This window comes from Shewanella sp. 125m-1, assembly GCF_052977065.1.
On record NZ_JBRILT010000010.1, the window covers coordinates 1 to 57,671 of the forward strand.

At 43.9% G+C, this 57,671-nt stretch carries 56 protein-coding genes (1 of these 56 running past the window's edge); 26 read left to right on the forward strand and 30 right to left on the reverse strand.

Annotated features, from left to right (window positions below):
- Positions 1 to 689: 689 nt before the first annotated feature.
- The 10 genes from ACVBIK_RS06740 to ACVBIK_RS06785 all read right to left on the reverse strand — a co-directional run bounded on the left by ACVBIK_RS06740 (position 690) and on the right by ACVBIK_RS06785 (position 9,394).
- On the reverse strand, positions 690 to 2,360 hold the full coding sequence (locus ACVBIK_RS06740) for an Ig-like domain-containing protein (protein ID WP_447169342.1): 1,671 nt from the start codon (positions 2,358 to 2,360) through the stop codon (positions 690 to 692).
- A 190-nt stretch (positions 2,361 to 2,550) separates the two neighbouring features.
- Entirely contained in the window at positions 2,551 to 3,189 is a 639-nt protein-coding gene (locus ACVBIK_RS06745) for a response regulator (protein ID WP_447169343.1), read from the reverse strand.
- Positions 3,186 to 4,406, reverse strand: a complete 1,221-nt coding sequence (locus ACVBIK_RS06750; RefSeq protein WP_447169344.1) for a sensor histidine kinase — start codon at positions 4,404 to 4,406, stop codon at positions 3,186 to 3,188. Before ACVBIK_RS06750 ends, ACVBIK_RS06745 begins: the two co-directional genes overlap by 4 nt.
- A gap of 317 nt (positions 4,407 to 4,723) precedes the next feature.
- Entirely contained in the window at positions 4,724 to 5,986 is a 1,263-nt protein-coding gene (murA, locus tag ACVBIK_RS06755) for a UDP-N-acetylglucosamine 1-carboxyvinyltransferase (RefSeq protein WP_447169345.1), read from the reverse strand.
- Between the two features lie 21 nt (positions 5,987 to 6,007).
- Positions 6,008 to 6,259 (reverse strand): BolA family protein, encoded by a 252-nt coding sequence (locus ACVBIK_RS06760; RefSeq protein WP_447159627.1) that lies wholly within the window; start codon positions 6,257 to 6,259, stop codon positions 6,008 to 6,010.
- 13 nt (positions 6,260 to 6,272) lie between these two features.
- Positions 6,273 to 6,566 carry an STAS domain-containing protein gene (locus tag ACVBIK_RS06765; RefSeq protein ID WP_447159628.1) on the reverse strand — a complete coding sequence of 98 codons (294 nt, stop codon included), beginning with the start codon at positions 6,564 to 6,566 and terminating at the stop codon, positions 6,273 to 6,275.
- Positions 6,566 to 7,234 (reverse strand): MlaC/ttg2D family ABC transporter substrate-binding protein, encoded by a 669-nt coding sequence (locus ACVBIK_RS06770; protein WP_447159629.1) that lies wholly within the window; start codon positions 7,232 to 7,234, stop codon positions 6,566 to 6,568. Before ACVBIK_RS06770 ends, ACVBIK_RS06765 begins: the two co-directional genes overlap by 1 nt.
- Before the next feature lie 29 nt (positions 7,235 to 7,263).
- Positions 7,264 to 7,734: an outer membrane lipid asymmetry maintenance protein MlaD gene (mlaD, locus tag ACVBIK_RS06775; RefSeq protein ID WP_447159630.1), complete on the reverse strand. Its 471-nt coding sequence runs from the start codon at positions 7,732 to 7,734 to the stop codon at positions 7,264 to 7,266.
- Between the two features lie 75 nt (positions 7,735 to 7,809).
- On the reverse strand, positions 7,810 to 8,595 hold the full coding sequence (mlaE, locus tag ACVBIK_RS06780; protein WP_447159631.1) for a lipid asymmetry maintenance ABC transporter permease subunit MlaE: 786 nt from the start codon (positions 8,593 to 8,595) through the stop codon (positions 7,810 to 7,812).
- Positions 8,582 to 9,394, reverse strand: coding sequence for an ATP-binding cassette domain-containing protein (locus ACVBIK_RS06785; protein WP_447159632.1), 813 nt, complete (start codon positions 9,392 to 9,394; stop codon positions 8,582 to 8,584). Before ACVBIK_RS06785 ends, mlaE begins: the two co-directional genes overlap by 14 nt.
- Before the next feature lie 174 nt (positions 9,395 to 9,568).
- Here ACVBIK_RS06785 and ACVBIK_RS06790 point away from each other — a divergent pair, with 174 nt between their 5' ends.
- The 12 genes from ACVBIK_RS06790 (at position 9,569) to mgtE (ending at position 19,145) form a co-directional block, all read left to right on the forward strand.
- Entirely contained in the window at positions 9,569 to 10,528 is a 960-nt protein-coding gene (locus ACVBIK_RS06790) for a calcium/sodium antiporter (protein ID WP_447169346.1), read from the forward strand.
- A gap of 46 nt (positions 10,529 to 10,574) precedes the next feature.
- A complete protein-coding gene (locus ACVBIK_RS06795; protein ID WP_447159634.1) occupies positions 10,575 to 11,552 on the forward strand; it encodes a KpsF/GutQ family sugar-phosphate isomerase in 978 nt (325 codons plus the stop codon).
- Position 11,553: 1 nt separating this feature from the next.
- Complete coding sequence (gene kdsC / locus ACVBIK_RS06800; RefSeq protein WP_447159635.1) at positions 11,554 to 12,105, forward strand: 3-deoxy-manno-octulosonate-8-phosphatase KdsC; 552 nt, start codon at positions 11,554 to 11,556, stop codon at positions 12,103 to 12,105.
- On the forward strand, positions 12,102 to 12,659 hold the full coding sequence (gene lptC / locus ACVBIK_RS06805) for an LPS export ABC transporter periplasmic protein LptC (RefSeq protein ID WP_447159636.1): 558 nt from the start codon (positions 12,102 to 12,104) through the stop codon (positions 12,657 to 12,659). Before kdsC ends, lptC begins: the two co-directional genes overlap by 4 nt.
- Before the next feature lie 70 nt (positions 12,660 to 12,729).
- On the forward strand, positions 12,730 to 13,269 hold the full coding sequence (gene lptA, locus ACVBIK_RS06810) for a lipopolysaccharide transport periplasmic protein LptA (protein WP_447159637.1): 540 nt from the start codon (positions 12,730 to 12,732) through the stop codon (positions 13,267 to 13,269).
- Complete coding sequence (lptB, locus tag ACVBIK_RS06815) at positions 13,266 to 13,997, forward strand: LPS export ABC transporter ATP-binding protein (RefSeq protein WP_447159638.1); 732 nt, start codon at positions 13,266 to 13,268, stop codon at positions 13,995 to 13,997. Before lptA ends, lptB begins: the two co-directional genes overlap by 4 nt.
- Before the next feature lie 136 nt (positions 13,998 to 14,133).
- On the forward strand, positions 14,134 to 15,597 hold the full coding sequence (locus ACVBIK_RS06820; protein ID WP_447159639.1) for an RNA polymerase factor sigma-54: 1,464 nt from the start codon (positions 14,134 to 14,136) through the stop codon (positions 15,595 to 15,597).
- 29 nt (positions 15,598 to 15,626) lie between these two features.
- Entirely contained in the window at positions 15,627 to 15,914 is a 288-nt protein-coding gene (gene hpf, locus ACVBIK_RS06825; protein WP_447159640.1) for a ribosome hibernation promoting factor, read from the forward strand.
- Between the two features lie 2 nt (positions 15,915 to 15,916).
- Complete coding sequence (gene ptsN / locus ACVBIK_RS06830) at positions 15,917 to 16,360, forward strand: PTS IIA-like nitrogen regulatory protein PtsN (protein ID WP_447159641.1); 444 nt, start codon at positions 15,917 to 15,919, stop codon at positions 16,358 to 16,360.
- 207 nt (positions 16,361 to 16,567) lie between these two features.
- Complete coding sequence (gene rapZ, locus ACVBIK_RS06835) at positions 16,568 to 17,422, forward strand: RNase adapter RapZ (protein WP_447159642.1); 855 nt, start codon at positions 16,568 to 16,570, stop codon at positions 17,420 to 17,422.
- The gene (locus ACVBIK_RS06840) at positions 17,409 to 17,684 is read left to right on the forward strand and encodes an HPr family phosphocarrier protein (RefSeq protein WP_447159643.1); all 276 of its coding nucleotides are present in this window, start codon (positions 17,409 to 17,411) and stop codon (positions 17,682 to 17,684) included. The genes rapZ and ACVBIK_RS06840 overlap by 14 nt, the downstream gene beginning before the upstream one ends.
- 96 nt (positions 17,685 to 17,780) lie before the next feature.
- Entirely contained in the window at positions 17,781 to 19,145 is a 1,365-nt protein-coding gene (gene mgtE, locus ACVBIK_RS06845) for a magnesium transporter (protein WP_447159644.1), read from the forward strand.
- A gap of 75 nt (positions 19,146 to 19,220) precedes the next feature.
- Here mgtE and ACVBIK_RS06850 read toward each other — a convergent pair whose 3' ends face one another.
- Together ACVBIK_RS06850 and ACVBIK_RS06855 are read right to left on the reverse strand one after the other, a co-directional pair.
- Positions 19,221 to 20,012 carry a molybdate ABC transporter substrate-binding protein gene (locus ACVBIK_RS06850; RefSeq protein ID WP_447159645.1) on the reverse strand — a complete coding sequence of 264 codons (792 nt, stop codon included), beginning with the start codon at positions 20,010 to 20,012 and terminating at the stop codon, positions 19,221 to 19,223.
- A gap of 334 nt (positions 20,013 to 20,346) precedes the next feature.
- Positions 20,347 to 21,021 carry an OmpA family protein gene (locus tag ACVBIK_RS06855; protein ID WP_447159646.1) on the reverse strand — a complete coding sequence of 225 codons (675 nt, stop codon included), beginning with the start codon at positions 21,019 to 21,021 and terminating at the stop codon, positions 20,347 to 20,349.
- 504 nt (positions 21,022 to 21,525) lie between these two features.
- Here ACVBIK_RS06855 and ACVBIK_RS06860 point away from each other — a divergent pair.
- Positions 21,526 to 21,741, forward strand: a complete 216-nt coding sequence (locus ACVBIK_RS06860; RefSeq protein ID WP_447159647.1) for a transposase — start codon at positions 21,526 to 21,528, stop codon at positions 21,739 to 21,741.
- 148 nt (positions 21,742 to 21,889) lie between these two features.
- Here ACVBIK_RS06860 and ACVBIK_RS06865 read toward each other — a convergent pair whose 3' ends face one another.
- From ACVBIK_RS06865 to ACVBIK_RS06885, 5 genes are all read right to left on the reverse strand, one after another.
- The gene (locus ACVBIK_RS06865) at positions 21,890 to 23,257 is read right to left on the reverse strand and encodes a hypothetical protein (RefSeq protein ID WP_447169347.1); all 1,368 of its coding nucleotides are present in this window, start codon (positions 23,255 to 23,257) and stop codon (positions 21,890 to 21,892) included.
- Positions 23,258 to 23,501: 244 nt separating this feature from the next.
- Positions 23,502 to 25,163, reverse strand: coding sequence for an FG-GAP repeat domain-containing protein (locus ACVBIK_RS06870; RefSeq protein WP_447169348.1), 1,662 nt, complete (start codon positions 25,161 to 25,163; stop codon positions 23,502 to 23,504).
- 123 nt (positions 25,164 to 25,286) lie between these two features.
- Complete coding sequence (locus ACVBIK_RS06875) at positions 25,287 to 25,739, reverse strand: GtrA family protein (RefSeq protein WP_447169349.1); 453 nt, start codon at positions 25,737 to 25,739, stop codon at positions 25,287 to 25,289.
- On the reverse strand, positions 25,724 to 27,109 hold the full coding sequence (locus ACVBIK_RS06880) for an ArnT family glycosyltransferase (protein ID WP_447159651.1): 1,386 nt from the start codon (positions 27,107 to 27,109) through the stop codon (positions 25,724 to 25,726). Before ACVBIK_RS06880 ends, ACVBIK_RS06875 begins: the two co-directional genes overlap by 16 nt.
- A gap of 35 nt (positions 27,110 to 27,144) precedes the next feature.
- Positions 27,145 to 28,200, reverse strand: coding sequence for a glycosyltransferase family 2 protein (locus ACVBIK_RS06885; protein WP_447169350.1), 1,056 nt, complete (start codon positions 28,198 to 28,200; stop codon positions 27,145 to 27,147).
- Positions 28,201 to 28,330: 130 nt separating this feature from the next.
- On the opposite strand from ACVBIK_RS06885, the gene ACVBIK_RS06890 reads away from it, so the two are divergent.
- A complete protein-coding gene (locus tag ACVBIK_RS06890) occupies positions 28,331 to 29,017 on the forward strand; it encodes a response regulator transcription factor (protein ID WP_447169351.1) in 687 nt (228 codons plus the stop codon).
- Positions 29,014 to 30,360 carry a sensor histidine kinase gene (locus ACVBIK_RS06895; RefSeq protein ID WP_447169352.1) on the forward strand — a complete coding sequence of 449 codons (1,347 nt, stop codon included), beginning with the start codon at positions 29,014 to 29,016 and terminating at the stop codon, positions 30,358 to 30,360. Before ACVBIK_RS06890 ends, ACVBIK_RS06895 begins: the two co-directional genes overlap by 4 nt.
- Before the next feature lie 82 nt (positions 30,361 to 30,442).
- Here the strand turns inward: ACVBIK_RS06895 and ACVBIK_RS06900 are convergent, their stop codons facing one another.
- Complete coding sequence (locus ACVBIK_RS06900) at positions 30,443 to 31,021, reverse strand: esterase/lipase family protein (protein ID WP_447159655.1); 579 nt, start codon at positions 31,019 to 31,021, stop codon at positions 30,443 to 30,445.
- 231 nt (positions 31,022 to 31,252) lie between these two features.
- Here ACVBIK_RS06900 and ACVBIK_RS06905 point away from each other — a divergent pair, with 231 nt between their 5' ends.
- From ACVBIK_RS06905 to ACVBIK_RS06920, 4 genes are all read left to right on the forward strand, one after another.
- A complete protein-coding gene (locus tag ACVBIK_RS06905) occupies positions 31,253 to 32,290 on the forward strand; it encodes a class I SAM-dependent rRNA methyltransferase (protein WP_447163236.1) in 1,038 nt (345 codons plus the stop codon).
- Between the two features lie 368 nt (positions 32,291 to 32,658).
- The gene (locus tag ACVBIK_RS06910; protein WP_447159657.1) at positions 32,659 to 33,828 is read left to right on the forward strand and encodes an MFS transporter; all 1,170 of its coding nucleotides are present in this window, start codon (positions 32,659 to 32,661) and stop codon (positions 33,826 to 33,828) included.
- Positions 33,829 to 34,025: 197 nt separating this feature from the next.
- On the forward strand, positions 34,026 to 35,180 hold the full coding sequence (gene rlmC / locus ACVBIK_RS06915; protein ID WP_447159658.1) for a 23S rRNA (uracil(747)-C(5))-methyltransferase RlmC: 1,155 nt from the start codon (positions 34,026 to 34,028) through the stop codon (positions 35,178 to 35,180).
- A gap of 150 nt (positions 35,181 to 35,330) precedes the next feature.
- The gene (locus ACVBIK_RS06920; RefSeq protein WP_447159659.1) at positions 35,331 to 35,540 is read left to right on the forward strand and encodes a TOBE domain-containing protein; all 210 of its coding nucleotides are present in this window, start codon (positions 35,331 to 35,333) and stop codon (positions 35,538 to 35,540) included.
- A 131-nt stretch (positions 35,541 to 35,671) separates the two neighbouring features.
- On the opposite strand, the gene ACVBIK_RS06925 is transcribed toward ACVBIK_RS06920, so the two are convergent.
- The 4 genes from ACVBIK_RS06925 to ACVBIK_RS06940 all read right to left on the reverse strand — a co-directional run bounded on the left by ACVBIK_RS06925 (position 35,672) and on the right by ACVBIK_RS06940 (position 37,887).
- Positions 35,672 to 35,995: a hypothetical protein gene (locus tag ACVBIK_RS06925; RefSeq protein ID WP_447159660.1), complete on the reverse strand. Its 324-nt coding sequence runs from the start codon at positions 35,993 to 35,995 to the stop codon at positions 35,672 to 35,674.
- A gap of 110 nt (positions 35,996 to 36,105) precedes the next feature.
- Positions 36,106 to 36,621 carry a NifB/NifX family molybdenum-iron cluster-binding protein gene (locus ACVBIK_RS06930; protein WP_447169353.1) on the reverse strand — a complete coding sequence of 172 codons (516 nt, stop codon included), beginning with the start codon at positions 36,619 to 36,621 and terminating at the stop codon, positions 36,106 to 36,108.
- Positions 36,618 to 36,914 carry a DUF134 domain-containing protein gene (locus tag ACVBIK_RS06935; RefSeq protein WP_447159662.1) on the reverse strand — a complete coding sequence of 99 codons (297 nt, stop codon included), beginning with the start codon at positions 36,912 to 36,914 and terminating at the stop codon, positions 36,618 to 36,620. Before ACVBIK_RS06935 ends, ACVBIK_RS06930 begins: the two co-directional genes overlap by 4 nt.
- 187 nt (positions 36,915 to 37,101) lie before the next feature.
- A complete protein-coding gene (locus ACVBIK_RS06940) occupies positions 37,102 to 37,887 on the reverse strand; it encodes an AraC family transcriptional regulator (RefSeq protein WP_447163238.1) in 786 nt (261 codons plus the stop codon).
- 110 nt (positions 37,888 to 37,997) lie between these two features.
- Between ACVBIK_RS06940 and ACVBIK_RS06945 the strand changes: the two genes are divergently transcribed.
- Both ACVBIK_RS06945 and ACVBIK_RS06950 read left to right on the forward strand, forming a co-directional pair.
- Complete coding sequence (locus tag ACVBIK_RS06945; protein WP_447169354.1) at positions 37,998 to 39,122, forward strand: multidrug effflux MFS transporter; 1,125 nt, start codon at positions 37,998 to 38,000, stop codon at positions 39,120 to 39,122.
- Between the two features lie 287 nt (positions 39,123 to 39,409).
- Positions 39,410 to 40,078, forward strand: coding sequence for a YoaK family protein (locus tag ACVBIK_RS06950; RefSeq protein ID WP_447169355.1), 669 nt, complete (start codon positions 39,410 to 39,412; stop codon positions 40,076 to 40,078).
- Positions 40,079 to 40,351: 273 nt separating this feature from the next.
- Here ACVBIK_RS06950 and ACVBIK_RS06955 read toward each other — a convergent pair whose 3' ends face one another.
- Positions 40,352 to 40,846: a peptidylprolyl isomerase gene (locus ACVBIK_RS06955; protein WP_447163240.1), complete on the reverse strand. Its 495-nt coding sequence runs from the start codon at positions 40,844 to 40,846 to the stop codon at positions 40,352 to 40,354.
- Between the two features lie 425 nt (positions 40,847 to 41,271).
- Between ACVBIK_RS06955 and ACVBIK_RS06960 the strand changes: the two genes are divergently transcribed.
- The gene (locus ACVBIK_RS06960) at positions 41,272 to 42,657 is read left to right on the forward strand and encodes an aminotransferase class V-fold PLP-dependent enzyme (RefSeq protein ID WP_447159668.1); all 1,386 of its coding nucleotides are present in this window, start codon (positions 41,272 to 41,274) and stop codon (positions 42,655 to 42,657) included.
- A 185-nt stretch (positions 42,658 to 42,842) separates the two neighbouring features.
- Here ACVBIK_RS06960 and ACVBIK_RS06965 read toward each other — a convergent pair whose 3' ends face one another.
- From ACVBIK_RS06965 to ACVBIK_RS06990, 6 genes are all read right to left on the reverse strand, one after another.
- Complete coding sequence (locus tag ACVBIK_RS06965) at positions 42,843 to 45,221, reverse strand: EAL domain-containing protein (RefSeq protein ID WP_447169356.1); 2,379 nt, start codon at positions 45,219 to 45,221, stop codon at positions 42,843 to 42,845.
- Between the two features lies 1 nt (position 45,222).
- On the reverse strand, positions 45,223 to 46,161 hold the full coding sequence (locus ACVBIK_RS06970; protein WP_447169357.1) for a transporter substrate-binding domain-containing protein: 939 nt from the start codon (positions 46,159 to 46,161) through the stop codon (positions 45,223 to 45,225).
- 323 nt (positions 46,162 to 46,484) lie between these two features.
- Positions 46,485 to 47,705 (reverse strand): NADH:flavorubredoxin reductase NorW, encoded by a 1,221-nt coding sequence (norW, locus tag ACVBIK_RS06975; RefSeq protein WP_447159671.1) that lies wholly within the window; start codon positions 47,703 to 47,705, stop codon positions 46,485 to 46,487.
- Between the two features lie 4 nt (positions 47,706 to 47,709).
- Positions 47,710 to 49,191, reverse strand: coding sequence for an anaerobic nitric oxide reductase flavorubredoxin (gene norV, locus ACVBIK_RS06980; RefSeq protein ID WP_447169358.1), 1,482 nt, complete (start codon positions 49,189 to 49,191; stop codon positions 47,710 to 47,712).
- A 280-nt stretch (positions 49,192 to 49,471) separates the two neighbouring features.
- Positions 49,472 to 50,563 (reverse strand): cysteine synthase A, encoded by a 1,092-nt coding sequence (locus tag ACVBIK_RS06985; RefSeq protein ID WP_447169359.1) that lies wholly within the window; start codon positions 50,561 to 50,563, stop codon positions 49,472 to 49,474.
- A gap of 257 nt (positions 50,564 to 50,820) precedes the next feature.
- Positions 50,821 to 53,226, reverse strand: coding sequence for a PKD domain-containing protein (locus ACVBIK_RS06990; RefSeq protein WP_447169360.1), 2,406 nt, complete (start codon positions 53,224 to 53,226; stop codon positions 50,821 to 50,823).
- 864 nt (positions 53,227 to 54,090) lie between these two features.
- On the opposite strand from ACVBIK_RS06990, the gene ACVBIK_RS06995 reads away from it, so the two are divergent.
- Positions 54,091 to 54,402 (forward strand): Mg2+ and Co2+ transporter, encoded by a 312-nt coding sequence (locus ACVBIK_RS06995; RefSeq protein WP_447169361.1) that lies wholly within the window; start codon positions 54,091 to 54,093, stop codon positions 54,400 to 54,402.
- Positions 54,399 to 55,418, forward strand: coding sequence for an HlyD family secretion protein (locus tag ACVBIK_RS07000; protein ID WP_447169362.1), 1,020 nt, complete (start codon positions 54,399 to 54,401; stop codon positions 55,416 to 55,418). Before ACVBIK_RS06995 ends, ACVBIK_RS07000 begins: the two co-directional genes overlap by 4 nt.
- 85 nt (positions 55,419 to 55,503) lie before the next feature.
- Here the strand turns inward: ACVBIK_RS07000 and ACVBIK_RS07005 are convergent, their stop codons facing one another.
- Positions 55,504 to 56,184: a Bax inhibitor-1 family protein gene (locus tag ACVBIK_RS07005; RefSeq protein ID WP_447159677.1), complete on the reverse strand. Its 681-nt coding sequence runs from the start codon at positions 56,182 to 56,184 to the stop codon at positions 55,504 to 55,506.
- A 228-nt stretch (positions 56,185 to 56,412) separates the two neighbouring features.
- On the opposite strand from ACVBIK_RS07005, the gene ACVBIK_RS07010 reads away from it, so the two are divergent.
- Together ACVBIK_RS07010 and ACVBIK_RS07015 are read left to right on the forward strand one after the other, a co-directional pair.
- Complete coding sequence (locus tag ACVBIK_RS07010; RefSeq protein WP_447163249.1) at positions 56,413 to 57,234, forward strand: helix-turn-helix domain-containing protein; 822 nt, start codon at positions 56,413 to 56,415, stop codon at positions 57,232 to 57,234.
- A gap of 134 nt (positions 57,235 to 57,368) precedes the next feature.
- Positions 57,369 to 57,671 carry the 5' portion of a GNAT family N-acetyltransferase gene (locus tag ACVBIK_RS07015; protein ID WP_447159679.1) on the forward strand. 279 nt of this gene lie beyond the right edge of the window, so the window shows 303 of its 582 coding nt (coding positions 1-303); its start codon is at positions 57,369 to 57,371; its stop codon lies off the right edge, out of view.

Genomic DNA, 57,671 nt, shown 5'->3' on the forward strand with positions numbered 1-57,671 from the left:
TAGGTTCTAGGTTCTAGGTTCTAGGTTCTAGGTTCTAGGTTCTAGGTTCTAGGTTCTAGGTTCTAGGTTCTAGCAAAACATAAAACGCGAAAAGGCAAAACAGCATCAGCTGTTTTGCCTTTTTCATTTAATGCTTATTCTCTTGCTGAATCGACTTGCTCTTGTACCAGCTTTAACAGTCTCAACCCAATTGGCCTTTACCGCCTTAGCTTTACCTTCTTGGCTTTACCTTCTTGGCTTTACCTTCTTGGCTTTACCTTCTTGGCTTTACCTTCTTGGCTTTACCTTCTTGGCTTTTCCTGCTTTCCTAGAACCGAGGATCTTTCTTAGCCTCTCCTAGAACCTGCTATTTTGTTTGAACAGACCAACCCAAAATGCCAATTCAGATAGCACGCCTAAAATAACGAAGCCTGTTACACCTTTTGCCATTCCCGCCACATAACACCCTATCGCTGCGCAAATTAACCCGGCTAAGATAGCGAGTCTCATCCATAAAACTATGATGTTCTCCTTTTCTACTTTCCCTAAATCTCAGCCTAACAAACTGTAGGCAACCGCTCATCTGTTTCAGATTAAACCTTATTCACTCTCGCGGTGTGTTACTCAGCGAAATCCCCACAGAAAAAGCCACGCTAAATAGCTTAGCGTGGCTTGCCGGGAGGGACTAAATAATGATGATGAGCTTATTGTTATTTATGGATTTTAGGTAACGCCTCAGCCCTCTGTGTATAGTCTGCATGACACTCACCACAAGAGTATTGTGCGGTAGACCATGGCATTTGGAACTTGCCATCTTCGGTGAACTGCTTCGCAGCGGGGTCAAGGTCAATAGTGAACAAGTGAGACTTCACATCACCAAATACTGTTGTGCCATCTTCACCTAAATGAGTGACGGCGCTCTTGGCAAGCTTTGGCATATGACAATCCGTACACTCAGCGGCTTTATGCGGCCCAGCAGCCCAAGTGTTTTCAGCAAACTCTTTATCATGACAAGTGGTACACTCTTTCACTGCACCAGTGTGTAAACCATCAGCGCTGTCTTGATTGACCGTTGATTTGTGAGAGTCATGACAAGTGCTACAAGTCATATCTTTCTTAGGACCAATCTCTTCGCCCGCTTTGTAAGTACCATGATCCTCAGGAACCACACCTAGCATTTCATCGCCAGTTTGGTGATGCTGCGCTAATCCACCTTTCGCAATAATACGGCCACCCACCTTGCTACCGTCAGGGAAGGCAACGTTATAAGCACTGACAAAAGTTGGATAATCTTTCTCACCATCACGAGTATGACACTCAGCACAAGTAACCGCTTTACCAAAAGCCATATCTTCAGCTAAGAAGTCTTCCGTAGTGCGGGCCATAACTATCTTAGTGATATTATCTTTTGATGGTGCAGCGATATGTTCACTACCCGCGCCATGACAAGATTCACACTGAATACCTTGCTCAGCAAATGTGCCGCCCATACCTGGTAGGTCATCTTGACGTTCTAGATTACGAACATCATCTCCTTCGGTAGTGCGTTTCCAACCAGTAGTATGACAATTACCACACTTGTATTGGTAGTTCATATCACCCGTTTTATAGTTACCCATCACATCGGGGTCATTAAGGTGGTTATCGGGGATATTAAGCTCACCCTCTGCGTTACGTATGTTGTACTGCACATTGGTACCAGTAACGATATAACCATCGGCATCTAACCAGCGCATCTTCCAATGGTAACCACCGACGACATAAGTAACATCGTCATAGCTTGTTGGTGCACCTAAGGCGTTGTTCGTTGTGCCGTCAGCATCAGGGCCTGCAAATTGAAGTAAGTTAATAGCTCCTGTAATCGACTCCTCAGGAGTATAGGGGAAAGCAGGTTGCTCACCGTTAGCAATTTTTTGGATCTTAAAATTATGACCTGTTTTACTAAAGGTCTCATATTTACCACTATGACATCCCGCACATGCCGCGCTGCCAACATAAGTTAGCGGCTCAGGCTCAGGTTGCGCCTCAACAGTCACAGTCACCACAGCAGATGCTTCATCAGTGCCGTCGGTTATTGTATAGTTAAACTTCACTTCGCCCGCTTCAGAGCCAGCCGTGAAGTCAACCTTACCGCCTTTTATCACGGCACTATCAGAGTCAACAGAAACAATAGTTAAGCTATCACCATCGGCATCGGTATCATTGGCAAGCACATCAATTGTAACAACCTCAGTTGCCAACACATTGGCAATATCGGCCACAGCGACAGGGGGAGTATTCTCAACGGGTAAGTTTTCATTATCGTTATCACTACCACAAGCAACCAACATGGTTATCATGCTCGCGAGTAATAGTTTTTTACATGGAATTGTTGTGTTCATAAGTTCATCCTCAACATTGCTATTCACATCGCCAACGTTGCAGGGAATGGCGATTGATATGCCTCTTTGGACATGTTTCAAGTATTGAAGAGTTACTACTAAAGAGATAGACAACTAGAGTTCACTGCTACCAAAGAGTTGTGAACTATAGTTATCAACTACCGACTAGAGCATTGTTTAATAAGATATTTTAACCATGAGAAATGTTGTGATTTGTTATCACAAATTGACCAGCATTGGTCAGAATGTAGATCTTGTTCTCATTTTGCGTAACAAGCCCAGCCTTCTTTAACTGGCGTAGGTGGAAATTAAACTTAGTATGGTCCTCAATTTCAACTAAGCGGCAAAGATCCATAAATTTAACCCCTTTATGGGCAGCTAACACTTTAAGTGCTTTACGCCGGTAAGGGTTTGCCAGCGCGCTGTAAACTAAATCTGGATCAAGATCGCTACGACTCTTAAATAGTTGCTTCTCGGCTAGACTTCGTCTTATCGTTACGATCAGCTCATGGCTTTTAAAGGGGTTAGTCATCACACTGTCTGCGCCCTTTTTCATGGCATCCACAGCGGTATCGACAGTCGCATAGGCTGTGATAATTATTACTGCGATTAAAGGCTGGTTTTGACGCAAATTAGAAATTGCTTCAACCCCTGTCATACCAGACATCAACAAGTCCATCAATGCAATATCGAAGTGCTGCCTATCACTCGCCTCAATCGCTGCTTCAGCACTCGTCACTGCTGTAACGGAAAACCCTTCTAACTCTAGAATTTCAACTATATTTTCGCTCAGTTCAATATCGTCTTCAGCCAGTAAAATTGCGGTCATGAATGGTGCCCCCGATAAAAAGTGAGTTCAACTCGTGTGCCTTGTTCTTTACTGCTCACAATATGCATTTTCCCATTATGTAGAGACACGATTTGCTCGCAAATCGCTAAACCTAAACCCGTACCTTGCCCTATTGCCTTGCTGGAGTAGAACAGTTCTGTTGCGCGAGACAGTTGCTCAGGAGTCATGCCGTTACCCGAATCTTCAACTGAAATATGGACCTTCTCATCATCTTGAGTGGCTTTTATAAGAATAGCGCTATGGGGATGAGAGGCGTCAATGGCATTGCAAAGCAAATTAATAAACAGCTCTTCGAGCTTAATTTTTTCTGCATATAAAATGATACTCGCACTGCATTCAAGCTCAATGTGATGCTGCTTAGTGCGGTGTGCCAGTAACTTTACGGCCGAATCGAGTACATTGTTAATGGCGATAAAACTACGCTTGCCCGAAGCAGGCCTCGCATAACTGAGTAACTCTTTACTAATTGAAGAGGCTCTTTCAATCCCTAGGCGGACGCGGCTTAAGTAATTGGCTTCAGACTCTGATCTTTGTGGGTGTTTTCGCTCCCAAAGATCGAGCGCTAATGTCGATGAGGCTAGCGGGTTATTAATTTCATGGGCAACCCCCATGGCCAACTGACCAATCGCCTTGTACTTATCAGCTTCAATAGCTCGCTTAAGTTTTGCTTCTGTGGCTTGCTCTTTTTCTACATCAAAGACTTTAAGCGCCTTAAACAGTGCAATTAAGATAAGACCACCGGCTAAGGTTCTTAACACAGGTACGCTATGATGATAATCCGTGGGCACCAAACCTGATAGCACTCCGTAGATCATTAACCCAACACCACAAAGAGCAAAGTACTGACCATAACCATGCTCATCTTGACGCAAACTGTTGCCATAAACCATCATACCAATACCCGCTAAAGCCGCAGAACCAAACCCGATCAAGCTACGCGTATAGCGGCTCGCTTCTTCAAACCCGGTTTTGTTCACTGAGAGGTGGTGCAAGTCAGGGATCACTAAATAACCGTAACTAAGCAACAAGGCGATAATCAGTCCATGTCCGATATAAGCAAGGCGTTTATTGCTAATGGTTAATATCAACCAAGCAAATACCATCAAGGCCGCGTAGGATAAAAATAGCTTTACCAAGCAGAGCCATTGTGTCAGTAGGCGATATTCAGGTGCGATATCATCGGAAAAAATGAGCACGTAAAGCTCTGACCATTCATGAAACGCATGGGAAAACCCAAAAACCGCTAGCGCCCATAATGTGGGGGCAATTTTTAGCTGACTATAACGAAAGTTACGAAACAGGACGGCGCAGCCCATCGAGAAAAAACGAGGCCGTAGAAAAGATAAATATTAAACGTGACAAAAACAGGCATGGGTACACCTTAGCACCTACCTATTAAGTATGATTTGATCTGCTTCTTGTTTCGTCAGGTTGTAAGTTGCGTGAGTTCAAAAAATAAAAAGCCACTTAAGTAAAAAACTTAAGTGGCTTCTTTGTTGCACCAGGATTTATCTTAAGACTTAACGCGCTCGACGTGTCCGCCCAATCCCTTAAATTTGTCTTCAATATGCTCGTAACCACGATCTAAGTGGTAAATACGATCGACGATAGTGGTTCCTTCAGCCACAAGGCCTGCAATCACTAAGCTTGCTGACGCACGTAGATCCGTTGCCATCACCTGAGCACCATTAAGCTTTTCAATACCATGAATAATACACGTATTGCCTTCAAGCTCCATCGTTGCGCCCATACGGCTTAACTCAGGAACATGCATAAAGCGATTTTCAAAAATCGTTTCGGTAATGGTTGACGTGCCTTCAGCGAGTGCGTTTAACACACAGAACTGCGCTTGCATATCAGTAGGGAAACCTGGGTACGCCACTGTTTTGATATTGACAGCTTTAGGGCGCTTGCCCTGCATATCTAACTCAATCCAGTCATCACCTGTGGTGATGTTTGCGCCTGCATCTTCAAGCTTTGCCAAAACCGCTTCAAGTGACTTAGGATCCGTTTTAGTACAACGGATTTTGCCACGGGTCACAGCCGCAGCAACCAGGAAACTACCGGTTTCAATGCGATCTGGCATGACTTTGTAATCACAGCCTTTTAGCGATTCAACACCTTGAATACGCACGGTATCGGTACCCGCACCTTCAATTTTAGCACCCATAGCAATCAAGCAGTTTGCCAGATCGACCACTTCAGGCTCACGGGCAGCGTTTTCGATAATGGTTTCACCATCGGCCAATGATGCTGCCATTAGCAAGTTTTCTGTCGCGCCAACGCTAATCATATCCATAAAGATATGCGCGCCTTTTAGGCGGCCATCAACACGAGCCTTAATGTAGCCCTCTTGCACTTCAATCTGTGCGCCCATCTGCTCAAGACCTTGCAAATGCAAGTTAACTGGGCGCGCACCGATGGCGCAGCCACCAGGCAAAGACACATCGGCAGTGCCGTATCGTGCAAGTAAAGGGCCCAAAATAAGAATCGATGCACGCATGGTTTTTACTAACTCATACGGCGCGCAAAACTCATTTAGATTGGTTGTTGAGATACACACTTTATCTGTGCCAGAGCGAGTCACTTCAGCACCTAAGCAGCGAAGCAATTCGCAGCTTGTGTTCACATCTCTTAGATTTGGTACGTTAGAAACATTGAAGTCTGTCTCGGCCAGCACGCCCGCCATTAAGATTGGCAAGGCAGCGTTTTTAGCACCTGAGATAACCACGTTTCCAGCAAGTGCACCACTTGCTTCTATTTTTAATTTATCCACTTTAACTCTCTAAATCCGCGATTACATATTAAAAACTTTTTCACGCTTCCATTGTGTTGGCGTGAATGCATTAATCGTAATAGCGTGTAACTCACCGCTAGTAATGCGGGCCATTAATGGGCCGTAAATTGTCTGTTGTTGTTTCACTCGTCCCATGCCGTCAAAGCACTCACCTACAGCAACAATCTTGTAGTGTGTCCCTTCTTGGGTCACTTTAACTTCCTCTAAAGAAAGCGCGTCTAAAAGGATGGTTTCAATTTCTTTGCATTCCATGGAACTATTCACCTTACTTAGCTTCTTCAATAAAGAAGTCGTTTAAATCGTATAATATAATAAATTTCTTAAGCTGCTCTGAAGGCGAGACTAACTTAAGGCTTGCACCTTTGGCGGCAAATATACTGACGAACTCAAGTAAAAATGCCACCCCGGCGCTGTCACAATACTCAATGCCAGAAAGCTGCAAAAATGCAGTCTCAGGCGCTAAAATACTATTGCGGCTATTCCATAGACTACGTACCGCATCTTGATCTAATCGACCCGATACTGCACAGTTAATCCCTTGCTGCTTAAAACTTGCCACTAACTCTGTTTCTCTTTGGCGTTTAAGTCAATGCGCTCAGCAGTGCGTTCTTTGAGCATGGTTATCACTGACTCAATACCTTGTTGGCGAACAAGGTTAGTAATCTCTGATTGCTTCGATGATAACAAGCTTACCCCTTCAGCAACTAAGTCAAACGCTTTCCATGTACCGTTTTTTAAGCGACGCGCTTTAAACTGCAACTTAATTGGAGGGCGGCCTTGTTCAACAACTTGCACATTAACACTGACAAACTTTTCATCGGCAAAATCTTCAGCTCTACCATATTCTACAGTTTGGTCGGTATATTCAGTAAACGCTTGCGCATAGGTTGAAACCAAATAGTCTCGAAATGCCTCAACAAAACGGTCACGTTGATCTTTGCTCGTCTCACGTAAATACTGGCCTAACACCTTATAAGATGCGTATTTATAGTCGATATACGGCATCAACTCTTCCGTCACAATCACTTTTAAATGATCCGGATCTGAGGCAATCAGCTTTTCATCTTGATGAAAACGCGCAAAGGTCTTATTTGCGACCTCTTCAACCATAGTAAAAGGATTGGTTTGGTCGATATCAGCACTTGCCACTGCGTCTGCAGCCTGCGCACCTAGACTACACACCGCCATCAAGACGAACATAATGCTGCGATAAATACTTTTAAACATATTCGTATACTCCAATAGCTTACCGAAGGTTAATCCTTTGAACCCATGCTATACAGCAACTGACCAATCAAGTCTTCTAATACTAGTGCTGAGTGGGTGTCCTCAATACTGTCGCCATCGGCTAACAATTCAATATCGTCGTCCATAAACCCTGGCGTTAGCCCTAAAAACTGCTCACCTAACAGGCCTGAGGTTAAAATAGATAAGGTGCTGGTTTCTGGAAAATACTGATAACGCTTATCCATGGCGATGCTGACTACTGGCACCAACTTCTCAGGGTCAAGATTGATTTCGCTCACACGACCAACCACCACGCCACCCACTTTAACGGGAGAGCGTACCTTAAGACCACCAATATTACTAAACTTGGCGTACAGCGTATAACTGCTATCGCCCGATTTGACCTCGACGTTGGCAACGTTAAACACCAATACTAAAAAGGCTGCCAACCCGGACAATAAAAATAGACCGACTAGAATCTCAATTTTCCTTGTCAACATAACTCATTTACCACTCTATTCAATAAATCTAAACAATAATTAACGACGTGGAAGCTTCCTGCGTCACCGTAAAAATTACTGGCCAAACATCATCGCTGTCAGCAAAAAGTCCAATGCTAAAACTGCTAGGCTCGATTGAACTACCGTCTGCGTCGTTGCACGGCTAATCCCTTCAGGATTAGGGATAACATGATAGCCACGATAAAGTGCAATCCATGTCACCACCACCGCAAATAAAAAGCTCTTGATAATGCAGTTAACAATGTCTTGTCGCCACTCAACTGACGCCTGCAATATCGACCAAAAACTACCACTATCAATGCCCTTCCACTCCACACCAACTATGTGGCCACCATAGATCCCTACAGCAGTAAACATCAAGGCTAGCAATGGCAAACTGATCACTCCCGCCCAAAAACGTGGTGCAATAATTTGCCTAAGCGGGTCGATAGCCATCATTTCTAGACTCGCCAACTGTTCGGTACTCTTCATTAGACCAAGCTCTGCCGTTAGCGCCGAACCTGCTCGGCCAGCAAACAGTAGCGCAGTCACTACCGGGCCTAACTCCCTTAATAAGCTCAAAGCCACCATCGGCCCAAGACTTTCTTCAGTGCCAAAGCCCACAAGAATATTATAGCCCTGCAGCGCGAGTACCATGCCGATAAACAGACCCGAAACCAAGATAATCACCATCGACTGCACGCCCACAACATACAACTGCTTTAGCAGTAATGGGGTGCCTTTTCGAAATCTTGGGCGATGTGCAATTGCGCCCCATAGCATTAAGCCGGCTTGTCCAAGCCCTACCACTAACTCAATTGCAGACTTACCTAATCGCGCAATTTGATCAATCAAGCTCACGGAGTAGTTCCTTCTTATAATCTTCTGCAGGATAGTGAAACGGCACCGGGCCGTCGGGTTCGCCGCCAATAAATTGCTTTAATTGCGGATTATCGGCCAAACGCAGCTCTTCTGGTGTACCGTGAGCAATAATGCGCTTGTCTGCCAACACATAGACGTAATCTGCAATGCCAAGCACTTCTACCACATCATGAGATACCACAACAGAAGTGAGATTGAGTGCATCTGACAGCTCACGAATAAGCTTAACCAGCACTCCCATAGAGATCGGATCTTGCCCCGCAAATGGCTCATCGTAAAGCACCATCTCAGGTTCTAATGCAATTGCGCGTGCTAATGCTGCTCGGCGCTGCATACCACCGGACAGCTCTGTCGGCATCATCTGCGCGGCGCCTCTAAGCCCTACGGCTTCGAGTTTCATCAATACGATTCGGCGAATAATCTCTTCTGGTAGACCTGAATGCTCTCTTAGTGCAAAAGCAACATTATCGAATACATTCATGTCGGTAAACAGCGCACCACTTTGAAACAGCATACTCATACGTTTACGCAGAGCAAACAGTTCACTGCGGCTGCACTTATGTACGTCTACGCCATCGAATTTTACTGTTCCGCTATCAGGGGTTAACTGCCCACCAATAAGCTTAAGTAGTGTGGTTTTTCCGATACCGCTTGGGCCCATGATCGCGGTAACTTTACCCTGAGGTATCGACAGGCTGACATCTTGAAAAATGACACGTTCGCCGCGGCTAAAGGTCATACCTTGAGTTTCAACCAATGTTTTGGGGATTTCAGTCATGCAAGCACCCTGCATCTAATAATGGAAACTTCCGTTTTCCGTACCGGAAAGGGAGAAATTGTACGTAATTGACTAAAGAGGCACAACCAAATCAAGACTATCTCACCTCAATACTTTCATTTTTCTTCAATTACAGCGAAAATACGCGGCTATACCCCAAAATACTAAGAATCGATGTTATTTAATATTTTTATGTTAGTCGCAGGCTTAGGCGCCCTTGTTTGGAGTGCCGATAAGTTTGTTTACGGTGCAGCAGCCTTTGCTCGTAACCTTGGTTTACCGCCAATGCTTATTGGTTTAACGATTGTCGCTATGGGGAGTTCGGCTCCTGAAATGTTCGTTGCGGCGACCGCATCACTCGAAGGCATGACTGATACCGCAATTGGTAACGTACTAGGTTCTAACATCGCTAACATCACTTTAATTTTGGGGATCACCGCTTTGCTCGGCGCAATTTCGGTGAGCTCACAGACACTCAAACGTGAAATCCCAATGATGCTAGTCGCTACAGTGATTGTAGGTTACTTTCTTTACGATGGTTTTTTAACCCGTATCGAAGGCATTAGCTTATTAGTGCTATTTATCGCTTTAATGGGTTACCTAATCTGGCATGGCTTAAATAGTAAAGACAAAGATGCATTAGCCGTTGAAGCAGAAAGCGAAGTGCCTGCGGATGTGCCAACACGTAAGGCTATTTTATGGCTTGTGGTTGGTATGGTATTGTTACCATTATCAGCTGACTGGATGGTGCAAGGTGCCGTTGGCATAGCAAAAGCCTACCATCTATCTGATTTAGTAATCGGATTAACCATTATTGCCGTCGGCACAAGCCTGCCTGAACTCGCCGCTTGTGTGGCAGGCGTCTTAAAAAAGGAAGATGACCTTGCGATCGGTAACATAGTTGGTTCAAACTTATTCAATATTCTAGCGGTACTTGCTATACCTGGCATTATAGCGCCTGGCGCTGTTGATGCAGCGGCGAGTACCCGTGATTTTTATATGGTGCTTGCAACAAGCAGCGCACTTGCAATACTGATCTTATTATCTGGACGCGCCAGACAGCTAAAACCATGGCATGGCGTAGTATTACTTATTACATTTATCGCATACCAGGCATTACTCTTCCTATCTTAGCAATGGGTGCGATACGTTAAGCAGCAATTTAAAGAGAGACCAAGAAATGGTAGATGCAAATCAACTACGCCAATGGGGTACTAAGGTCATCGATATCGAGAAACAAGCACTCGATAATCTGTATCAGTACATTGACTCTTCAGAATTTGCCCAAGCTTGCCAATTAATATTGCAATGCACAGGTAAAGTTATCGTGATGGGCATGGGCAAATCAGGACACATTGGCAACAAGATTTCAGCCACACTAGCCAGCACAGGTACACCTGCATTTTTTGTGCACCCCGGTGAAGCTAGCCATGGCGACTTAGGCGTATTGAGTGAGAACGATATCGTACTTGCGATTTCAAATTCAGGTGAGTCGAGTGAGATCTTAACCTTAATGCCAGTCATTAAGCGCATGGGGCTGCCAATGATCTCTGTCACGGGTAAGCCAGATTCTAATATGGCGAAGCTGGCGCAACTGCACCTTTGCATTGAAGTACCAGAAGAAGCTTGCCCACTTGGGCTTGCACCAACGTCGAGCACCACAGCAACATTAGTCATGGGCGATGCCCTAGCGGTTGCGTTATTGCAAGCGCGCGGCTTTACTCAAGATGACTTTGCACTGTCTCACCCCGGCGGTAGCCTAGGGCGAAAATTGCTACTTAAAGTCAGTGATGTCATGCATAAGGGCTGTGAGTTACCAAGTGTGCAAAATGATATCTGTATTACTGAGGCGCTGTACGAGATCTCTAAAAAAGGCTTAGGCATGACAGCGGTTGTTGATGCCAGCAACACCTTAGTCGGTATTTTCACCGATGGTGACCTACGCCGGGTTATCGACGCTGAAGTCAATTTACGCACTACTCCTATCGCAGAGGTGATGACTAAAGGCTGCGTCACCATTACCGATAACGTGCTTGCAGCAGAAGCATTAAAAGTCATGGATACTAAGAGTATTAATGGTTTAATCGTGATTAACGACAAACAACAGCCTGTTGGCGCATTAAACATGCTAGATATGGTCAAAGCAGGAGTAATTTAATATGTCCAAGCAAGGTTTATACGGCCCTATTAGCGATGTAGTCTGGCAAGCAGCCAGCAAGATAAAACTACTCATTTGCGATGTTGATGGCGTGTTTTCCGACGGCCTAGTCTATATGAGCAACAGCGGTGAAGAACTTAAAACATTCCATACTCGTGATGGATATGGCGTACGCTCAGTATTATCTAGTGGCATCCAAGTGGCGATTATCACCGGTCGTAAATCACAAATCGTTGAAGACAGGTTTACCGCTCTAGGCGTTACCCACATCTACCAAGGTGTCGATAACAAGTTAGCCCCCTATAATGAACTGCTATCACTTTATAATGTTAGCCCTGAAGAGGTCGCTTATATTGGTGATGACATGGTGGACTTGCCCGTTATGCAGCAGGTTGGTCTTTCCGTTTGTGTGGCCGATGGTCACCCATATGTAAAACAACATGCAAAAATGACCACCCATATTAAAGGCGGCCACGGCGCCCTACGCGAACTCACTGATTTACTACTATTAAGCCAAGACAAGTTTGACTCAGCTCATGGGATGAGTATATGAACCGCGTCACCCTTGCGATAATCGCACTTTTTGGCACTGCACTTTTGCTCTATTGGCAAGTTCAGTCTAAAAAAAGCGAGCAGGAGCTGAATATCGATACAAGTCAGCGACCCGACTATATTATCGATGATCTACGTAGCATCGAATATAACGAGTTAGGCTTCATCAATAGCGAAGTAACAGCGAAACACATGGAACACTTTGATAGCGTCAATATGACCTATTTTACTGAGCCTGTTTATCTCATTTACCCTGATGATGGCCTAGCCGAATGGCGACTTAAAAGTGATAAAGGCAGCCTGAATAAAGTCACTGGCAAGGTAACGCTAGAAAACAATGTTATTATCGACTCGATTAGCCCAGAAGAGCCGATACAGACGTTAAGCACCAGCTATTTAGATCTTGATTTGAATACTATGATCATGACGTCAGATGAAATTATCCACGTCACTGGCAACGAATTCGTCATTCAAGGTGTAGGCTTATATGCCGACCTGAATGCCCAGAGCGTAAAACTAATCAGCCAAGTAGAAGGTATCTACGAAGCTCAGTAACGCCAACATATTGAACAATTTTACACTCATACTAGCTAAAGAAAACGCTTTAGCTGAGTAGAAGGACGCTATGAAATACAATCAATCTATCCTTGCAGGCCTATTTTGTCTGCTCAGTTTCAGCTCTGTTGCTAAAGTTGATGACCTGATGCAAGAGGTGAAAATTGCGGCCGCTAGCCAAGAAGCTGATATCAAGAATAATCAGGTTATCTTTTTTGGGCCTGTCGAAGTCACTCAGGGCACAATCAAGATGAATGCCGATAAGCTACGGGTTTTCTCAAAAGAAGATAAGAGCGGTAAAACGCTTGTGGCGACTGGTAACCCAGCCACTTACACCCAAATAATGGATGATGGACGCCCGGCAACGGCTAGCGCAAAAGAGATCCGCTACGAACTTGCTACGCGCACACTCACCTTAGTCGGCGAAGCCACCCTAGCGCAAGACGGTAGCCAGGTCACAGGTAACCGCATTAAATACAACATCAGTTTGCAACAGCTTATTGCAGAAAGTACTGGCAAGGGCGATGACAGAGTTATCACCATTATTCAGCCTGAAACCTATCAGGAAGAGAAACCAGAATCGCCAGCGAAAAAGCAGGAACAGCAATGAACCAAATCACCTTAAAAGCGGTCAATCTTGCTAAGAGCTATAAAAATCGTGCCGTCGTACAAGATGTTAGCTTAACCGTAAAGACAGGTCAGATTGTTGGTTTGCTTGGCCCAAACGGTGCAGGTAAAACAACGACATTCTACATGGTGGTTGGCCTAGTACAGAGTGATAAGGGTAAGATCTTTATTGATGATGACGATCTTACGCTCGATCCTATGCATTTACGCGCCCGTAAAGGTATCGGTTACCTACCTCAGGAAGCCAGTATTTTTAGAAAGCTGTCAGTACGTGACAACATCATGGCCGTCTTACAGACTCGTCATGACATCAATAACGAGCAACGTGAAGAACAACTTGAGCATCTACTCGAAGAGTTTCATATCACTCACATTCGTGACAGCCAAGGTATGGCATTGTCTGGAGGCGAACGCCGCCGGGTAGAAATTGCTCGGGCACTCGCAGCTAATCCAAAGTTTATCTTGTTAGATGAGCCGTTCGCGGGTGTTGACCCCATTTCAGTTATCGATATTAAAAAAATTATTGAACAACTTAAGAGTCGCGGTCTGGGCGTACTGATCACCGATCATAATGTTCGCGAAACTTTGGACGTTTGTGAGCGTGCTTACATAGTAAGCCACGGAAATCTGATTGCTGAAGGTACACCTGCCGAAATCTTGGACAACCAACAGGTTCGAGCGGTGTACTTAGGTGAACAATTCAGGCTATAGTTAATTCACAGTATGGAAGCTGAAAAACTCAATATGGAATTATTTCCAAAAAAAATCAACGTGTTGAGTTTTTGAGCAACCTTCGCCAGTTCAACGAGCTTTAACGTTTAACTACAGTGTAGGGAATAGCGGTAAAATGAAAGCGTCACTCCAGCTCAAAATGGGTCAACAGCTCACTATGACTCCCCAGTTACAACAGGCCATTCGCCTGTTACAACTGTCTTCTTTAGAGCTGCAACAAGAGATCCAACAAGCATTAGATTCTAATCCGTTACTGGAGCTAGATGAAGAGCAGTCAGATGGCGATATGATCAACGATGAAGATCACTCTGTAAATGACTCTAATAGTGAACTCACCCAAGATAGCGCAAGCGTTGACACCTCCGAAGCCCTCACCCAAGATTCCATGCCCGATGACCTGCCTATGGATACCACTTGGGATGAAGTCTACACCGTTTCCTCTAATGCTAGCTCAGGCGTAAGTCGTGAAGATGACATGCCATTCCAAGGCGAGACTAGCGAAGGCTTATATGAGCATCTTGAGTGGCAAAAGAACCTCACCCCATTTTCAGATAACGATCTTGCTATCGCCACCGCGATTATTGATGCGATCGATGAACGAGGTTATTTAACCCAGAGCTGTGACGAAATTCTCGAAGCGATGGGCGATCCTGAAACTGAACTCGATGAAGTCGAAGCCGTTTTAAAACGAATTCAACATTTTGATCCTATCGGTGTTGCCGCCCGCAACTTAAGTGAATGCCTACTTATCCAGCTAGCACAATATGCCGCAGATACACCGCACATTGAAAATGCAAGATTACTGATTAAAGACTATTTAGACCTTATTGCGGGGCGTGATTTTAGGCAGTTAATGCGTAAAACCAAACTCAAAGAGGATGATTTACGTGAGGCGATCACACTGATCCAAACTCTTAACCCAAGACCTGGGCTTGCCATTGCACGCAGTAAAGATGAATACGTCATTCCCGACGTGTCTGTCAGCAAGAAAAAAGGTCGCTGGGTGGTAGAGCTAAATCCTGACTATATGCCTAAGATTAATGTTAATCAGCATTACGCATCAATGGCGCGTAGCACAACGAATCAGGCCGACGGTCAATTTATCCGTGGCCACCTGCAAGAAGCTAAGTGGTTTATAAAGAGCCTGGAAAGCCGCAACGACACCTTATTGAAAGTGACAAACTGTATCGTCAAATTCCAGCAAGGCTTTTTTGAGTTCGGTGAAGAAGCCATGAAACCTATGGTACTCAATGACATTGCCGAAGCTGTTGAAATGCATGAATCTACCATTTCACGTGTTACCACACAGAAGTACATGCACACCCCAAGGGGCATTTTTGAACTAAAATATTTCTTCTCAAGCCATGTGGGTACCGACGATGGCGGAGAATGCTCATCGACAGCAATTAGGGCATTTATTAAGAAATTAGTCGCAGCTGAAAACCAGAGGAAACCGTTAAGCGATAGCAAAATGGCCCAGCTTCTGGCTGAACAAGGGATTAAAGTTGCTAGACGTACGATTGCAAAATATCGAGAAGCGATGCTGATCCCGCCCTCAAACCAACGTAAGAGTTTATAACTCAAAATTAGGCACATGGAGGATCGATAATGCAAATCAACCTGACAGGACATCACATCGAAATCACCGATTCACTACGCGGTTATGTAGAAGAGAAATTTACAAAGCTTGAACGACATTTCGATCAGATCAATAATGTGCACGTTATTTTGAATGTACAAAAAATGCAGCAGATTGCCGAAGCTAAAATTCACCTTAAAAAAGGGGAAGTATTTGCTATTTCGGAACATGCAGATATGTATGCTGCAATAGACTCCCTGATCGATAAACTAGATCGTCAGGTTATTAAACACAAAGAGAAGCTGACTAAACACTAACGATGGAACTAAGTACCATCCTGCAGCCGGAGTGCACTACCTGCGCCACTCCGGGCAGTAAGAAAAAAGTACTGGAGTTAATCAGTGACATTGCCGCTGTCCAGTACCCAACCCTTTCTTCACAAGAGATCTTTGAAAGTCTCTTGGCACGAGAGAAAATGGGTAGCACGGGAATAGGTAATGGTATAGCGATTCCTCATGGAAGGCTGTCGAATATAGAACGTCCAGTTGCAGTATTAGTTAAATGTGAAGTTCCTATCCCATTTGACTCATTCGATAAGCAGCCTGTCGATATTCTATTTGCTTTATTGGTGCCATCTGATCAGTGTGAGCAACATTTAGCAACACTGTCTTGTATGGCTGAAAAACTCAACGATAAAGCGGTGGTTAAGCAGTTGAGAAAGACCAGCAATGAATCAGAACTATACCAAGTCATTACCCAATAGCTAACTACTCAGGTCTTTAAGTTATTTATTTTTTTACACAAAAGGTAAATGATTTAAAGACCTAAGTAATTATTACAGCAATATTATTTATTCTTATTCACCCGCTCAACTTCTTGCTTTCAGCCTTAAAAAAGTTAATCTATACACTTACACAATATAACCACAAAAATCATACATTTTGTTTAATGTCTATCAGGTAATCATACGATGAAGCTTGTTTTAGTCTCAGGTCGCTCCGGTTCAGGTAAGTCCGTTCTATTAAGAATGCTAGAAGATCTCGGCTATTATTGTGTCGATAACCTGCCCTTGCCAATGATGGGGACCTTACTCAAAGAGCTATCGGGTAACACTAAGCTTGTCGCCATCAGTGTCGATATTCGTAACCTGCCAGAAAAGAAAGATGAGCTGGTTAAGCACCTCACTTTTCTGCCTGATGGGGTCGAGTTATTAAGCTTTTTCCTTAACTCAAGCGATGAAGTGCTACTTAAACGTTATAACGAGACCCGTCGTCTGCACCCTTTATCGCACGATAACATTTCGCTTAAAGAGGCCATTGCGCTAGAAGGTCGCTTGTTAGAGCCGCTAGCCAACATTGTCGATCATTATATCGATACCTCAAATCTCAACATTTACGATCTTAATGATCAGGTGCGTGAGATCCTACTTGGCAATCTTGATAAAGAGTTGATGATCAACTTCGAATCGTTTGGTTTTAAACATGGTATGCCAACCGAAGCTGACTTTATGTTTGATGTACGATTTTTGCCAAACCCACATTGGGAGCCCGACCTGCGCCCTATGACTGGGCTCGACCAACCAGTACAAGATTTCTTAAATGAACGCCCAATGGTCAACCTGTTTATTAAACAGATTGAAGATCTACTCGAAACTTGGTTACCCGATCTAGAACGTAACAACCGTAGCTACCTTACCATTGCGATTGGCTGTACCGGTGGCCAACACCGATCGGTTTATATCACTGAGCGCCTTGCTGCTCACTTCAAAGATGGCAAACATAAAATACAAGTCCGCCACCGTGAGCTAAAAAATGCCGACCATTGAACGTGAAGTTACCATCTGCAATAAACTAGGTCTTCACGCTCGCGCTGCCACAAAACTCGTTGTTTTAGCCTCCGAATTTGATGCTGAGATCACCATCATTCAAGGTGAGAAACAAGCCTCTGCTACAAGTGTACTAGGCTTATTGATGTTAGAAACAGGAATGGGAAAAACGGTACAACTCGTTGCAACCGGGACAGACGCCCAAGCAGCGCTCGATGCCATTTGCCAATTAATTGATGCCAGATTTGATGAAGATAATTAATTCGTTATTTTCCTAATGAATTTCCTAGCTACCGCACATAAATACTCTTGAGTTACGTTATGATAAGCGCCTTTAAAACGACCCAGTGAGGGAGCTATGCCGATTGAAGTCTTAGATAATCAAACAACTGACCAACGTCTCAATCAGCTGACTCAAGCATTAGGCAACGGTATGTTTGTCCACGTCCGCAACATGTTGCAGGATATGGCTGCAACGGACATTGCTTTTATTCTCGAATCTTCTCCACCTCGTACTCGTCAAGTGCTATGGCAACTGATTGACCAGGAACACACAGGTGAAATCCTCGACGAACTCGGTGAAGAGCTTAAAGACAGTCTCATTGCTCAGATGAGTCCAGAGCGCGTTGCAAAAGCCGCCGAAAACATGGACACCGATGACTTAGCCTATATTTTGCGAAGCCTGCCTGACAGCATCTTTAAGCAAGTTTTGCAGTCAATGACCAAGCAAGATCGCGTGCGTGTCGAACAAGCGCTGTCATACCCTGACGACACTGCTGGCAGCTTGATGAATACCGATACGGTTACCTTAAGGCCAGACGTCAATATCGACGTGATTTTGCGCTACTTGCGGATCCGCGGTGAACTTCCGCAAGCCACAGACATGCTATATGTGGTCGATAAACAAGACAGCGTGTTAGGTGGTGTACGTATTGCAGATCTGCTGACCTGTGACCCAAACGCCTCAGTACGTGAAATAATGGTGTCGGATCTTGAAGGGATCCCTATTGGCATGTCTGACAGCGAAGTGGCGCAGCTATTTGAACGACATGACTGGGTGTCGGCCCCCGTTATCGACGCTGACAACAAGCTACTTGGCCGTATTACCATCGATGACGTGGTCGACGTTATTCGTGAAGACGCCGAACACTCTATGATGGGCATGGCAGGTATGGACGACGATACTGATACCTTTGGTCCAGTATTAAAAAGTACCTTTCGCCGCTCACTATGGTTAACCGTTAACTTATTCGCGGCATTACTCGCGGCATCAGTCAGTAATATGTTCGAAGGCACGATTGAACAATTTGCCACGATCGCGATTCTGATGACTATTGTTCCCAGTATGGGCGGCGTTGCTGGTAACCAAACTTTAGCTCTGGTTATTCGCGGTATTGCCCTTGGCCAAATCGGTAAAAGCAATTCTCGCTGGTTGATAGGTAAAGAGCTCGCCATTGGCTTCCTCAACGGCTTGCTGTGGTCTGTTCTCGTTTTTGTCGCTGTATGGATATGGAAAGGCGATATCGCCTTGGGAGCCTTGATTGCTGGCGCTATGCTCATCAATATGACGGTAGCGGGTCTTGCAGGGGCAACGATCCCTCTTATGCTAAAGAGGATGAACATAGATCCTGCATTAGCAGGGGGGATGGTATTAACCACTGTCACCGACGTGATTGGCTTATTTGCCTTCCTAGGCTTAGCCACGATTTTCTTACTTAACTAGTTATCAAGTTCGTTATCAAATTAGTTATTAAAGACTAATCAAAAGGCCGCTATTGCGGCCTTTTGATTACAAATCCTATTGCTTTAATGGGGCATCAAAACCGTAGTCAGCGAGGATCATTTGCCCGGGTTCAGAGAGAATATACATCGCCAGTTTCCAGGCATCTTGTTGGGCATCATCGAGTACAATCAAACCATAATTAGCTCCAACACTTAAAGGCTCAGGCAGCTGAACAACTTGCAGATCTTTGACCTCTTTCTGAGCCAGCACCGCATTGGTGCAATAAGTCAAAAACAGATCGGCGCGTTTATTTTCCATCACCCAAGCATAGGTATTACGGCCTTTAGGCGCTTTTGCACTGTTTTCACCACCGGTGAGCTGCAATGCTTTGGCTTCTAGCTTAGCCGTCGCTCCAGCCTGTAAGTGGTCAGCCTTTGCAAATATTTTCCAGGCGTAGTCACCTGAAGGATCGGCTTTGGGCGTTGAGGTACCTAATCGCACGTTAGGATCAAGCATCGCAGCTAGCACACCCTCGCTGTTGATCTTGACACTCGGCTGAGCAATGGCACACATCTGATTGCGCGCAAACATCACTACGCTACTGCCCTTCCCCCCAGCTTGTAATGCTTGTGGGTGCTTCATATTGGCAGAGGCAAACACGTCTGTGTTTTCACCTGACTCTATACGCTTAAGTAATAATCCTGACGGTCCAAAATCAGCATGAACGGTTTGCTCACTCGCTGCCTGATAGGCACTAACAATATCATTCATAGCATTTTTTAAACTGCCTGCCGCTCTCAACTCAATGGGGTTAGCATTAACAGCAAAAGGTAAGCTTAGAAGTGAAACTAGCATCCATTTTTTCATCATTTTTTCCATTATCAATATTCGTTTTTAAATAAAGGCACTCATTTTAAGCAATGACAAATCATCTATAACCAAATAACAATACTTGCCTTTTAGCAAACTATCTTTAGTTGCCAAACCCGAGAGTTCAATCACGGTATCATTAGGCAGACAAGACAAAAAGTCTCATCCCCCCCTCATATTACTGCCGCCATAAATCATAGCAGTCTTAGAGACCGACTTTAGCTCAATTTCATATATTGATAGGAATAAATAACACCGACACGACAGCAGGTTAGGACATAAAAAAAGCCACTCAAGAGTGGCATTAATTCAACGCATTAACGATTGCACGCTATGCGTTTGGCATCGGGCTTAAAATAATCTCTACACGACGATTTTCAGCGCGACCTTGTTTCGTTTGATTCGAAGCAATTGGCTTTGACTCACCCATACCATGTGAAGCAACTCGCTGCGCTGGTACCTTTTGATGAGTTAAGTAGTTCGCCACCTCACTCGCACGCACTTGCGATAACCTTAAGTTATATGACTCGGCGCCAGAACTATCAGTATGGCCCATTACATTTAACTTGGTTTCATCATATTCAAGCGCGACCAACACAACGCTATTTAGCACTTGCTGAGCACGCTGACTTAAGTCCGTTTGATCGACACCAAACGTCACGTCATTTGGCATATTAAGGATAATGTTATCACCGCTACGTGTCACACTGACACCAGATGATTGCAGCTGCTTACGAAGCTCAGCTTCCTGCACATCCATGTAGTAACCAATACCGCCACCTAATGCAGCGCCCGACGCAGCACCGATCAATGCACCTTTACCGCGATCGTTTTTACTTGAAGACGCAACGCCAATCGCCGCACCAGCAATAGCACCAATCAGGGCGCCGTTGGTCGCTTTAGCATTTTGAGATTCGTTGGAATAAGGATTAGTTGTTTGACAACCAGACACCATCATGGCGGCGATAAGGCCACCAGCAAGATAAGAACTACGCTTTACGCTCATTTGAACCACTCCCAACCACTTGTGTGAGTCACAAAAGCGGCCACTTATAAGTTGTATTTGCAAAGCAGTATATAAACCACAGCAAATTAGACAATGGACTCGCTTGTTAAGTGATTCAAAATCGAGCAATTAACACTGAATTAATAGCGTAGCCAATAGCCTCTGCCGTAGCGCAGCTCTGCTGTCCCCCGACATATCTACGCACCAATATAGTGCGCACGCGCACCATTTTTGAGCAAGATTTCGCAGGTTCCATGCATAACAGTAAGCTCGGCAAATTTAACCTTATGAAATGTAATGATTTTAAATATATTGCGGCTTTGGCATATGTTAAGCATATATATTATTGAGTATTCACAGACACTAAAAAAATAATAACAAACTCTGTTTCGTGAGTAACGACAAGGTCAAGCTAGACAACCTTGCCATGGGAACTCCGTCACCACGCTCAAAGACGTCCAAACCACTGATGTTTTAACATTAGAACTTAAAAAGAGAATGCCGATGGATGCTATGAACCTGAACCTTAAAGTTATCAACGAAGTCAAAAATAACGGCCGTTTGTTATCGGACGTTGCTAAAGATTATGGACTGTCGACAAAAACCGTTTATCACATTATTCATGAAAATGAGCGAGGTTCAAAATCAACTTCTTTGCCCATTATGCAACAGACCAAACAGCTCGCTTTACGTATAAAGCAGCTACTCGGTCGTCGTTAAATTAACAGGCTGTACCCTGTTAAAGCAGAGGCGGGAAACACTATTTTTCGCCCCAACGAAATCAAAAAATTAACGCGCTAACTCTATTCAAATAAAATACGCTTAATGTGATTTTCGCCTCTGCACCCCATCATTAATCCATTAGCAACTATTGAAAGGTTGTCAGTCGATAGCCCAGAGACTCATCATCATCTTTGTTTAGCACCATGGTGTAATTCCCCGCTTGACTAAATTGCACAACATCTGACTGATACAATAAAGTTAATGTGTCATTTTCATCTTCAAAAACCACACTAATTTCATAGTCATCAGAAGGTAAGCTAATCACGCCTAGCTCAGTGAACTCGAGTCCTGTAAGCTTGTATTGGGCAGACTCAATCGTCTCGCTTGCTCGTACAAAATAGATCATCAATTCGTCAAAATCAGAGACCAAATTGGCCAAACTAATCTGGTGCTCATAGGCTCTTGGACGATGATCGTGACTGATGGTCATGCCATTGGTTTGGCCCATTTCATCTTCATACAATAAAATGGACTTGCTTTCGTCTTGATTGAAGGTCACCAATAGATTATTTGCAAGAACAGCGTTCGTTGTACTGTCGACAATACTCACGCCATAATCGTTATAGCCAATGTCCTTAAATTCTGTGAGTTGGTTTTGATTCAGATCATAAAGATATTGCGACTCTTCGTTACTCACAATCTGCGCATTGATTGTATGAGTCGCATTTAACCCGTTAAAGAAGCGAAACTCTGCATTAGCATCAATATTTGCATGCGTTTCAGGCGTCCCTGTAGAATCAACATTATCGACCGTCAGCTTAGGAACCCCAGGGCCAAAGCTATTGCGAATAATTAATTTATACACAGTGTTAGCATTCAGTTCGAGTGTCGCGGTGGTATAAATTGGTACTGTTTCCCCGCTTTTAGTGAGGTAGAGTACATATTCTCCGGTATCGTACATCTGCTCAGTGGTGTGCTCTTTGTAATTAAGAGAATCAAGCATTACTGCTGAGCCAAACTCCTCACCTTGTTTGGCAAAATACAGATCAAAACTGGGCTCTCCCATCGCAGCATGTGCAACTAACACCTGCATCTTACTGTAATCACCACTTTCATCATCATTAAGCTCATCCATTTCGCTACGGTTATAGTTAATATCGACAAACTCGGGCTCGCTATAATCTCCAACTAGCATAAAAAGATGGTTTTCAGTGTTACCCAACTCAACAATCGACTGATAGAGGGATTGCTCATCATTTGTCGCATCAAACCCTGTAATTTCTAACTCTACGTTCCCCGTCAGATACTCATATCTAGGCATAGTATCGGCGTATTCAACGTCGGAGTATGGATAGTCATCCAATACTAACCTTGTCGCAGTGCTATTTGGCGAAGCATTATAATATTGGATATAACTACTGTTGCTGCTTGATTCATTATCATCAGAGCTACAGCCTGCCATGCTTAGCAATACTAATGACAAACCAGCGCCTGCCCACCGTGTAAATTTCATTTATCTTCCTTAACTAATTAGCAATAAGTGCGTTACTTATGACACTCAAAATACGTCAAGAACTGTCAGATTGTGAAATGAACAGCAAGGCTTTGAATAGCTTTGTAAACTTGTGTGAGTTTTCGAAAATATGCCTGTAAAACGGCAAGATTGAACAGATAAATGGTCAGGAAACGCATTTCAGAAACAAAAAAGCAGCCTTACTAAAGCCGCTTATTTATGGGGTAAATATCAATCGGACGAGCTAACTTGCCAATAACACTCTAAATTGATTCGCGAGTTTCTTATCGTCTTGTCGACCATATTTGATCAACAGATCCTCTCGACCATCACCGTTAAGATCTTCTGTCTTTAACATGCCACCTTCGACAGGGAGTTTAAGCTCATGCTTTTGTGCGTCACGGCTAAACAAGCTATCACCGCGCTGGCCTAAATAGACTTTCAAGGTCGACTCATCATCAGACAGCAACAGATCTTTTAAACCATCACCATTGAGATCGGCCAGCTTCACCACTGGGCTACCGGTTTGTCCCGAGCTCAAACTAAAATTAAGCTCTACCTCTTTAGTGACGTTTGAGTCATCACTAAAACGACCATTCGCGTCCATCTTAAACAGATGAACATCTTGGTCTATACTGCCCGACAGTAATGCGCCGATAATTTGCGACACTCCAATATCGAAGCCAGCAACCATCACTTCATCTTTATCGTCATTATCGATATCGATAAACTCCAAGCCCGTTAATGTCCCCTCAGCCCTAACAACACTGCTAGCCACCTTCGGGAAAGCTAACTTTCCTTGCTTGTTTTCCCCCAGATAGATCTCATAATCGTTAACTCTATCGAACACGCCGCTGCTCTTGGTATAACGGATCACCATATCGGTGATACCGTCATTATTGAGATCTTTAAGCTCTTCGACTTTGCGGTACACCAGCTCACTTTGATCTAATTGCTCTCCATAAGCATCACGCTTATTCCACCAGTCAATTCCGCTGATAGGCTGGCTCACCGAAATAAACTCAGCAATAGGATCAAAGCCCCGAACACCTTCTGAAGTATTTCTACGTTCTAGGCTTTGAGCTTCGACTTGAGTTTCATTTTTGGCTTGAATTCTCGCTTGAGCTTTGCTTTGAACGCTGCTTTGAATTTTGACTTTAGCTTGAGCATTGGCTTGAGTTTCTATGCCAGCTTGAGTCTGCTTATAAACTTCCAGCTCCCCCTCACCAATTTTGACGATATCGACCAAACCATCGAGATCAATATCACTGACATAAAGTGTAGACTGAGTATAAGTCGCGCCATCATCAAACAAACGAGACTGAGGTTTAATCGGCAGAGTTTGGCGCACAAAACCTTGTTCTGCGGCCAAGAAAAGATGTACTTGATTAAAATCATGGATCAAGATGTCATCGCGTTGATCGCCATTGAGATCCTGAATAAACTCGCCACGACTAATAAAATCGGGCCGATCTTTAAATGACAGAGAATCGATGTTAGCCACAGCTTCAATCTGCAATTGTCCGACACGATCATTATTAACCAATACTTGCAGCTTATCTTGAGAAAGAAAATATAGCTGCTGCAGTTCACCAGCCTGATACTGCGTGATATCAAAACTGTGCAGCATTTGAGGCAACTCAAGCTTAAAGGCCAGCGTATATTGACCCTGTTCGAGTTTATAGATAGCCATCCAGCGATGGCTCAAGCCATCAACGCCAAATGCAACTAACTCTTTACCCGGTTGCGATAACAGGTCGGCAGCGATAATCGGGTGAGTTAACTCAAAAGGCGCGTTAATGGTAGATTCGGTAAAGCTCAACGTCGAATTAGCACTAACATTGAATGATAAGCAGCCCCCGAACAAAGCCGAGGCCGTAATAAATCCTTTGCAAACTGACCTCATATTGAAGCGCTCCATACTGTCCCTATCTCATCATGATTATCCTGTCTCTGAAACTAGCGGTTTTCCCAGCAGAGTAAAACCACTAGTTAACAGTTTGTAACATAAGGAGCCGCTAATTCAGAATTAATCAGCTTTAACGCCTTTAAAGCTCCAATAGTTAGCGCCTAACCAATTAATTATCAGTCCAGCCAACACGCCAGAGGCAAAACTAATAAAAGTGTTTATCGCCCCCCAGCCTAGGAGAAAGGTCAATAAGTAAAATACCGATAGGTTTAACATCGCAGCGATACTCCCCACCGTCATAGACATAAACAGTTGGCGCATATGGGGGGCTTGATGACGCCCCCTAAATGTCCAGTATCTATTCACAAACCACGACAATATTACCGCAGCAGCAAACGCAGCGACTCTTGCTGGGAGCAAGGGCAATGCGAGGATGGTCACTAGCCCAAAAAATACGCTTGCATCGAAAATAAATACGCCGCCACCAACAATAAGAAAACGTAGTAGCGGTTGGTTTTCGAGCCCCAATGAAGCGCGCTTTGACGGCATATTCATGCTTAACGACGATGGCACTTGAGCAGCCCTCGATATTTATTACTCGCCACTTTAACGCAGCGAGAAAACGCTGGTTCAGTCAGCTTTTCATTGCTTAAAACGAGATAAAAAGTGCTCTCACTAACTTGCTTCATACTGTTGATTTTGGCCGCTTGACCAGCACTGTAAAAACGTGCTGAAAACGGTTGTTTCTGCCAATAATATGTTGCTAATGCATCGCTACGCTGGGCCAATAACCAGCGCTCACTCTTGTCTTTTCCTGCTCCAAAATGAAGTACAAAAGTGGTGGCCACCAGCAATACGGGAATACATAGAGCAATAATATTTAATCCCGGTAGTTTGCTCTTACGCCACGCGTATCCAAGCAACAAGGCTAAAGCTGGGATCCCAGGTAGCACATAAGCCGGAAGAATATTGCCTGCTAAAGTAAATAGCAGCATAGGAGCGATCATCCAGCAGACTAAATAGCCCACAAGTCCACAGGCTGGCTCACTAGCCCCCTCTTGAGTTTGCTTACCTTTAATCTCTGTCGCTATTTTGTAGAACGCTCTAGGTAAAAACAGTGACCACGGCATGGCAGCTACAACGAAGTAAAACCAGATAGTTCCTCTCACTTCATCATGAGCCGAGCCATATAGATCTCCTTTCCAGCCGCTATCAACAAATCTAGACCAGTGCTCTCCCACAAGAAAATAGTTAAGGAATCCTGGCGTTGCCTGCTCTGCAATCACATACCAAGGTAGCGCGATGGCTAGCATTAACAAGGTGCCTGTTAACAATGGAGTACGCTGCCACAATTCTCGCCACATTCTTATTGGCCCATATTGCCATAGCAGCCACAGGCCAACTCCTATCGAAAACAACACCAAAGCCACAGGCCCCTTGGCAAGTAAACCAATAGCTAACCCAATAAAAGCCAAATAGCCCCAGACTTTGCCCCCTTGCCAGCACAGATAAAATCCGCCCATAGCGAGGGTCAGCCCAAGGGTGAGTGCCATATCGGTCATCACGGCCCCCGCACTGATGGTAAATACCACAGTAGAAGCTAAGATAATCAATATTGAAATAACTGGTAGGCGTAGCCGTTTCGCAAAGGCTGCCACGACAACCAGTGTCAACATCGCTGCCAACCAATGGGGAAAGCGTACCGCAAACTCGTTAACCCCGAATGCCAATATCGATCCCGCACTCAACCAAGTGTGCAGTGGCGGTTTCCCCCAGAAGGGAACATGATAATCAAACAACGGGGTCACCCAGTTCCCCGTCTCTACCATTAAACGGGCCATCTCACCGTACCGTGCTTCGGTAGTATCCATGAGTGGATACCAAGGCAATAGCAGCAGTCGAGTTAACACCACCAATAACAGTACAGTAATACCTTTATACATATCCCGAGTCTTGCCTACCTCACAAGCCTGAAGCATTACTTGGCCTCCAGGTAACTAACATTATCTTTTTGTGCTCCATTAAAGGAAGGAGCCTGGAGGGGTCTCGCTTTCACCTGCGCTAAGGATTGCCTGTAAGCCACCTCTTCGATTAAATACAGTGGTCTTTGCTTTACTTCAACAAACACCCTGCCAAGATATTCACCAATTAAACCAAGTGCGAGCAGTTGCACCCCGGCAAGCGCCAATTGCACCACCATCAAAGACGGGTAACCCGCAACACTTTCGCCAAAAACAAGCGTGTTCGCCACGATCCAGCCGCCATAAATAAACGCACTCAGTGCAGTAAATACTCCGCACCAAGTTGCGAGCCTTAGTGGTTTAAAGCTAAAAGATGTAATGCCGTCCATCGCTAAACCAAATAACTTGCCATAATTCCATTTCGTTTCACCAACAAAGCGTGGATCACGGTCAAACTCTAAGGTCTTTTGTGAGAAACCGGGCCAGCTAAACAAGCCTTTCATAAAGCGGTTACGTTCCGGTAGCATCTTAATACTGTCTACCACCTGACGGCTCATTAGCCTGAAATCACCCACGTTTTCGGGCACTGGTGAATCTGAAACCCAATTCATCAGTTTGTAAAAACAACCTGCAGAGAAACGCTTAAACCAAGTCTCTCCCAAGCGCTTTTTACGTTTCATGTTGACTATCTCATACCCGGCGCGCCACTGCGCTAACATAGCAGGGATCAGCTCTGGCGGATCTTGCAAGTCAGCATCAAGCATAATCACCACTAACCCTCTTGCATGATCAATACCTGCTGACATCGCTGCTTCTTTGCCAAAATTACGACTCAATTTAATACATTGATATTCGTTATCAACCAGAGGTAATTGGCTCACGAGTTGCCAAGAATCATCATGACTGCCATCGTCAACAAATACGATTTCACTGCTATCATCAAGTTCAGATAACACCTTAGTTAATCGCTCAATTAAGGGAGTAATCATAAGAGATTCATTAAATAACGGCACTACAACTGACAAGCAAATCTCAGCACCACTCAGGTTTTTATGGGATGAATAGTAAGGCATAAGTTTATCCAGCTACTACGAATGTGTTCGTAGCATGCCTAACCTCAAGTCGAAAAAATGTCATTGACATTTTTTCGACATAAAAAGTGCTAAAATCACCGCATATACAGCAGTAACAACCCTATAGATAATGACAATAAAATTACTGATAATTGAAGATAACAGCGATGTTGCAGGGATCCTCGGCGATTACTTTGAAGCGCAAGGAATGGAACTCGATTTTGCCGACAATGGTGAACTTGGACTGTCACTTGCACAAGCCTTCGATTTTGATGCGATTATTCTCGATCTGATGCTGCCAAAACTCGATGGATTAAGTCTTTGCAAAGCACTCCGCTTACTAGGGTGCAGCACCCCCATTTTAATGCTTACCGCGTTAGATAATAAAACCGACTTACTCAACGGTTTTGATTGTGGCGCCGATGACTACTTAGGCAAACCTTTTGATCTAGATGTTGTCGATGCTCGCTTAAAGGCATTGATAAAGCGACATCGTGGCCAAGTGGCTCAAGGCAGCTTAAAGTTTGGCGATATTGAAATTAACATCGCCAAGCATCAAGCAACGCGACAAAAGATGCACTTAGCGCTGACACCAATTACCTATCAAATTTTGTTACTGCTAATCAAAAACGCGCCTAATATCGTAAAACGTGAGCAGATCATTGAGGAAATATGGGGCCAGTCACCACCCAGCAGCGATATATTACGCAGCCATATGTATCAGCTTCGCAATCAGTTAGATAAACCATTTAAACAGCCCATGCTCGCCACAATACCGAAGGTAGGCTTTCGGCTACAAAAAGGAGAGGAGATTTGATACATCGCCTGCTCCACAGAGTCCCATCGGCATCGAGTTTGCCGCATAAATTGCTACTCTATTTTAGTACCATAGCCTTATTCATCGGACTATCCATCTATATCTCTATGCTAAGCCTGATGCAGTGGATTGAAGATGAAGTGAATCAACATGAACTAGAGGCAAGCGCGCCTTTTGCCATAAGCCTATTTCAACAGGGGGCTAAGCAGCCGCTAAAAATTGGCTTACATGTACAAGCCTACTATTCCCATGAGCTCATACCTGAGCAGTATGGCGATTTAAGCCAATTTCCCAGAGGATTTTCAGGTGAAGTCGTCGATCGTGAGGCAGCAGGGATATTGCACGAAATATTCAGCTTCAAGCTTTTTGAAGATGACTCTCTTAGCCAACATCAAGAGATCTTCTTATACCGCAATGAATTTAAACTAGATGGAAAAGTACAGCCGCTGTACTTAATTATGCCTGCGGAAAATGTTGAGTTGAGCGATAGCAAGTGGCAATCAATAAACCTATTTGTGCTCAGCTTTATCTGCGTACTTTTTTTGTTATTTGGCTTTGCCATTCATAAGCTCAGCCGCCGCTTAGTTGAACCCGTGGAACAATTGAGCAAGCAGCTCAAGTCTCCCAGTAAGCACCCTAAGTTTACGGTCCCAGCACAATCTGCGACAGAGTTTAGCGAACTCGCCCATAGCCTAAACGACTATCGTCAGCAAAATGAGATGATGATAAAACAAGAGCAAGCCTTTGCCCGCTACGCTAGCCATGAGCTGCGTACCCCGCTGACAGTGGTTTGTGGAGCAGCAAAGCTGCAAGAGCAAAATGATTCTCCTGAGTTTCAAGCACGCCAACGAGACCGCATCCAACGTTCAGCCCATGATATGCAGCACACGGTCGATGCCTTATTAAGCTTAGTCAAACAAGATAAAGGTACTGAAAGTCACGATTTTAGAGCACTGCAACTCAAAGAAATTGAGCAGGTTATCGCGTCTTTATCACTGTTAGCCGAGTCAAAGCAAATTGCGCTGCTGCTTGATTTTAAACAATCTCCCCAGATCAAACCTAGCCCTGCCGTACTGCGGATGTTACTTAGTAACCTTATCAGTAACGCCATCAATGCTAGCGACGCTGGTGAAATAACAATTTGTGTCGATAAACACCAAATAGAAATAACCGATACCGGTCGCGGGCTGAACTCCTCTGAAAATAACGGTATAGATGGACATGGATTGGGGCTGTTAATTGTCGACAGCTTATGTCAGCGCTATCAGTGGCAATTTAGCTTAGTGGATATCAAGCCTCGGGGTTGTCGGGCAAGTTTAACCTTTCCAGCCGCCTTAGCATAACGGCGCATACTTGCGCCGTTAATGACTTGTTCGTGTAGCAAGTCATTATCGGTATAACTATTTGGTTTACAGCCTGGTTCATTCAATCGCAAGTCATTTTATTACAGATCTCTTTCGCAATACGCCGACTAAAAATCACCGACAAATGCAAAATAATGATGAAGCTTTTGTTTTCAGCAACTCGCCAACAAGAACTAGAGCTGGGTACAATCGTAAAATCGATGGGCGTCCAGTAAGAATAGAGCTTAACCCCAGCTAAAAGGGTTTCAGACTCGGCAAGTTCAGCAAGCAAGCGACTATTAGGCCTTAGCTGCTTAACGCCCATAGAAGGGTATGGTAGGTACGCTAAATAGCTGCCATTGTGAGGCGTCGATAGGCTAAAGAACTGACTCACTCGCCGAGCACCGCCTAGATGCTGCAAGTAATAACGCCCAACAATGCCTCCCATGCTAAAGCCGACTAACACTATCTCGGCGTCAACACCAAAATACTCATCAATTTGTTGCCTCAAATTTTGGGCGGCATGCTCAATACCATGGCGGCCATCAAAAGGGCTAATCGTTGGCGAAAAGCACTCATGCCCAGAGGCTTGCAGTCTTTTTTGCAGCAAGCGCATCACATGACCCGTATTAAAAATACCATGTACTAACACCACTTTCATCCGCTTACTCCCTAGCTAGACTCAATGACAACGTAGCACTTTCAATGCTTATTTGTGCGTCAATTTCCTATCCGAGTCAAATCTTATCAGCCCATATACTCATACTAATTGGTATAAGTCACCAAAGCCTTACTCTCATCGCCTTAGCTTTAAGATTGAGGGTATTTATTAATGCAATTTTGCTATCATTGACTGTCACCTCTGACCGTATTTCAAATGAGCCCAATATTTATGTCGGTAACTACATCGAACCCAACCGCTTTATCCGTTTCTCAAGCATTGAGCCAAGCCATTGCCAAGCGAGCTGATTTCTTACAGCGCTCTGCAGCGCAGCAAACTGATTGTTACCGTATCTTCCACGGTACGGTTGAAGGCTGTAATGGACTCAATATTGATCGTTACGGTAATGCATGGCTCATTCAAAGTTTTCACCAATCACTGACTGAAGATGAGTTAGCAGATGTGACAGAGCAGCTGATGGTGCTAGCTGAACAACCGGTGATCTATAACGATCGTTCAGATAAGAACTCTCGCGTACTGAACCCATTAACTGAGCAATTGCAAGAATTCGCAACCAGCGAACAACAGATGCAAGAGAATGGCATTCAATTTACCACCAAGCTGCGCCATGAAGGTCAAGACCCACTGCTGTTTTTAGATATGCGTATCGGCCGTGAATACGTTGCAGCAAACAGCCAAGGTAAGACGGTACTAAACCTGTTTTCTTATACTTGCGGTATCGGTACTGCGGCTGCAGTAGGTGGTGCTAAGCGCGTGGTTAACGTCGATTTTTCTTCTTTCGCCCTAGCCGCTGGCCGTAAAAATGCAGCCTTAAACCAAGCTGAGGATGTATGTGAATTTATTCAAAGTGATGCTTTTCCTGCCTTACGACAATTTGCAGGCCTTAAAGTGGGCGGTCGCCGCAACCAAAAGCTGCCCTCTTATCCAAAACTGAGTGCGACTCAATTTGACTTAGTGTTTCTCGACCCACCAAGATATGCCAAGAGTGCATTCGGCATTGTCGATCTCATTAATGATTACCAAGGCTTATTTAAACCCGCACTATTAACCACCAAAGCTGGCGGTACTATCGTGTGCTGTAACAATGTCGCTAAAGTTGACCGTAATACATGGTTTGAAAGCTTAGTGCGCTGTGTTGAAAAGCAAGGCCGAACAGTCACACAGTACACCTGGTTAGACTGTCATGCAGACTTTCCCTCATTTGATGGTAACCACCCATTAAAAATCGTAGCGCTGCAATTAAGCTAATACCTCTAAACCAGCTATAAACCAACCCTAAAAAGCGGCCTTAAAAGCCGCTTTTTAACCATCTATTAACCTATCCCCACTCAACCACCTATAAGTAAGCATTAACTTAAAAATAATAACCTACCCCTTGTCCCCTGAGGCTTCGCTATATAACATCCATTTAAAAGCGAAAAAAAGATAAAACAAAGCTAAAGCCATCAAAAGATAAATAAAGCAAAATCATAAAGATAGAGCAATAAAATCCGCAAAATACGTTTTTTATCAGTCCGTATATAAATTAAGCTTTACTTTCTATATTAAAAGCATAAAATCCGCCTCCAAAGACCAACACTCAAACTTTAATAACTATCAATCTATAGGAGATAAAGGTGGACATTTCTGCCTGCAAACCACACAAAAACAGTACGTTCGTACCTGTTGCTGGTTTATCATTTTTTGCTGTCGCATCTGGCTTCTTAATGAGCCTTATCCCATTGTCATTAGCGTCATTTGGCATGGATAACTCATTGGTGGCGTGGTTAGCGAGCATCTTCTATTTGGGGATTTTAGTTGGTACAACTTGCATTCAAACTATCGTGGCTAAAGTCGGCCATCGATTTTCTTTGATGCTGTTTTTAGCCATGCTCACCCTAACCATCGTCGCTATGCTCGTCATGCCGACACCGACAGTTTGGTTAGTTGCAAGATTTATAGCAGGCTTTGCAGTAGCGGGGGTTTTTGTTGTTGTTGAGTCTTGGCTATTAATGGCTGATAACGCCAAGCAAAGAGCCAAACGCTTAGGACTGTACATGACCTCCCTTTATGGCGGTAGTGCACTTGGACAGCTGGCGATTGGGCCTTTAGGTGTTAATGGCGTCACCCCATTTTTATGGGTCATTGGCTTATTGATGTTGGCTATCTTGCCACCTCTTTTAGTCAAAAGAGGTCAGCCAGAAACACTAGAGCATCAAAAGATCAGCTTACGTGAAGTCAAGAAGATCAGCCTGCCTGCGATTATTGGCTGCCTTGTATCTGGCATGCTGTTAGGTCCTATTTACGGCCTAATGCCAAGCTATATTAATGGCCAATTTGCCAGTACAGAACGTACTGCGTTTTTAATGGCAGTGATTATTCTAGGCGGAATGCTAGTGCAGCCTTTAGTGAGCTATTTATCGACGAGGATCAGTAAGAGCCTGCTAATGGCATTGTTTTGCCTATTAGGTACTATCGGCATCGTCGGCATCGCCGATAGCGCATCTATCGCCTTTACAACAGCAAGCTACTTTATACTCGGTGCTAGCTGCTTTGCGCTATACCCTATCGCTATCACACTTGCTTGCGAGTCGATGGTGCTAGAAAAAATTGTGGCGGCAACAGAGTTAATGCTACTGAGCTACAGTGTCGGTTCGGTATTTGGCCCTATCATTGCTGAGCACAGCAGTAGCTCGGCGCACTCGTTGATCACCTACCTAGCGGTAGTATTAACGACTACGTCTATTTACATGCTGATTAAGAGCCTGCAAAACACCCGTAGCGGCCACACACCAGCTATTGGCTAATACCTAGCGTAAAATGCGATAAAAAGCGCAGCGAAAGCTGCGCTTTTGCTATCCAGCAACGCAATAAAATATCCCCTCCCAACTAAAGGGCGATTTTTTAGTGAAAAACCACTAAAATGCGCACTAGATGGCTATGTAAATTCGGTTATCGAGAATAGTCAGCATAAATTGTCACCTTCGATGTAGAGTACCTATCAGTGAAATGCGCCCACTTTGATCAACAACAGTGTCTATCTTGCCGCCATATTCAGCAGCCTATGTCTGCGCAAGTTGACGCAAAAACACAAGTCCTAACCCAGCTTCTTAGTGACTTTGAGGTTGAGCAATGGCATGCCCCTGTATTTGGGCCTGATAGTGGATTTCGTAATAAAGCTAAAATGGTCGTTCTGGGCGCCGCACACCAACCTATTCTAGGTATTGTCACGCCTTCGGGGGCACCTGTGAGCTTATGTGATTGCAGCCTATATCCTGACGATATGCAGCAGTTACTGCATCGACTTGAGTTGTTTGTACGCCAAGCAGGGATCCCTCCTTATAATGTTGATAAAGCTAAAGGTGAGCTTAAGTTTATTTTGCTTACCCGCAGCCAAGTCAAAGGTGAATATCTGCTGCGTTTTGTGCTCAACTCTCATAAATCTATCGAACGTATCGAGCGTGAACTCCCTAAATTAGTCGGTGAATATCCACAGATAAAAGTGGTTTCGGTAAATATTCAACCAATACATATGGCGATCCTCGAAGGTGAAGAAGAGATCTTCTTAACTGAAGAAACCCGCTTAGCCGAACAATTTAATGATGTGCCTTTATTTATTCGGCCAAAGAGCTTCTTCCAGACTCACCCTGAGGTCGCAGCAAAACTCTATCAAACAGCCAGAGAGTGGGTTGCCGAGCTTAAGCCCAACTCTTTATGGGATCTTTTCTGTGGTGTGGGTGGTTTTGGCTTGCACTGCGCTGCCAAAGACATTGCTCTAACTGGCATTGAAATCTCAAGCGAGGCCATTGCCTGTGCCAAGATATCGGCAGAGGCTATGGGGCTAACCCAAGTCGACTTTACTGCACTGGACTCTACTGATTTTGCTCACGGGCGTGATGCCAATGATAAACCCGATGTGGTTATCGTCAATCCGCCGAGACGAGGCATTGGGCAAAGCCTATGTGACTCATTATCTATGTTTGCCCCCAAGGCCATTCTGTATTCGAGCTGTAATCCACACACTTTGGCTAAAGATTTAGCCAATATTAAGGGCTACCGAATTCAAAAAGTGCAACTGTTCGATATGTTCCCCCATACCGACCATTTCGAAGTGTTGGTGATGCTGCTAAAAGAAGCATCACTAGATAATCATCGATAAATTAATAACATATGACCCATGTCTCAAAAAATAAGATATGGGGTAAGCAAATGCGACCTGATTCAAGTAAATGCGACATATTGTCCGTGACAGATACTAATTTGCCAATAAGAACTTTATAATAACTCCTTTATTATTAAGGATATACTTATGAAAATCAGCGCACGTAACGCCCTAAATGGTACAATCAAATCAATCGATGAAGGTTCAGTAAACAACGAAGTTGTTATCGAACTAGCACCAGGTGTTGAAATCACATCTGTTGTAACTAAAAAATCTTGTGAGCAACTAGGTCTAGTTGTTGGTGGTCAAGCATACGCGATCATCAAGGCAAGCAACGTAATGGTTGCTGTTGACTAAGCAATGGCTTAATAAAAAGCCGCAAACACGTCTGTGTTTGCGGCTTTTTTGTATCTTGATTTAGGTTTAGATTTAGGTTTAGATTTAGATTTAGATTTAGATTTAGATTTATACCCATTCCAGCGAGGAAATTACAATCCAAACAAAGCCGTTATCGCGCCGATAATAATCAGCGATACGCCGGTTAAGATCATATATTTGACTCGGGTCGCCTGCTTGTAAGCTAACAATCCCGCATACTGAATATCAATATTCTCTGAATTTTCAAAGCCTCGACTCAAAGTCCAGGTAAATAGCGTCATACGGTCAAAAGAAGACATAAAGCTGCCTTGAGATCCAAGTAATGCATCCCATTGCGCTCTGTCATGCTGCTTCAGCACTCGGTTAAGTTCTGGTAAACCCATAAAGGCAAGCCCCAGAAACATGATGATAAATCCCATTGCTATCACAGCCATAACGTCCTCCTTTGACGAAATACTGTTCTAAGATGGGATATTTTTCTAAAAATGTAAAGCGCTCAATTTGCATACAATTAAATACAAAATATCCCATAAAACCAAGTCACCTACTTTATGCTTCTAAAGCCTGCATATTGCACAACGCCTTGTTGGGCATTTACGCTCACTTTTTGAGGGATTTTGAGCAACCTTGAGTCTAGACTATGACCTGCACTCGGTGTTGTACTGCAGCCACAACCACCACTCGCTCCGCCACAGCAGCCGCCTTTCTTCTCATGGTTAAGTGATGCGCGCCCTTGACTTGCATCCACTAGACGACGATTTAAATCCTTTGCTGTGTAAATCAGCTCCGCTAAATCAAGCGAGTTATCCGCTTTACTTACGCTAATGCCCGCATCAAGTAATTTGCCCAACATGCGCTCGCCAATATGCTGCACTATCACGATATCGGCTTTATGCTCGATAATGAGGTTTAACATGGCCTTTTTAGCACTACAACCGCCATTAACCGCTGGGTTGCCATAACGAGCAATTAACTGCTGCTCATCATAAAAAGCGATTTCAGCGGCCTTGGTAAAGTGAGTAGCCAAACGATCTCGACTCATTGGAATTGCGATTATCATGGTAAATCCTTCTTCATGTTCTGAGGGAGTAAAAGCGCCTTTCCTTGAGTGACGGCTGTAGCAACCTTCTTGCGGGCACTCGCCAATAAATAACCGAATGTTTGCCTAGAGATCCCCATTGATGTCGCGGCATCGAGTTGACTCATTTTCAGTACATCACCTAAATTTAATGCTTCAAATTCATCAGCTTCTAATTGAATTTTTTCAAGTTCAGTCGATGCAATGCCATTGGGTTTAAATAAGCTACATGGCACGCAGCAGGAAAGATGACGACACTTCTTGGGTCTAGGCACTGTAAGGCTCGCTTCGATTAGTGGATTTCGCTTCTACTGTTGTCAGTCACCGATGAGTGACGGCTGACATTATTGGCCTACGCCAACAACCTGATTATTAGACATCTGTTGCAGGTAAACTGTGGCTAAACTCACACTCAAAAATATTCAAACAGGCTAAATAATGCTTACTTATAAAAGCGTTACCTTAACTTTTGCAGTACTGACTTGGCGTATTCCCAAGGTGCTGTTTAAAAAAGCTAATAAATGCGCTATCACTGGCAAAGCCCAGTGAAAATGCGACTGTCGATACACTCTTACCCTCAGCTAAGCGTTCTATCGCGGCTTGCAAACGCCATTGCTGCCGCCAAGCCTGATAACTCATGCCTGTTTCTTTGCTAAAGATCCGTGAAATAGTTTTCTCACTGGCGCCAATCTCACTCGCCATCAACTTAAGCTGCTCTGCTTGATGCTTGCCTGCGTGTAGCTGCTGTAGCCAATGTTGTAAGCGCTTATCAGCGGGCATAGGCAGTGATAATTTTATCTCTTTAGCCAAATTGAGCTCTTCAATAAATAAGGCGATAATCGCCGCTTGCTGCTGACTTGGCATATCCCAAGACCACTTTGCCATTCGCTCAATCAAGGCCCCAAGTAGCGGGTTCACCCCTAGCAATTTAACCGTTTGAGGAAGCTCAGGAAAAACCTCAATATCGAAATAGATAGAACGATAGGCCACCACGTTACGCATCTTGGCGCAGTGCTCTACTCCAGCCGGGATCCAAGCAGCCTTTGTCGGTGGCAGCACACATTGACGCTTAACTAATCCCGCTTGGCATAACGTTATCGACATACATCCGCGTGGTGCATACAACAGCTGAGCTTTTTTATGGGAGTGCATTCCCGAATCATGCTGGCCCACATCGGCGGCGATACCAACAACATTCGCCACAACACGGTCTGCATCAAATCTGGTTTCATGATCAATTAATGCCATAAACGCTTCTGTCCGATTTTAGCTGTTTTTAGTCTTTATTATTGTAATAGAGCAAATGTGGCAGCGCTATACTCCGCTCGTAATTGAGCTATTAGCGTTTAGGAAAGAATATGAACAACAAACCGGAGATCGGGTTAATCACCGCCTTGATGATGTTTCCACAAATCGTCGAGACCATTTACAGCCCTGTATTGCCCAATATTGCTAGCGCCTTTGACGTCAGTGAACATGCAGCCTCTCAGACCCTATCCATTTACTTTATCGCTTTCGCCTTTGGCGTGGTTGTTTGGGGACGCTTAGCCGATGTAATAGGTCGCAGACCCGCTATGCTATTAGGATTAATGAGCTATGGGATAGGCACTATTATTGCCCTTTACAGCGTGCACTTTGAATGGTTGCTACTTGCGCGCAGCCTGAGTGCATTTGGTGCAGCCGTAGGCTCTATCATTACTCAAACCATGCTCCGTGATAGCTTTCAAGGTCCGGAGCTGGCTAAGGTATTTTCTATCATGGGTATAGGCATTGGGGTTAGCCCTGTAGTTGGGCTAATTAGCGGCTCGGTACTCACGAGTATCTGGGGCTATCTGGGGGTCTTTAGCGCACTGACATTACTGGCAGGAGTATTACTTGGGATATCTATTTGGCGCCTGCCTGAAACACAAGCTTCATCTAACAAAGCTCCGCCCTTACTTGCACTGAGTATCTGTATGGCAAAAGACCTAACCCTGTGGCGCAGCGCTGTATTGGTCGCAAGTTTTAATCTGATGCTATTTAGCTATTACTCTTTAGCACCTTTCATATTTAATCAACTGGGTTTTAGTACGACGCAATTTGGAACAAGCGGCATTGTTATCGCCCTAGCTGTACTGTGTGGTAGTGCTTTAAATAAGTTTTTACTCACTAAAGGCTGGCGGCCTGAGCGACTTATCTCCCTCGCTAGCCTGTTAGCTTTAGTCGGCGCTATAGGGGTTTGCTTAGGTCAAAACAGCTTACTTTTTTTGTTGCCCATGGGCTTAACGGTAATCGGCTTTGGTATTGCGATCCCAAATATATTAAGCCAAGCATTAACCCAATATAAAGATGCTGCTGGCAGTGCTGGCGCACTCTTTGGTTTAGCTTATTACTTAATGCTAGGTGCTGGACTTGCGCTGGCTGCAATCAGCCATAACTTAGCTCAAGTGCTCTTGGCCAGTGCTGCACTCGCTTGTGGTCTATCATTCAAAAAACGCTATTAAGCAATAAGATTGTCTTTGATTGATGTGTAATAAAATAGGCTTAATTGCGACAGATAAAGTAATCGCATTTAAAACTAGGCTCTCGCTGCAAGCCATCTGCCATCACGCAACTTTTGCGATCCAAGCAGCAGTTTAGTATGTTGATAATTGGCAAAATATAAGGTGCAAATTAAACCGTATGTCTCGAGCCGGTTTAACGCTCCCACGATCCTAATTTTCTGACCAATTGTCCGCATTCTTCTGCGCTCATAATAAGCGCTGTCTATGTGTGCAACTAAGGCAATACCGTGATTTCTAAACTACCTAAATGGGTTGAGTATGGCGCTTTCATTCTGGCTTTTACTGCGGGCAGCGTAAACGCCATCGGTTTACTGGGCTTTGAACATCAATCTGTATCCCACCTCTCTGGCACAGCCACTTTGGTGGGCACCCAGTTGTTAAGCTCATCACCTACAGTCCTGTTTCACCTGCTTGGAATATTAGCCAGCTTTACCCTTGGAGCAATGCTTTCTGGAGCATTTTTGTCCGGCAGCAGTGTCAAACTAGGCCGCCACTACGATACCCTGTTGCTCATTGAAGCTGGTTTCCTCCTATTTGCTATCTACTTACTGCAAGATGGCACCTACTACGGTCACTATATGGCTTCAGCAGCTTGTGGTCTGCAGAACGCTCTGGCGACCACTTATAGTGGTGCCATCGTGCGTACCACACACGTTACTGGCATTTTTACAGATTTGGGCATCATGCTTGGTGGCACCTTCAAGGGTGAGAAATTCGACAAGCGCAAAGCCATACTGTTTCTGTTAATCATTGCAGGCTTTATCTCCGGTGGCACTCTGGGCGCTTACCTATTTGCCAAGTTGCAGTTCTTCGCCCTACTTGCCCCCGCAGCTATCTGTATCGCACTGGCGATGAGCTATCGGCTTTATAAGATCCGCACAGCACCTAGGCACTGACTTTAGACCAGTAGCATAAAAAATAAAAAGCGCTAGATAGTAATAGTGTTTACTTAAAGTCGTTACTCAGAAAATGCGATGGCTGCGAAAGATAAGAATGAACTACGCGGTAAACGCTTCATGGTTTATCGCTTTTAAAGCAAAGAACCCAGCTTATGCTGGGTTCTTCGTTTTTGTTTATTAATCAGATTTTGACTTAACTAAACTTAACTTAACTTAACTTAACTTAACTAAACTTAACTTAACGGCGTCACTGACCATAAAGCGATAACGTTACTGATTGATGGTGACTTTCTCAATAATTATCACCTCTCTTGGCACGTCATCATGATCGCCCTTTGAGCCCGTTTTAGCCCGACCAATCTTAGTCACCACATCCATACCTTTGGTCACTTGACCAAACACAGCGTAGCCCCAGCCAGCGTTGGTGGTGGCCGTATGATCTAAAAAGCTGTTATCGGCTAAGTTAATAAAAAACTGCCCTGTTGCAGAGTGCGGCGCGTCGGTGCGAGCCATGGCAATACTGCCACGCACATTTTTAAGCCCTCTATTAGCCTCATTGACGATAGCTGCACGGGTTGGCTTTTCTTCCATTTCAGCGGTGAATCCGCCGCCCTGGATCATAAACCCTTTAATCGCACGATGAAAAATAGTGCCCTCAAAAAAACCGTCTTCACAGTACTTGATAAAGTTCTTAGCACTGACAGGTGCCTTGTCAAAATCAAGCTCTATCTCAATATCACCAAGGTTAGTGGTAAAGGTAATCATGGTCGTTTCACTCTCATCAAAAAATTATGCGGCGAAGGTAGCACTTTTAGTCAAACTTGACTGTAAAAATATAGCTTCTACTCGCATCAATTTTTGCCTTTTAGACAATGAATTTCATTTTGCTACAAAATGCTAAGTCACACTGGCTAGCCCTGCTAGTTTTTATGAAAAAGTTAAATTAATCAATAAAAAATCAAGTTTAAACACGTCAATAACACAAAGCGTCAAATTACCGTCAAAGCTATTGAAATCCATGGATTTATGACAAAAAAGCAAAATACTATATGCGATATAAATCACGTTATTAGCTATTTTTAGACTATAAAATCCATCAATAAACATAGCATTTACCAGCTAACAACCAAAAACAACAAATAAAAATATAAACAATTAATTTTAAAGACAATTAAAGGCAAGTATAAAAAATGAAACATGAAAACCAAGCAAGCTTAGCTAATGTCGATCGCAGACGTTTTTTGAAGACAACGACAGGTGTTGCACTGGCGGCTGCCGGAACAACGCTATTACCTGCAAGCGCTCAAGCGAGCACTGATGAGTATATTGAGACTTTCCATGGTCACGGTTCAGATCATGGCTTTTGGAACAAGGTACGTAATGAATTCATTTTAAATAAACGCACCACTTACATGAATATCGGTACAGCAGGTACCATGCCTAAGCGCGTACTGAAGAACTATAACCGCACCAATGAGCAGATCTCGATTAACCCTTGGAACAGCAATATTCCAACCTTAGATTATGCTAAGCAGATCGCCCCGAGTTTTGGTGCAGATGAACATGAATTGGTGCTATGTCGCAATACTACTGACGGTTTATGCACCATTATCAATGGCCTGCAGTTTGAATATGGCGATATCATTTTAACCACCAACCATGAGCACCACGGCGTTACAACGCCACTAAAGCATGTGGCACAACGCTATGGCGCCGAAGTCATTGAGTTGGCACTGCCGGTGTATACACCGAATAATGAAGTCAGCAGCGATGATTTCGTGCAGGTGTTTAACGACGCAGTCAACCTGTATGGTAACCGAGTACGCTTGATGGTGTTCTCTCACGTCACCTTCACTACAGGCACCACCTTGCCTGCTAAGCAAATCTGTAAAAAAGTCGCCATTCCAAATGGGATTATCACCATTGTCGATGGCGCCCACACGCCAGGTATGTTCAATCTCGATTTCCATGATATCGACTGTGACTTTTACTCTGGTGCAGGCCATAAGTGGCAGTGCGGCCCAGGCGCAACCGGTTTTCTATATGTACGTGATAACGCCAATCGTCTATTTGAGTTTTGGAGCGATCGCGAAACACCACTATGGTTCATCAATACCTCTTCATCTGCAGCTGAAGTACAAACTAAGTTGCAATCGGTTGGTCAGGATAACTACCCAGCAAAACGTGCATTAGCAGACGCTTGCGCACTGTGGGATGAAATTGGACGTGATGCAATTGAAGAGCGTATTTTAGATTTAAGCGCGCTGTGTAAGAAAGAATTAGCTAAGAAGTTCCCTGATGCAATGATCTTCGCGCCGAATATTCGCAAGCTTTCAAGCGGCCTAACCACGTTTAACCCATTTGATGACTTAAACAATGGCGAGCTACTGACCGAGTTTCGCGACCGTTTACATGAGGAGTATGGTTATATCGTTAGAACCACCTCTTTCTATCTAGACCCAAATGACCACATCAAGACTCACTCTTTGCGTATCTCGACTCACCTTTTCCACGACGACGATGATGTTAAGGGACTGGTTAAGGCGATGAAGCAACTCTATCGCGAAATGAAGTAATACCAATAGGTGTAAAGTGAGGTGAATCCCCTCGCAAAATTTACGCTTACAGAAATAAAAACGGCCTGTCTTTTATCAAAGACAGACCGTTTTCTGATTTAATCGCAGCGACTGGGCCTGCTCACTGACTTATTCAACTGACTTATTCAACTGACTTATTCAACTGGCTTATTCAACGGGCTCGTTCAACTGACTTGCTTAATATCCCGATTTTGGGTGATATCAGTTTGCTGGCTGCATAACGGCTCATTAAGTGATAGCTGATCATTAATTAATAGCTGGGTAAACTCAGCCGCAGGAACCGGACGACTAAACAGATATCCTTGACCGAACTCACAATTATTTTGCTGTAAAAACAATGCTTGCTGTTCGTTTTCAATCCCTTCAGCAACCACCTTAAGCTTTAACGATTTCGCCATCGCCAGTATGGCTAATACCAGCGATTCATCGGAGCTACAGGTGCTCATATTATTGATAAAGGCGCGATCAATTTTTAACTTTGAGAATGAAAACTTCTGCAGATAGCTGAGCGCCGAATAGCCAGTACCAAAGTCATCAATAGATAAGCCGACGCCGAGTTGCTTCAAGTATGACAACATCTGCATCAGGGCATGACCTTGATCGATCAATAAGCTCTCAGTCACCTCCATATCGAGCTGACTTGCAGGTAAGCCTGTAGTCCTTAATACATCCACAATCCGCGCCTGTAACTGCTCACAATAACGGAACTGTACACTAGAGAAGTTGATCGCTATCGTGATTGGGCTAATCGCCTGCCAAGCAGCAGCTTGAGTACAAGCCTCATGTAAAACAATGTCACCGAGTCGGTGGATCAAACCATTTTTTTCCGCCAAAGGAATAAAGTCTTCAGGCGAAACAAAACCAAGTTCACTGTCGGTCCAGCGCATAAGCGCTTCGGCAGCAACTATTTTGCGTGTGGTAAGATCTAAGATCGGTTGATAATAGATCTCGATATCACCTTGCTGAACAGCCTGATGCAGACGCACATTGAGTGCAAAATTTCGCTGTATATCGAGGTTCATACTCTCATCGTAAAAACTGAAACCGTTTCTGCCCATATCTTTAACGCTATACAGGGCCGTATCAGCACGTTTCAGTAATGTCGACGCATTGCTGCCATCTCTAGGATACACAGACATACCAATACTGGCAGAAATAAAGAACTCTTGTTGCCCAATATGGAACGGCTTTTCAAACACAGATAAAATACTATTTGCCACCAGCTTGGCTGAATCTTGATGCTGGATCTCTGGCACAATAACCAAAAACTCATCACCGCCTAAGCGCGCTACAATATCAGTGGTACACACAGCATTTATCAAGCGTTCACTGGCTTGCTTTAATAGTAGATCCCCTGCGTGATGTCCCTCGGTATCGTTCACCTGCTTAAAATTATCTAAGTCGATAAACAGCAGTAAAACTTGAGCCTGTTTCGCATGCGCGTTACGAATCGCCTCTTGTAAACGAGCCATACCATGGGTGCGATTAGCTAAGTTGGTTAATTCATCATGAGTCGCCTGATAAGCCAGCTGACTTTCCGAGGTCTTACGTTTGGAGATCTCTTCATGCAATTGAGTATTTTGCATCGCCAGTTTTTGCTGTTGCTCTGCTGATAACTCCACTTGTGTCTGGAGCACTAAGTTGGCGTTATTGACGCGCATTAGAAAGATCAAGCCCATAAATACTGGCAGCGCAAGCAGCGAAATCGCAGCAATAAACCAAGCAGAGGTAAAAATATCTTGTTCGCTAACAGGTTCAAACCAAGCTTCTAATGTAAAAGGAGTCGAATATACCCTTTTTTCAAAATAGATGAGCCCAGAAGAGTCTTGTCCGCTTAAGTGTCTTAACTTTGTCTGGTTGTTAGGCAGAGAATCCCAAACTGAAATATCGCCAGCAGACGTGATCAACTTGATACAACTGCCGCTGTCTTTATGTTCCTGAGTCGAGAGTAATTGAATAAGCAAGTCGGTATTAAAATAAGCAACCAAGATAGCCATAGGCTTATTCTGATGATAAATCGTCTGCAATAACTGAACGCTAATGCCATTAGCATCTTTAACGAGGTGCATCTTCTGGCCAACAGTCTCCATCTCTTTAATTGGCAGTTGGCTAATATCAAATTTCTGCTCAGGCTCAGTATCGATAATGACTGTTTCACCTAATCCAACAATCATCACCCTAGAATAGATCAGCTGATCCTCCATCTTATTGGACTGGGTAAAATTATCTATCGTCCGAGTAAGGCTAAACAAGCTTGTTCCTAAGCCATACTGCAGCGACATACCTGCGGCTAGGTTTGAAAAATAAGTATTCACATCACGTTGAAGACTTAAATTAGCAATGCTCTTTTCACTGGCATCGAAGAAAAAACTTAAACTCTCGGTGTAATTACTTACCCTGAGATTCAGCGCGCTATTCTGTGATTCCTTTAAGCGACTCTGACCTAAGTTAGTTACAGTCAAGATAAGGATTAAATATCCGCTGAGTAAGATACCCGCGATAATGATGGTGGTTTTACTATTAAACCATTTTAAGTGTTTCATTTTAATGATGAATACCAGCAGCAGACTGCTCAAAATAGTTTTGATAATAATGGAACACTGTCGGATAGTACTTTTTCACTAACCGATTATAGCTACCATCTAAACGGATCTGCTTTAGATACTGATTAAAGGCCTCACGCAGCTGCGGCGAGTTCTTACGAAAGCCAATAGCCATTCTTTGGTCTTCTGAAATGGGACCGATAATCTTAATCGAATTAGGCCATTTATCTATGGCAATAAGTGAATCTGCAACATCGAGTAATGTCGCTTCAGCTTCAATCGTCAGTAAAAATGGCACCATTTCATTCAACTGCAACTGCTTAGTGGGCAAAATGATATTTGCTTGCGTCAAATGTAAGTCATAAAGATCAGGCTCTAAGCAAGACTGCTCCATCGCCAAAATATCACGACCTTTGAGTAATTCTTTAACCATGGCGACATCCTTAAGCGTTGACCCCGTCGGCTTAATGGGCTTCAACTCTGATCCGGTACGTGCCACTAGCCATACCGCCGATGGAAAGTAGTCATCAGAGAAATCAATAACTTCCTTACGCCAATCTAGGGTAGTCAAGCCGTTGCCTATGATGTCTCCCGCTATCGGCATTGATTCACCGTAAACAATCTGCTTATCAATAAACTGCGCATTACGACCTGTCAGCTTACCCAGAACCGTTGTCCATTGTGCTGGCACAAACTGATATTCAACACCAAGATGCTCAGCAAAGTTTTGCATCAGCTCAATATCGAGGCCACTATGGCTAATCTTGTTACCTTCTGTGTACTGAGAAACGAAGTTGGCATAGGACACGCCGACATGACGTAACACCCCTTCAGCTTTAATCTCAGCTAAATCCCTTGCCATAACCTGAGAAGCAGACACCCAGAAAAAGAAAAGGACCAGCAAGCCTTTGTTCAACGTAGAAGTGCGCCTTGATTTCACTTGAAACCTCATTGTAAATGTCTCTCGACTTAAGGAATATTTAGGTAGAATTTTGAGCGTGGAGTATACCGATAGCCGCTATAAATTCCACGACCTAGCCAGCAATTTTAGCAATCACGCTAAGATTTTCTCACTTAGCATGACAAAATACAAAATAAACAAATTAAAACAAGCATATAGATAATAATCAGTAACGAGTCAATTACAAGTGAGTAGCGTAAAAATAGTCAAAGACAACTAAAACCCAATAAAGAATAATCAATAAAAAATAGCCAATAAAAAAAGCCAACTAAGCTGGCTTTTAGGCAAGCTTACGTAAACTGCTAATTTAAAAGTTTAAGTAAAGCAAAAGCATTGGTCATGTGTCCCTGCGTTACAACAAAGCCTTGCAACTCTCCATCACAATTAAACGCTGTTACACTGCAACCATTCGCATCAATATCCAGCTGCCAACGACTTACATTTTTAGCGGCATTTCCCGCAAGTTGAATGGGGTAATGTGGCGTTTTAACTTTGACTAACATGGCTGGTAATGTGAGTGTCGTCGCCTGACCCAGTAATGTTTTAGCCAATGCGTTAGCGCCCAATAAAGCAGGTTGTAAATACGCTAATACCTGACCATTAATTTCAGCGCAGTCACCGATTGCAAACACATCGCTAGCAGATGTTTGCAGGTAATCATCCACCACAATCCCGCGGCCCAATTGCAGTCCAGCCTGTTTGGCTAAATGGGTGTTAGCTTGCAAACCTACAGCACAGAGAACGCGATCGACACTAAAAATGTCACCTGTCGCTAACTCAACCTCCAGCCCCCCACCATGATTAAGATCAGGAGTATTATTAAGACTAGGAGTATTAAGCTCACTGTTCTCGATTATTGCGCTATTAGCGCCATAATCAATGCGGCTAACCGTATTACTAAGCACAAGCTGCACGCCCAATTGCTGCATCTGCTTAGCGAGTTGATTGGCAATATACTCAGGTAATAAATTTGCCATCAGTTGATCGCAAGCATCCACGGTGATCACTTGTTTACCCGCACTGGCAAGATCCATCGACAACTCGACTCCGATCAAACCTGCGCCAATCACTAAGATCCGCTCCGCTTGATGCAAATCTTGTTGGCAACGTTGAAATTCTTGCAAACTATTTAGCGTCACCACGCTATCAACTGCCATGCCAGTCATCCTTGGGACCACCGCGCTTGCACCCGTTGCTAACACCAGTTTTGCATAATGATGGATTTTTCCTGCAGCGTAGATCTGGTGTAGTTCCGGAACAATCTCTTCCACATAAGTGTTGGCATGTAGCTCAAAATTCAGTTCTATGGCTAACTCTGATCCTGATATTCGCACCAGATCACTCGCTAGCTGCTGCTTTGAAAACACATGGCTCAAGTCTGGTTTGTTGTAATCATCACCATTATCAGCAGTAAAAACGTGAATCGCAGTAATGGGATCGCTACGCCGGATCGCTCTAATAAGCTGGTAAGCGGCAAAGCCACTGCCAATAATGATAATCGGTGCATCATGTTGGTCCTTCATCACGCTAAGCCTCTGCTATTGGTTGGAATACGCCTTTACCAATCCCACATTCAGGGCAGAGAAAGTCTTCAGCAACATCGGCCCATGTCGTGCCTGGCTCTACACCTTGATTTGGCTCACCAATAGCCGGATCATAAACCCAATTACACACAGTGCAGAGCATAGATTGTTCGCTATTTTCAAGGCTGCTAACTGCGGCTTTAGCTGCTGGAGTAAAAGATTCTACAGCCAAGCCAGCCTTCGGTTGTTCGCGGTTAACAATGTTTTGCTTTAATGGTTCTGATAGATCTTTAAGCGCCCATTGTTTAGCAATATGTCTGCCGTAATCACGACATTCGCGCATCGCTTTACCGTCTGGTCGCCATTTAGTTTTCATGCCATATGTAGTTTCAAAGCCCGCATCAGTTAAGCGAGTATGAATGCGATCCACCGCGCCACCATTCCAACCAAAACTACCAAAAGCACCCGCTTTCTTATTTTTAAAGCGCAAGCCAGTGATCTCTTCAAGCATGCCAGCCACTTTTGGCATCATCACGTTATTCATGGTTGATGATCCCACCAAGATCCCTTTCGATCTAAAAATGCTGGCAAGAATGTCATTCTTATCTTGGCGTGACACATTAAAGACCTTAACCGCCACACCCGGATCAACATCATGGATCCCTTGTGCAATCGCATCGGCCATCATGCGCGTGTTATTCGACATAGAATCATAAAACAGGGTAATACGATCTTCTTGGTAATCATTCGCCCACTCAAGATACTGATGAATGATCTGAGTCGGATTATCACGCCATACAATGCCGTGAGAGGTTGCGATCATATCCACTGGTACATTAAAGCTCAGCACTTCATGAATTTTCGCGGTGACTAGGCTGCTAAACGGGGTCAAAATATTAGAGTAATAACGCAAACATTGATCCATTAACTCGGTTTGATCCACTTCATCGTTAAACAGGTGCTCGTCGCAATAGTGCTGCCCAAAAGCATCATTGCTGTAAAGTACCCCATCACCTGTTTGGTATGTCATCATGCTGTCAGGCCAATGCAACATCGGCGCTTCGATAAAGATCAACTGCTTACCATTACCGATATCTAAGGTGTCACCGGTTTTCACCACATTAAAGTTCCACTCTGGGTGATGGTGATGACCCACTATCGAATCAACCGCATTCTCGGTGCAGTAAATCGGCGTGTTAGGAATTTTTGCCATCAATGCAACCAGTGCGCCGGAATGATCTTCTTCTGCATGGTTAATAACAATATAATCAATCTGATGTAGATCGATCTCCATCTCTAGATTTTGAATAAACTGCTGACTAAATCTGTGGTCAACGGTATCGATCAATACCGTCTTTTGCTCGCGAATAAGATAACTGTTGTAGCTCGTACCTTTAGTCATCTTAAATTCTGTACCGTGGAAATCTTGTACTTCCCAGTCGCGTTGGCCTACCCAGTGGATATTGTTTTTTACATGGATTGTCATATGTGCACCTATTACTTAATTCAACTAGTGTGTTTACACTAAACTTGAATAAGTAATAGCAGTTAACATGCCAACACATTAACAAGTTGATTATGCTGAACTAAATAAAAAACACGAACAAATAGCTGTCTAAATGACATCAATAAATCACATCAAAAAGACACTGATCATGTCTTAATGACAATGACATGTAACTCCGAACAGTTGCAGTAATGGGAGTAAAGTTTTATATCGTTATCAATAAAAATATAACTTAGCTCCCAATCTCAGCCGATATTATCTACTCAAACTGAACTTCCACGACCTCCGATAATGGCTGTTTTTGATAGCGACTAAACATCGCCTCAGCCGTTTCACTCTGTTCACTAATGCCCTTTTCTTGTAAAAATTGTTCATTGTAGAGCTTAGATGAGGAGCGTTCTGGCTGGTCACAATAAAAAGTTACTATGGTATTACCTGAGCCCATTTTTGCCGCAGCATAAAGCGCTCCCGCGACATTCAGCGCTGCGCTACTGCCTAACACTATGCCATCATGCGATCTAACATGCCGAGCGATGGCAACCAAGTCGAGATCAGGCAGGGTGATCGCTTTATCGATCTTCGCCTGATTAAAGTTTTCCACCAAACGCATAATGCCGATCCCTTCGGTAAAAGAGCCTCCACTAGAGGCATATTCGCCCATTTTTAGGTAGTGATAAATGCCTGAACCATCGGGATCTACCAGCCAAGTCTGCAACTGTCTATTCTTAGCTGATAGATAACGAGAATTGCCAGCAATGGTGCCACCAGTGCCCGCAACTGAGACGAGTGCATCTATTTTGCCTTGGGTTTGCCGCCAGATCTCAGGGCCTGTATTGCGGTAATGCGCCCTAAAATTACTCGTATTTTCAAATTGATCGGCCCACCAGTAATCACTATTTTCTTCCCCAAGACGCTTTGCCGTATGATAAAAGTGCTCGGGGTTGGCAAAAGGACAGGCATCCACTAACTTAAGTTCGGCATCATAAAGCGAGATCATCTGCTCTTTCTCCCGCGCTTGGCCTTTAGGCATCACCACCAGCATCTTAAAGCCTAATGCTTTGGCGACTAACGCGAGTCCTATCCCCGTGTTCCCTGCCGTACCTTCAACGATAGTCATGCCAGGCGTTAACTTGCCGCTAGCAACAGCATCTTGCACCATCTGCAGGGCGGCGCGATCTTTGATAGAACCGCCGGGGTTTTGCTGTTCACACTTAAGTAAGATCTCACAGCCTGTCAGCTCACTGAGGCTGCTGACCCTCAGCAGATCAGTATTACCAATAAGATCGGTGACATTGTTTGAAATGCAATCGGCGGGGGGTAACTGGCATGGTGAGCTTAGGGGAGCTGACATAGATAACAATCTCTGTTGCTGATACTCATTCAATATTAGGCACAGATTTGATTTAAGCCAAATAGCCGAAGTTAACCTAATAGCGGCCAGTGACTCACTAACCTAACTCTCTGCATAAGGGCACTACCATTTTATAAAAGGATGAATCTGCTTATGAAAAACACTTTAAGCTAAAAACAAAAGGCCTCTTCAATGACGATGAAGAGGCCTTATCAATGAACATCATGTGCAGCAAAATGCTACATATTTACTTTAGATTACTGGTTGAGCATAGATACTCTATTTGGCTCAAGGATCATGCGTTGAACCGCAGAGTTAACCATTGGGCTGCTCGATAGTCGCTTATTCGGTGAGTTTGCTTGCTCTGAATTAGCATTGTTGAAATACTCTACGTCAATTAGCTCGTACATGTTCCAGCGCGGCGCAATATAGTAGTTCCACTCATCGGTAGAGTTTTGACGCCAAACCTGCGCTTCTTGTACATAGAAACGCTTACCTATACGACCATCAATCACTTTTAGTAAACGCCACTCGCGGTACTCGCAAGACTCGTCTTTATCCCAGCACTTCCAATCGGCAAAGCTATGCTTTAACTTGCCGTTAGTCTCAATGGCCCAAGTCATTACATTACCTGAATAATTAATAAGATTTGGCGGTGTGCCTTCGGCGTCCCAAAAGCGAGTTCCAGAGTTGTCATCTCGCGTTTGGAAGCCAAAAAATACGCTCTCGGCTGCAGTGCAATCCAGACTCGTTACTGAATAGCAGTAATTCAGCTTATCACCATCCCAGGAGTCGGCTGACCATGAATTAATTGTAGTTTGCCAATATTGCTCTGTGCCTGTTAAAGCGGTTTCAACAGTAAAACTTGTTTCCGCATCTAACTGAGTCGCGAAGCCAAATAACGACGCAAGCAACTGACCATCTTTATCAGACGCTTCTGAGTAGATAGCCAAATCACCAGCACCACTATCGATAACTGAGTAGGTTTGATTAAAGTCAGCAAAGACTAGTACTAAAGTGCCGTCTGTTACAGACCAATCAAACTCTGCACCAGTGTCCTTACTCACACCACTGCCACCAGCTAGAAATTCCAGCACTTCAAAGTGATTACTGTCTTTGCTTATGTCGTTATAGACCTCAAATCCCCATAAACCGGCAATATTCGTATCGACGAACTCGACACCTGCGGTTGCCGACTTACGCATCAAAGTATCAGAGGAATATGTACTCTCCCAAGTCTCCGTAATAATTTCACCATCGACTTCAACAGGTGACATAATCACTTTAGTGACACTTTCTACTCGATAAGTATCTAATGCTGAGCCTGTTGTCAGGCGCGTCATACGCTCGGTTATTGGTTCATTACTCACTTCAACTTGAGTGATCCCTGCCGCGAGGATTTTATCTCTCAGCTCTTGTGAGAGCTTATCTAATGAGCTAACACTTGGGTAGCTCGCACTAGGCTGAGCGTCTGTATATGTGAGTAAAATATCCCCAGCTTCAACCAACCAAGTGAACTTAGAAACACCATAGCTAGTTGCAAGCTCACCACTGTTATCATCGGCAAACTCATAACGACTGCCGCCTCGGGCAATGAAAGTCGGTGCTACTGGAGTAGTTTGGTAATATAAAGATGGAATATCAGCAGCTTCAACTGGCGGCGTTAATTCAGGATCGGTAACTACAATATCAATCGCCGCTTCTATAGCGCCAGGAGTCGCCTCTTCAATGGTTTCAACCAATGCATTATATTGAGCAGGGTCAGCAAGCACAGATACTAGATCGGCACCGTCTTCAAGTATCGCCTCATTACTATTAATTAGGATCTGTACAACAGCAGCAGCCTCAATCAAGGCATCCGGATCAATCTGACTTTCAACGAGTTCAAAGGCCTCTAAATTACTAGGCTCTTCACCGCCATTGGCAGCAACGAGAAGACTATATAATGCCGTCGATACTGCAGAGACAGAGATAGCAGGCGTATCCTCTACCGCTTGTACGCCTTGAGATGCGACTCTTTGATACTTTGGACTTGCCTGAACCTCAACAATAAGTCCGCTCAACTGAGATAATGAAGGTAAAAGCGAAGCGAGTTCCAAGCTTGATTCTGTAGCCGCGGTTAGCTTCACACTCGAGTTCAACTCAACATCATCATCAACAGCTAGATCAACACTAAAGTTACCCGTCTCATCGACTAAGCCTTCTACAGCCTCATCACCAACTGTCGCAGCCACTTTAGCGCCAAAATATTGTTCACCTACGACTTTACCAGCTAATTTATAGATATTTTCAATACGTTCAATATTGGTGTCAGCGGTAACTGCTGTCGTTGCGCCTTCATTATCAGTAACAGTCACTTTAAAGCTGATTGGCGTATCGATAGCAACTGAAGGAGCTGTAAAGCTGATTTGCGCCGAATCGATACCTGTAAGTTCTAGCTCTGGCCCTGCAGTTTGCTCCCATAAATAACTTGCGATACTGCCATCGCTATCACTCGCAGATACTGACAGTGTTGAGGCTGACTTCTCTGTCAATGGAGCAAACTCGGCACTTAGCATAGGCGCGGTATTGGGGATTTCGATTGGAGTGTTGTCATCTGAGCTGCCACAACCACTAATTAAAGCGCTACTAACAAATACTGACAATATGCTTTTCTTCAACATGATTATTATTCCTATAATCTTTCTTGTTAAACATCGCGAGTAAGCAAACTGACGAAAGAAGGGAGGATTCCATTAGCTCACTTTCTAACATCACAGACCCACGACTCATTTTAGAGACATGATCTTACAGAAGTATGTAATCAATTTGCATAAGTATTTACTTAACAAGGTAAAAGCGGTGTTAAGTTTTGTTTAATAGGGGCATTAAAGATGAATTACTGATGAAAGCATTGAAATAGCTAGTGAAAAATATAGCCAACTTTCTACTCGCATAGTGCATTTTTTATAATCTTTATTAATTACCCACTTATCAACACCATAAAAAGTCATTCTATATCGAGTCATGCAAACGATAAGAGCTCAATCAATTCATATGGCTTTATAGAACGACTTCATTGACTTACCCCTCCCCATTAAAAAATAGGAAAACAACAAACTGGATATTAGGTGCGTTCCGAGTAGCTATTTCACGGATGATTATCTTCATACATATCGTTCAAAACAACATATAGCGCTAAAAACAAACGCTTAAGCGATAATCCCTACCAAAAAAACCAAAAAACAAATACTGATAGCAAGCTACTGATTAAATGAAAATAAAATTAAAGATAAATAAAATTTAAGCAGCATTTCACCGAATGCAAACCCAACTTAAAGCATGAAAATACTCAACAAAATGCATTTAACTAAACTAACGTATCAAAATAAACTCCCCCCTAAAACATCGATTCATTATCAAAATAGCAATTTAATGACACAAATCTCTATAACTGCCCCAAGAGTTCAACCTGGGTTCAGCTAGCAAACGCTAATATTGCATGCGTATTAAGCCTTAACCGATCAAATGTTGATTAAGAGAGTTGAATGAAAATCCATGAAACCAACCTAGTTTATGAACACTTACCTAGTGTGATGGTACTTCTTGATTCAGTTGCCTTTATTTGGGTCGTCACCCTAATCACTATCGGTATTTTTAGCTGGTTAGCGTTAAAGCTATGGCACCTACATTCACTTCCTAAATATCTCGCTAAAGAGCGCGGCATGCGACAGGCCAAGTTAGTCTTTTGGCTTTGTATGTTAGGCCTGTTTTGGAAGCCGCTTTGGGTACTGGCTGTTATTGCCATCGTTACCGATTGGGACCGAGCACAAGAGTGGATTAGAGGAACCCGAGCATGAAAGAGATAATGCTACCGTATATTTTTATTGTCTGGTTGTTGTTCAAGTTCAAGGTGATCAAGTCTAGACCGCGTAACTACTTTATCAGCGTGTTTGTAGGTTGCTTAATTGCCCTCACCCTGTTTTTAGCTCACCGGTTTTACTCCCCTGCGGATCTGACAAACTCGACAACGGTCAGAGCTCCTCACGCGATCCTCTCACCTGCGTTTGGACAACAGATTGATAAAATTACCATCGATCATAACCAGCAGGTAAACAAGGGCGATCTACTCTACACCTTAGTGGATGACAAGGTCAGCAGCGCAATCGATGAAATCAATGCACGCATCAATGAGGTTGAACGCAGCATCGAAGCCACTGAAGTTAAGCTGGCGCAAGCAAAGCGTACTCATCAACGCAAAGCCAACCTTGGCGAGCATGTTAGCGAGCGCGACTTAGAAAATGCCGAGGATAACGTAGAGATCATTAAAGCTGAGCTTAAGGTGCAACACGCTCAGCTTGAGGTGAAATATGCCCAACTACGTAAGCAACAATTTGAGCTCAAACGCCTTGAAGTTCGCGCTCCGTTTGACGGCATGGTCACCCATGTTTATATCGCCGATGGCTCAAGAGTCGGTGCAATGCACCTGTGGGATACTGGGCGTAAATTTGTCGAAATGCGCATTCCAGATCAATCCTTTGCCTATATTCAACCAGGTCAATTTGCCGAGTTTTATATTGATGCTTATCCAGGGCAGATTTTTAGAGCTAGAGTACACAGCAAGGTTGAAGCAACGGGTGAAGCTCAAGGAGATATCTTACCTCGCGAACAGATGGTATCTCGTCATATCAACTTAGGTTCAATGCCTGTTGGGCGTACCGTAGTGCTAGAAATTGATGAGGCCACGATGGCGATGTTACCTATTGGCGCAACGGGGTCAGCATGGATAAGTGCCGATAAACCTCTGTCGATATTAGGCTTTCTCGACATTATTGGCGGCGCAACCGTGCGCTTAACCGCGGTTAACCGCGGTTAAGTCTTACCTTAATCCGCTATAACGCAATCAAAAACAAAAAGCACAGCTTAGGCTGTGCTTTTGTTCAATCTCATTTCGTGCCAAATTACGAGCGCAGTGATTCAATAAGATGCAGAAGACGCATAAATAAATTAATAATGTGCACATACAGCATGCCACCAAAGTCTATCGCTTCATCTAAGGTTTCACCGTACTCACAAGCAACGGCCCAAGTGTAACCAATGTAACCACACATGCTCAGTGCAGCAATCAAATGGATCATATCGTGACTCTGACCAAAGAACAGCAACCAAGTCAGCTCAACTGACACAATCCAACCACCTACCACGCACAATACTTTACCAAAACTAACAAAGAGCTTAGGCACAATCGTTGCGGTAATAATCATTAGTAAGGTAATGCCTGCAGTGTACTCAACAGCTAACGCGACCTCTGCAGCAGTAAATCCTTGTAGGAATAGGCTCAAGGTAATACTGATACTCAAAGTCATCAGGTTGTAGCCTAAAAAACTAATCAAGGGCACCGGATACTTGAGCATAATCAAGCAGCCAGCCATTAATGAAGCAAACACAACTGCCAATAACACCCAAGGATTTATCCATTGCAGTATTTCAACTGGAAAATACGCAACAGCAAGATAGTTAATGCTAAAACCCCAAATTAGCACTAAACCAATCACTAAATTGAATACCCGTTTGCTTACAGGCCTGTCTTCTAAAAAGACGCCTGATAAATACCGATTCATACTGACTTCTGATCTTTGCATGCCAACTACCTTTTGACTAACACCAAGCGAATGCTATAAATTTCGCGTAGCTTAACCAAGGCAGTAGTTTAGCTATATAGCGGCGAATAACTTTTGCAGAACATATCAACAAACAAGGAATTAACTGCATAATACATATACAAAAATCATCTTTCTGCACTTCAAATCTTCCTAGGCTAACCTCTAAAGCCTGTTATTATTCAAACACGGCCTTTTATCGAGCTAGCTATGATCACTTGGAAACATCAAATAGACTCACTAAAGCACCTGATTGATTGGGTGTGGTATCTCGATGTTTCTGCTGACGACAACATTGATGCCATGCCGCAACTGGTGCCCAATGTTAATGCCCATTATATAATTTCGCCCAGCCAGCAGCCCTATCAATACACCAGTGCTAAAGCTCAGTTTTCAGGCAGTGGCAGCTACTTGCTTACAGCCAATACTCAGACTTTGATCCTTGATGATAAACCGCCACTGACCCGTTTAGGTTTTCGCTTTACTCCCACGGCGCTGTATCAACTTAAGCAACAGCAAGCTGGAGTTATCAACCAATGCGTAAAAATAGATTGGCTAGATGATTTACTGCCGCCTGAACGCTATCAAGCCTTAATAGCGCAAGCAAATAAAGAAACACTGCTACAGCAGGTTGAGCGAGATCTCAGCCCGCTGCTCACCATCGCAAAGTCTGACCCCACGGTAAACTTAGTTGAAAAGTCCTTACTCTTTATCGAACAAAGCAATGGCATGCTCAGCAGCGAGCATTTAGCCAAGCAGTGTTTTTGTACCAAACGCACCTTAGAGCGTGCCTTTAGCAAAGTGGTTGGCTTGAGCATTAAGCAATATCAAACCATAGTGAAGTTTGAGGCATTGTTTACCCATCTATACCAGCATCCGTTAAATCCAGATTGGGCCGCTTTAGCCGATCAATATGGCTTTAGCGATCAGCCACATTTGATCCGCCAGATGAAAAAGATCTTAGGCGTAACCCCAGCTGGTTACATCAGCGCACGGGATCTTGTTATCGATATTTATGGCGACTTTGAATAATAAAGCTGTTCCGCTAAAGCTGTTTGCAGCAATTGGTTTGAGCAAACGTTAGCTGAAACTTGTCGCAAATGTTCAATCGCTAGCTTATTGGCCACGCTATGATGGGCGCATATTCATTATTTAGGTAAGCAACATTGTCGATTACACAATTTAAATTAGGCCAAGCAATCCCATTAACAGACTCGCTAACGATTGAGTTAATTAAGGCGAGTGATCTGAGTGAGATCATCACCATGCTGGACGATCCTAAGGTCGCAGAGTATTTGTTTTTCGCACCATCGCCAGTTGAGGTTTACCAAGGCTTCTTTAACCCGATTATTGAAAACACCGCAGAGGCGATTAGCAAAGGCCAATGGCCAGATAACATCACTGTCGTTATTCGCGATCTTGATGGTCAATATATGGGAATGGCTGGCTTACCTGCGGTTATGTTTATG

Coding starts and splice junctions, on each gene's coding strand:
- ACVBIK_RS06985 (WP_447169359.1), bottom strand. CDS start 50,563: ATGTCAGCTCCCCTAAGCTCACCATGCCAGTTACCCCCCGCCGATTGC.
- ACVBIK_RS06990 (WP_447169360.1), bottom strand. CDS start 53,226: ATGTTGAAGAAAAGCATATTGTCAGTATTTGTTAGTAGCGCTTTAATT.
- ACVBIK_RS07005 (WP_447159677.1), bottom strand. CDS start 56,184: ATGCAAAGATCAGAAGTCAGTATGAATCGGTATTTATCAGGCGTCTTT.
- ACVBIK_RS06905 (WP_447163236.1), top strand. CDS start 31,253: ATGTCGGTAACTACATCGAACCCAACCGCTTTATCCGTTTCTCAAGCA.
- ACVBIK_RS06740 (WP_447169342.1), bottom strand. CDS start 2,360: ATGAACACAACAATTCCATGTAAAAAACTATTACTCGCGAGCATGATA.
- ACVBIK_RS06770 (WP_447159629.1), bottom strand. CDS start 7,234: ATGTTTAAAAGTATTTATCGCAGCATTATGTTCGTCTTGATGGCGGTG.
- hpf (WP_447159640.1), top strand. CDS start 15,627: ATGCAAATCAACCTGACAGGACATCACATCGAAATCACCGATTCACTA.
- ACVBIK_RS06855 (WP_447159646.1), bottom strand. CDS start 21,021: ATGAGCGTAAAGCGTAGTTCTTATCTTGCTGGTGGCCTTATCGCCGCC.
- ACVBIK_RS06745 (WP_447169343.1), bottom strand. CDS start 3,189: ATGACCGCAATTTTACTGGCTGAAGACGATATTGAACTGAGCGAAAAT.
- ACVBIK_RS06870 (WP_447169348.1), bottom strand. CDS start 25,163: ATGAGGTCAGTTTGCAAAGGATTTATTACGGCCTCGGCTTTGTTCGGG.
- ptsN (WP_447159641.1), top strand. CDS start 15,917: ATGGAACTAAGTACCATCCTGCAGCCGGAGTGCACTACCTGCGCCACT.
- lptC (WP_447159636.1), top strand. CDS start 12,102: ATGAACCGCGTCACCCTTGCGATAATCGCACTTTTTGGCACTGCACTT.
- ACVBIK_RS06920 (WP_447159659.1), top strand. CDS start 35,331: ATGAAAATCAGCGCACGTAACGCCCTAAATGGTACAATCAAATCAATC.
- ACVBIK_RS06820 (WP_447159639.1), top strand. CDS start 14,134: ATGAAAGCGTCACTCCAGCTCAAAATGGGTCAACAGCTCACTATGACT.
- ACVBIK_RS06850 (WP_447159645.1), bottom strand. CDS start 20,012: ATGAAAAAATGGATGCTAGTTTCACTTCTAAGCTTACCTTTTGCTGTT.
- ACVBIK_RS06900 (WP_447159655.1), bottom strand. CDS start 31,021: ATGAAAGTGGTGTTAGTACATGGTATTTTTAATACGGGTCATGTGATG.
- mlaD (WP_447159630.1), bottom strand. CDS start 7,734: ATGTTGACAAGGAAAATTGAGATTCTAGTCGGTCTATTTTTATTGTCC.
- ACVBIK_RS06995 (WP_447169361.1), top strand. CDS start 54,091: ATGAAAATCCATGAAACCAACCTAGTTTATGAACACTTACCTAGTGTG.
- lptA (WP_447159637.1), top strand. CDS start 12,730: ATGAAATACAATCAATCTATCCTTGCAGGCCTATTTTGTCTGCTCAGT.
- ACVBIK_RS06880 (WP_447159651.1), bottom strand. CDS start 27,109: ATGTATAAAGGTATTACTGTACTGTTATTGGTGGTGTTAACTCGACTG.
- ACVBIK_RS06865 (WP_447169347.1), bottom strand. CDS start 23,257: ATGAAATTTACACGGTGGGCAGGCGCTGGTTTGTCATTAGTATTGCTA.
- ACVBIK_RS06965 (WP_447169356.1), bottom strand. CDS start 45,221: ATGAAACACTTAAAATGGTTTAATAGTAAAACCACCATCATTATCGCG.
- ACVBIK_RS06890 (WP_447169351.1), top strand. CDS start 28,331: ATGACAATAAAATTACTGATAATTGAAGATAACAGCGATGTTGCAGGG.
- ACVBIK_RS06860 (WP_447159647.1), top strand. CDS start 21,526: ATGGATGCTATGAACCTGAACCTTAAAGTTATCAACGAAGTCAAAAAT.
- ACVBIK_RS06840 (WP_447159643.1), top strand. CDS start 17,409: ATGCCGACCATTGAACGTGAAGTTACCATCTGCAATAAACTAGGTCTT.
- ACVBIK_RS06790 (WP_447169346.1), top strand. CDS start 9,569: ATGTTATTTAATATTTTTATGTTAGTCGCAGGCTTAGGCGCCCTTGTT.
- ACVBIK_RS06785 (WP_447159632.1), bottom strand. CDS start 9,394: ATGACTGAAATCCCCAAAACATTGGTTGAAACTCAAGGTATGACCTTT.
- rapZ (WP_447159642.1), top strand. CDS start 16,568: ATGAAGCTTGTTTTAGTCTCAGGTCGCTCCGGTTCAGGTAAGTCCGTT.
- ACVBIK_RS07000 (WP_447169362.1), top strand. CDS start 54,399: ATGAAAGAGATAATGCTACCGTATATTTTTATTGTCTGGTTGTTGTTC.
- ACVBIK_RS06945 (WP_447169354.1), top strand. CDS start 37,998: ATGAACAACAAACCGGAGATCGGGTTAATCACCGCCTTGATGATGTTT.
- ACVBIK_RS06760 (WP_447159627.1), bottom strand. CDS start 6,259: ATGGAATGCAAAGAAATTGAAACCATCCTTTTAGACGCGCTTTCTTTA.
- ACVBIK_RS07010 (WP_447163249.1), top strand. CDS start 56,413: ATGATCACTTGGAAACATCAAATAGACTCACTAAAGCACCTGATTGAT.
- ACVBIK_RS06795 (WP_447159634.1), top strand. CDS start 10,575: ATGGTAGATGCAAATCAACTACGCCAATGGGGTACTAAGGTCATCGAT.
- kdsC (WP_447159635.1), top strand. CDS start 11,554: ATGTCCAAGCAAGGTTTATACGGCCCTATTAGCGATGTAGTCTGGCAA.
- ACVBIK_RS06925 (WP_447159660.1), bottom strand. CDS start 35,995: ATGGCTGTGATAGCAATGGGATTTATCATCATGTTTCTGGGGCTTGCC.
- mgtE (WP_447159644.1), top strand. CDS start 17,781: ATGCCGATTGAAGTCTTAGATAATCAAACAACTGACCAACGTCTCAAT.
- ACVBIK_RS06955 (WP_447163240.1), bottom strand. CDS start 40,846: ATGATTACCTTTACCACTAACCTTGGTGATATTGAGATAGAGCTTGAT.
- ACVBIK_RS06960 (WP_447159668.1), top strand. CDS start 41,272: ATGAAACATGAAAACCAAGCAAGCTTAGCTAATGTCGATCGCAGACGT.
- ACVBIK_RS06885 (WP_447169350.1), bottom strand. CDS start 28,200: ATGCCTTACTATTCATCCCATAAAAACCTGAGTGGTGCTGAGATTTGC.
- ACVBIK_RS06940 (WP_447163238.1), bottom strand. CDS start 37,887: ATGGCATTAATTGATCATGAAACCAGATTTGATGCAGACCGTGTTGTG.
- norV (WP_447169358.1), bottom strand. CDS start 49,191: ATGACAATCCATGTAAAAAACAATATCCACTGGGTAGGCCAACGCGAC.
- ACVBIK_RS06930 (WP_447169353.1), bottom strand. CDS start 36,621: ATGATAATCGCAATTCCAATGAGTCGAGATCGTTTGGCTACTCACTTT.
- lptB (WP_447159638.1), top strand. CDS start 13,266: ATGAACCAAATCACCTTAAAAGCGGTCAATCTTGCTAAGAGCTATAAA.
- norW (WP_447159671.1), bottom strand. CDS start 47,705: ATGAAGGACCAACATGATGCACCGATTATCATTATTGGCAGTGGCTTT.